We start from the raw sequence: 57671 nt of genomic DNA, 5'->3' as shown, positions 1-57671 counted from the left end.
TTGGTCGTATCAGGCTCGCCGCCGCACAATTCTTTCTCATGCTCGCCAAAGCGCAGCAGCACGCCCCAGCCGCCAGGTCCCGGGTTGCCGGAGCAAGCTCCATCAGTCCATGTCTCAACACGTTTGGTATCGGTCATTTATCCAGCCCGTATGCACTCGCATTGGATACGCCACGATGGAACCTGAGTTTATGCAGGTATTCAAGTGGATCTTTCGGAACAACAAGCGCACCTTCCGGCACCGACAGCCAGTCGTAAAGACGGGTCAGCAGGAAGCGCAGCGCTGCACCACGACACAGCAAAGGCAGGTTGTCGAATTCAAGCTCGCTGAACGGGCGCACACTGCGATAACCTTCCAGCAATGCCCGTGCTTTCGTGACGTTGAACATGCCATCCGGTTCAAAGCACCAGGCGTTGATGCAGATTGCCACGTCATAGGCAAAGGCATCATTACAAGCAAAGTAGAAGTCGATCAGACCGGAAAGTTCTTTGCCCAGATAAAACACATTGTCCGGGAATAGGTCAGCATGAATAACACCGTTTGGCAGTTCTTTCGGCCACAGTGCCTGTAGCTCATCCAGTTCCGCAGTCAGCTCTTCTGCAAGGCCAACCTTCACTTCATGCGCGCGCTCACGGCTGGCATCTAGTAAAGGAGCCCAACCATCAACACTCAGAGAGTTTGGTCGCTTGATCTCAAAGTCAGCGCCTGCCAGATGCATCCGCGCCATGCCTTTACCCAGCTCTGCGCAATGCACCAGTTGAGGCTTACGAACCCACATACCATCAAGGAAGGTAACCATGGCCGCAGGACGTCCCGCAAGCTCGCCAAGCATCTGATCATCACGGTCAATAAGCGGAGTAGGGCAGTTCAGGCCATTACTGGCAAGATGCTGCATCAGTCCCAGAAAAAACGGCAAATCATCAGGATTAACGCGTTTTTCGTAGAGCGTCAGGATGTAATAACCCGTCTCCGTATGAACCAGATAGTTGGAGTTCTCGACACCTTCAGCAATGCCCTTGTAAGAGAGCAAATTGCCAATGTTGAAACGGTCGATGAAAGCGCCCAGCTCTTCATCGGAAACATCGGTATATACAGCCATAACTATTCAGCCGGACTTGTTCCGCTAGGCGCGGCAGCGGTCCGTAACTCTTTCGGTAAATTGAATGAAATGTCTTCTTCAGCAGTTGTAACGGTTTCCAGTGTCACATCATAATGCTCACGGAAGGATTCAACAATTTCTTCAACAAGGATTTCAGGGGCAGACGCACCGGCGGTGATGCCGATTGTTTTTGCACCTTCAAAATCATCCCAGAAGATCTCGGAGGCTCGCTGAATGAGGAAAGCCTTGTCACAACCTGCTCTCTCACCAACTTCGCGCAAGCGCTTGGAGTTGGAGGAGTTTGGTGCACCAACAACAATCATGGCATCGCACTTTGGTGCAATTTCCTTCACAGCATGCTGGCGATTGGTTGTTGCGTAGCAGATGTCATCCTTGTGCGGCTTCGCAATGGTTGGGAAGCGTTCTTCAAGAATTTTGACAATCTCTTCTGTGTCATCAACAGAAAGAGTCGTTTGAGAAATCCATGCCAATTGCCGGTCGGTCTTCGGTTTAAACTGGCGAGCATCCTCTGCTGTCTCAATAAGAGAAACACGTCCACGCGGCAGCTGACCCATGGTGCCAACAACTTCTGGATGGCCTTTATGACCGATTAGCAGAATTTCGCGCTCACGCCTGTCATGCAAAATAGCTTCTTTGTGCACCTTGGAAACCAGCGGACAGGTGGCATCAAGGAAGAACAGATTACGCAGTCGCGCAGCCTCTGGTACAGATTTCGGTACACCGTGTGCAGAAAAAATAACGGGACGGTCGTCTACCGGTATCTCATCTAATTCCTCAACAAAAACAGCACCTTTGTTGCGCAGAGATTCAACCACATACTTATTGTGAACGATCTCGTGGCGCACATAAACAGGAGCACCGTATTTCTCGAGAGCGAGGTCGACGATCTGGATCGCGCGATCAACACCGGCACAAAAGCCACGTGGAGCGCAAAGAAGAATTTTGATCGGTGCCTTTGTGGTCGGCGTAACCTGCATGATGTATTCCTGAGTTTTGACTTTGAGCAATTGAAGGATGTTGACTGCCTCTGTCAAGAAAAAGAGTTTTTAATCGGGCATCAAGGGCTGATTTTCTCCAATATTCAGCCTGTCAGCTTCCTCTACTGTGTTTCAGGTGCCTGATGTATCTCGCCATTTGCGTTTGTGGCTGATATAGAAACAAAAACTGCAGGTAAATTTGGGATTCGTATGGTGGGCAATTTATTGGCAAAATCACTGCTCAAAAACACAGGCCGGGCAATTCTTCTGGCAGCACTTGGTGCTTCACTGGCAGGTTGCGGCAGCTTTATGTCATCGGACAACGAGCTGGAAGCTTCCTCTACAAACCCGCCTGCAACTGAGAAGACCTTTGATCTGTCCGTTCTTCAGGCGCCAGCCTTATGCCCCGCTTTGCAGGAGCTTTCAGGAACAACCATCCTGACGGTGTACCCGCGCGGAAAAGAAAAGACGCCTGAGAATCTGAGCTATCAGGCCATCATCAGGGATTGGGCGCGTACTTGTAAAAAGTCCGGTCAGAATTCCGCGATGAAATTAGGCATCGCTGGCAACATTACACCCGGTCCAACCTGGAAAGGCGGCGAAATTTTGCTTCCTGTGCGTGTAGCAGTCACACAAGGTGTGGATGGCGGAGAAAAAACAATCTACTCCAAACTCTTCAGCGTTCCTGTCACTTTAGGGGCCGGATCGCCGTCTGCGACATGGGCATTTGTGGAAGAAAATATTATCCTTCCGAATGAACCGGGACAAAATGTTGTCTTTGGATTCGACGAAAAGTAAAAAATAGGTTAGTAAGTGATTACAGCTTGGCGTCATAGTGTCGCGCCAGCCTTCTTGAATGACACGTTGCAGTCGTTCAGGGGGAATACATTCGCCGGTCTGAGGAGGGCTGGCGCGTGATAGAGCTGTGCGGGAGAGAATAAGCCACCCATTGGGTTATCGCCGAAGGAGCAACCGCCCCGGAAACTCTCAGGCAAAAGGACCGCACAGTAAGCAACACTCTGGAAAGCAGTGCCGAGCACGCAATCCTGCTGGATCGCATGTTAAGGCTCTCACCGAAGGAGTAACCATTCTGGTTTTTGTAGCTGCCAGCGTGGGAAATCTCTCAGGTTCTCGAGACAGAGGGGGCGTACTCGATCATTCCGCGACTTTGGAATGGTCGTTGATGTGTACGCCACTGTCTGAGGGGACCATATGGCTGAAGCTGCAGACCTGCTAAAAACACCGCTTTTCGATCTTCATGTAGAGCTTGGCGCTAAAATGGTGCCGTTCGCTGGTTATGATATGCCAGTGCAGTTCCCGCTTGGCGTGATGAAAGAACACCTCTTCACACGTGAAAGCGCAGGCCTCTTTGATGTGTCTCACATGGGGCAGGCTTGGCTCGTAGGCCCAGACCACGCAACCACTGCTGCTGCTCTGGAAACACTTGTTCCTTCCAACATGAAGGAACTGAAGCCGGGCAAACAGCGTTACACCGTTCTGCTCAACGACAACGGCTGCATCATTGATGACCTCATGGTCTCTCGCCCTCTGGCGAGCGAAGATGATGGTCGCCTCATGCTCGTCGTAAATGCTGCATGTAAAGACAACGACTATAAAATCATCGCAGCAGCCCTTCCAGAAAACGTAAAGCTTGAGATCGTTGAAGATCGCGCATTGATCGCAATCCAAGGTCCAAAAGCTGCTGAAGTGATGGCGCTGCACGCACCAGAAGCTGCAGAAATGGGCTTCATGGAAGCGCGTCCTCTGGAATTTGACGGCATCTCCGTTATCGCCTCCCGCTCTGGTTACACTGGCGAAGACGGCTATGAGATTTCCATTCCTGCTGGCGCTGCTGAAGCAGTTGCAAAAGCGCTGCTCGCAGATGAGCGCGTTGAATCCATCGGGCTTGGCGCTCGTGACAGCCTGCGTCTTGAAGCAGGTCTTTGCCTTTATGGTCACGACATCGACGAAAACACCACACCTGTTGAAGGCAATATCACCTTCTGCATGCAGAAGCGCCGTAAAGAAGCAGGTGATTTCCCAGGTGGTGAACGTGTGCTGAAACAGCTGGCTGAAGGCACCGAAAATCTCCGTGTAGGCTTGCTGCTTGAAGGCCGTGCACCAGCACGTGAAGGCGCAGAAATCCGCGTCCCGGGTACAGAAGAAATTATTGGCCGCGTCACATCTGGCGGTTATGGGCCAACTCTCGGCGCACCAGTTGCGATGGGCTATGTCCCGTCCAATCTGGCAGAAATTGGCACAGAATTAGAGCTTGTGGTCCGTGGCCGCGCGCTTCCTGCTAAGGTTGCTGAGATGCCGTTTGTAGCGCAGCGCTACTACCGCAAACCAAAATAATTCCGGTGAGGGCAGCGGGCTGCCCCAATCACATTTCAATCGACAAACGACAGTGTAGGGAACGCTTAAATGAGCACATATTTCACAAAAGACCACGAGTGGCTGAAGGTTGAGGGAGACGTAGTAACCGTCGGTATCACTGAGTTCGCACAGAGCCAGCTGGGCGATGTTGTGTTCGTCGAACTGCCAGAAAACGGCAAAACCGTCGATCAGGACGATGAAGTTGCTGTTGTGGAATCCGTGAAAGCTGCATCTGAAGTATATGCGCCGCTCGATGGTGAGATCGTTGAAGGCAACGAACTGCTCGTTGATGAGCCTGCAAAAGTGAATGAAGACCCAGAAGGCGCTGCATGGTTCTTCAAAATGAAGCTCGGGAATGCTGCACAGCTAGAAGCCCTGATGAGCGAAGCTGACTACAAAGCATTTGTAGAAACGCTTTAAGGCAAAGCGTACTCCCGAAAAGCCCGACCGGTTTTCGGAATAAGAATACGCAATAAGCCAGAAGCCGTTCATCACCTGCCATGCACGACAGCCGCATGGCAGGAAATGGCAGAAGCCCTGTTCGCTTTTGCTGCAATGTGCATCAGACAATCTGATGGAGAGAGAACATGCGGTATCTTCCGCTTTCAGACAACGACCGCGCCGACATGCTGGCGCGTATCGGCGTAGACTCAATCGATGAGCTGTTTGCCGATATCCCAGAGGCCGTTCGCCTTGAAGAACTGACAACCTTGCCGCGTCGCAAGACCGAAATGCAAGTTGAGCGCCAGCTCAGTGCAATGGCGAACAAGAATGTCAGTGCCGGATCTCTACCGTTCTTCGTTGGGGCAGGGGCGTACAAACACCACGTGCCAGCAACGGTTGATCATCTGATCCAGCGTTCTGAATTTCTGACAAGCTACACCCCGTATCAGCCAGAAATCACACAGGGCACGCTTCAGGCACTCTTCGAATTCCAGACACAGGTGGCAAACCTGACTGGAATGGAAGTCGCCAACGCGTCCATGTACGATGGATCTACCGGCACAGCTGAAGCTGTGTTGATGGCGCACCGTGTAACCCGCAAGAAAAAAGCGATTCTTTCCGGTGGCTTGCATCCGCAGTACCGTGAAGTGGTTGAAGGTGTTTCTGCAAAACTGCCTGGTGCATCTGTTGCGGCCCTGCCGGCAGACCCAACTGGTACAGAAGATATTCTGGCACAGATCGACGACGAAACCTCCTGTGTGGTGGTTCAGTCTCCGTCCTTCTACGGTCAGCTGATCGATCTGAAGCCGATTGCAGAAAAAGCGCACAAGCACAAAGCTCTGTTGATCGCAGTGTTCACTGAAGTTGTTTCCCTCGGCCTTCTGGAAAGCCCAGGTGCTCAGGGCGCGGACATCGTGGTTGGCGAAGGCCAGTCCATCGGTAACCCGCTCACCTTCGGTGGCCCTTACGTTGGTCTGTTTGCAACCCGCCAGAAGTACATCCGCAACATGCCGGGTCGTGTTTGTGGTGAAACAACGGATGCAGAAGGCAAGCGCGGTTTCGTGTTAACCCTCTCCACCCGTGAGCAGCACATCCGTCGTGACAAAGCGACTTCCAACATCTGCACCAACTCCGGTCTGTGTTCCTTGGCGTTCACCATCCACATGACCTTGTTGGGCGGCAAAGGCCTTGCACGCCTTGCTCGCATCAACCACATGAGCGCAGTTGCACTGGCAGATGCTCTTTCTGCGGTTGAGGGTGTTGAAGTGCTGAACTCCGCGTACTTCAACGAGTTCACAATTCGCACGCCAAAGAATGCACATGACGTGATTGAAGCTCTTGCTGCAAAGGGCGTTCTGGGCGGTGTTCCTGTTTGCCGTCTGGACAAATCCGGTGGTGATATCGACAACCTGATCGTTGTTGCAAGCACAGAAGTGAACACCGATGAGGACCGTGCAGCCTACGCGCAGGCTCTGAAGGAGGTGCTGGCATGACTATGAGCCATAAAGGACGTCCAACACGCGCTGGTGAAGCTGGCCCCCCAATGCCGCACCAGACCTTTACGGGCAACAAAGCATTGGACATGGAAGAGCCGCTCATCTTTGAGATCGGCCACATGGACAACTGCGGTGTGGACCTTGACGAGCCAATGGACTTCGTTCCACGTCTCGGCAACCACATGCGTAATGAGCCAGTAGAGCTTCCAGCTCTGTCCGAACCGGAAACCATGCGCCACTACGTCCGCATGTCCCGCAACAACTATGCAATTGATTCAGGCCTGTACCCACTGGGTTCCTGCACCATGAAGCATAACCCGCGCCTCAACGAAAAGGTGGCGCGTCTGCCGGGCTTTGCTGACATTCACCCGCTGCAGCCAATCTCTACAGTTCCGGGCGCTTTCGAGCTGATCTCTGAACTGGCTGACTGGCTGATGGAACTCACCGGCACCAACGCTGTGGCCATGAGCCCGAAAGCTGGTGCTCACGGTGAGCAGTGCGGCATGATGTCTATCAAGCACGCAATTGCAGCCAAAGGCGAAGAACGTTCCATCGTTCTGGTTCCGGAAAGTGCGCACGGCACCAACCCGGCAACCGCTGCTCTGGTTGGCTACAAAGTTGTCTCCATTCCAGCTCGTGAAGACGGCACAGTGGCCGTGGAAGCTGTGATCGAAAAGATCGAAGCCCACGCAGGTCAGGTGGCAGCGCTTATGCTCACCAACCCAAACACCTGTGGGCTGTTTGAGCCAGAAGTGATTGAGATTGCAAACGCAATCCATGAAGCTGGTGGCTACTTCTACTGCGATGGCGCAAACTTCAACGCGATTGTTGGCAAGGCAAAACCGGGTGATCTTGGCATTGACGCCATGCACATCAACCTGCACAAAACCTTCTCCACGCCGCACGGCGGAGGTGGCCCGGGTTCTGGTCCGGTTGTTCTGTCTGATCGTCTGGCACCATATGCACCGCTTCCATTCATCCGCAAAAACGGAGATGAGCTGGAAATTGTTGAGACAACCGATCAGCTGAAGGACGGCGAACAGCCATTTGGCCGTATGACCGCATTCTTCGGTCAGATGGGTATGTATGTACGCGCACTGTCTTACATGCAGTCTCACGGCTCTGATGGCCTGAAGCAGGCATCTGAAGATGCTGTGCTGAACGCCAACTACGTCCGCGTTGGCCTGCAGGACCTGATGACCCTGCCATTCGGCGTGAAGCCATGCATGCACGAAGTTCTGTTTGATGACAGCTTCTTAAATGACACTGGCGTCTCCACGCTCGACTTCGCAAAAGCGATGATCGACGAAGGCTACCACCCAATGACCATGTACTTCCCACTGGTCGTAAGTGGTGCAATGTTGATTGAACCAACCGAAAGCGAAAGCCGCGCTTCTCTGGACCTGTTCGTCGCAACCATGCGCGATCTGGTGATGAGTGCAAAAGCAGGCGAAAAAGATCGCTTCGAAGGTGCTCCGTTCCTGGCTCCGCGCCGTCGTCTGGATGAAACAGCGGCTGCGCGTAAACCAATCCTAAAATGGGTGGCTCCAGAACCAACCAAGGTGGAACCAGAACTCGCGTAACAACGCGTTTTTTGGAAAAACTTACAGCCCGGCTCTTGCAAAAGACGCCGGGCTTTTTTCTATGCCTCCCCAATCCATTCCCCTGATTATTGATTGATCAGAATATGCGGATACTGGCAGTGTCCTGCCCGGTATACGGTCATTCGTGTTTTCTGGTAATGCGGGTGAGGTGGGGATGCGTAAGGCACCTAAATGGCGCAGTTGGCTGCCAACAAGTCGGCAATTTCGGTTCCGGGTGCAATCAACCCTTGCCAGAACCTTCCCGTCCATTGGGGACAAGAACAACTTCTTTCCAGACAATGCAAACCCAAGGCTCGCGCCAAATGAGCACCTGTTAACCGTTGATGAGCGCAGCTCTCGTGCGCTGCCGCAAGGGGTGCAGGCGTTTTTTGAAGAATATGGCGCATTGGAGCAAAGACGCTACCCGTTGCCAATCACACCTGCCGGTCACACGCAGCTCAGGATGTATAAGCTCGTTGATGCACTGGTCCTCGGCAGCACCGGAGCGACTGTCCTGAAGGCACAGCATCGCCAGATAGAAGCAGCTGCTCCCAACACCATGCGGTTTGCGCGGTTAAAGGACAGAACGATCCAGACTGCGGCTATCAACATGCTGGGCATGGCAGCTGGTCATCGCCACTACTACCACTTCCTGTGTGATGTGGCGTTCCCGCTTCTGTTTCTGCTAGAGCAACTGGGGCCGCTGACATTCCCGCTGAAAATACTGCTTCGGGAAAATCTCCCAGAGTTTCAGAAAGAGTTTTACGAGCATCTGGCTCAAGAGACGCCTCTTCTCAGTCTGGAAGAGTGCAAAGCGAACGAACGCATCCATTGCAAGACGCTGTTTCACTGCACGCCAGCAATGAACTGCGAATACAGAGTCCCAGCCAGCGAGCAGGCAGCATCTATGGTTGCAACGCATTATCTGGCAGCATACCAACTTGATATGCACAAGACGCCAGCCACAAGGCTCTATATCGCGCGGGATGATGCAAAAACACGCCGAATAGTGAACGAGAAGTCACTCAAAGAGCAGTTGGAGGCACGGGGTTTTCAAAGCGTCATTCCCGGCAAACTAAGCCACAAAGAGCAGGTAGAACTCTTCAACAACGCCAGGATCATCGTTGGAACCCACGGCGCAGGCCTGACAAACCTGCTGTTCACACAAGCAGGCGGCAAGCTGATTGAGATCTTCCCCGCAGATTACGTCCAGAGCGCTTATGCATGGCTCGCACATGTACGGGGACTAAGATACGCGCCGGTTATTGGAGAAAAGAGCGGGGCGCACCAACACTTCTCTCTGTCTCAAAATGCAATTGGACAGATCCTGCACGAAGTTGATGCTTTGGAACTCGCTTAAATCGACTTCGGCATTGCAGGCACTATAATCGCTGCCAGTGCGGCGGAACAATCAAACTGTCATCCAGATTGGGGTTCTTGAACCACTTAAGCGGCGCTATCACGTGTTTCTCTTCATCCCCGTTCAAAAAAGCAGCCCACCAGCTGAAGGTGCTGTTGGCGGTGACGATGTGATCGCAAGATGACATAACCATCAGATCTTCATAGTCTTTTCCATCCTGCATCGGATCCGCAAAAAACACATTGGCTTGCTGCGGAACCACCTCACGCGCTCGTTCAGGGCTGTCGGAGAAGACATAGAAGGTCAGGCCGGGAATGCGCTCTGAGAGGAAATCCATCGCGCCCTTGTAATAGCCAGCAGAGCACAACCCAAAATTCTGTAGATTGTGCGCCTGACTATAATCGCCATAGCGCACATGCAAGGCAACGGATGGCCCGGAGTTGATCCGTTGCAGCAGTTTCAGCCGCTCAAGCACCATTGGTTTCTTGAGCGTGATCTCTTCTCGCAACTGCTCCATGATGGAGAATGGCATCTCCCACTTCTGCCAGTATCCGTCCAGATAAGCGCTTTGCTTGAAGACGGGCGTATCTCCATCTCGCAGCAACTCGTCCTCGCGGATGTAGCGGCGCTGATAGAAGGGATAGAACTTGCGGCATATCTTGACGGTTTGCCCAAACCCCTGTGCTGGCCAAAGCACTGCAGACATTTCAGATTCAGTGGCAGATAAACCCTGCGTTTTGAAAAGGTTGAGGCAATAGGAGCGGTTGAAGTACTGCGCGTACTCACTGTGGTCGAAACGAAGTTTCATCCCCGTTTCAAGCGCGATTTTTCGCCCGAAAGCATACTGAAAAAGCTGATTGCCAATGCCGCCACGGATACGGACAATCAATGTTGGTTTGAGCTTGCGCCGTCGCGCAGCACCAGACTTTCGCACCTGAGAAGCAACTGACATACGTCCCCCGTACACAAATCAGCGTGTTTACCCCTCAGCCTACCGGAGCTTTGGCAAAGGCTCACTACTAGGTTTTTGGGAGTAAATCTCCTAGGTCGAGCTGAAACCGTGCTAGGTCTGCGAGGATAAGTTGTAATGAACCCCCGCGGTATCATGAAAATGCCATTCTTGCTGACAACACTGCACTCGATATAACCAATTGGATTTGCTTATGAACTACGAATTACTTATTTGGGATTGCGACGGCTGTTTGATTGATAGCGAGTGGATTGGCTGTCAGGTAGAGGCCGAAGGCTTCACCAAAGCTGGATACCCCATCAGCACGGAAGAAATGATCGCCCGCTTCTGCGGTGTGTCATCTGCAGAAGTATTTGGCCAGGTTGAAGCGGAAATTGGCGTCAACATCCGCCACCACGAGGCGATCGTAAATCAGGATGAGGCGCTCAAGGCAGCCTTTGAGCAGCATCTCAAGCCAATCGCTGGCATCCATGAAGCCTTGCATGAGTTGGACAACTCATTCCCGAATTTGCAAATGTGCATCGCCTCTGGCAGTTCCATGGACCGCCTGGAACATACCCTCAAGCTCACAAATCTATATGATCGGTTTGAGAATAAATATTTCTCGGCTGATCTGGTTGAAAAGGGCAAGCCAGCGCCAGATGTGTTCCTGAAAGCAGCAAGCGAGATGGGCGTCGCTCCCGAAAAATGCGTGGTTGTTGAAGACAGTCACCTCGGCTTGCAAGCTGCCCGGGCAGCAGGCATGACCGCCCTCGGCTTCACCGGAGCCTCCCACGGCAACGCAGATTTACACAGCCGCCTTGAACAGCAAAACCCAATGGCAATCTTTAATGATATGAAAGAGTTAGCCGGTCTCATCAAAAAGCTTAATATGCTCAAAAGTACGGCTTGAGGATCGCCGAGCAGCACAAACTGCCAAAACTTTCTTGACAGGGCAGGGCCGTTGCGGTCATACACTTGGGCATGAACAAGAGCCTGACCATCATTTCTGCGGTTTATTATTATGCGCCCGACATATCGGCGGCCGCGTTCCTATAAACTCATGTAAAATTGAGGTCAGAACCAAAAGCCGCCGCGTAGGCGGCTTTCGTGTTTTAGCTCTCCTGCGCGGCGAAGGGGAGCATTATGAAACATGCAATGGTAGATACAACGCGCTGCTTCCGTCCCAAATCTGAAGCCCTTCAACTGCTGATCGATCGCGGTTTCCTGCATCAATGCACGGATCTGGAAGCGCTGGACGAAAAGCTCCAAGCTGGCCCCATCACAGCATACGCTGGGTTTGATGCAACCGCCGACAGCTTGCATGTCGGCCACCTGCTGCCATTAATGGCCATGCGTTGGTTGCAGAAAACCGGACACAAACCAATCCTGTTGGTGGGCGGCGGTACCACGCGCGTAGGCGACCCAAGCTTCCGCACTGAAAGTCGTCCGCTGCTGGATGATACCCAGATAGAACACAATCTCGCAGGTATCCGCGCAACCGTAGAACGCCTCTTCGACTTGTCTGAAGGGCAGGGCCAAATCGTCAACAACGCTGAATGGTTGGATGAATTCCGCTTCCTCGAGTTCCTGCGGGACTTCGGCACGCACTTCACCGTCAACCGCATGATGACCTTCGACAGCGTCCGCTCCCGCCTTGAGGCACAACAACCACTCTCCGTGCTCGAGTTCTGCTACATGATGCTCCAAGCCGTTGACTTCGTTGAGCTCAACCAGCGCTTCGACTGCACATTGCAGATTGGCGGTTCTGATCAATGGGGCAACATCGTCAATGGTGTGGACCTCGGTCGTCGCTCCGGCAGCCAGCTCTTTGGTTTCACCCTGCCACTGCTGACAACAGCCTCCGGCAGCAAAATGGGCAAAACCGCAGAGGGTGCGGTCTGGCTCAACCCATCCCGCCTATCCAGTTTCGGCTTCTGGCAATTCTGGCGCAATGCAGATGATGCGGATGTGCCGCGTCTGCTGAAACTCTTCACCGACTTGCCACTGGGCGAAATTGATCGCCTGTCTTCCTTACAAGGGCAGGAGCTGAATGAGGCCAAGAAAATCCTGGCAACACAAGTCACCGGCATCGTCCACGGTCTGGCCGCAGCAGAAGCAGCCCTTCAGCAGGGAGAAGCCCTGTTCAGCGGTCAGGAAGACCTCTCTCAGCCAACCCACGAGCTACCTCTATCCCTCCTCGCCAAACCACTTGGCCTGCTGGACCTGCTGGTTAAAACCGGCTTCGCCACCACCAACAACGAAGCCCGCCGCCTCATCCGCGGAGGCGCCGTCCGCCTGAATACATCCATCGTTCTGGAAGAAACCCGGATGATTTCGGAGGGCGATCTGAAGCCGGGTGAGCGCCTGACACTTGCAGTGGGTAAACGCCGTAAGGCACTGGTGGAGTTTGTGTAACCGGGAAAACAGCATGCAGTTAGAAATGTTCTGACTGCATGCTCGCTGATAAAATATCGCAGACCACCACGGGGTAGTGATGCGACTGCAACATGCACTTAAACCATCCTCAGCCCTGCCGACAACTGAGGTTTGCTCTAAGATTATTTATTCAGCTTTCATAGCTTTTTAGGCTTATCGGATGGAGGCTCGGTGACGAAAGACTTGATCCAATTCTTTAGTACGGTGCCTTGTTCACTCCCCACCATGCTGTAGGGATAGTATTCTCGCTCTGACCAGACTATTCGTGCCTTAACTTTTTGATGTTTTGAGCTTGGTATAGGAAAAAATTGTTTAGCTTGGCCGATCTTAAGCAGCTGCTTTAAGTACCCCTTCAAATAGGTATTATAATGGTGAACCACTAAGTCTGGCAGAATAAGGGTGTGGCCATAATGGAATTTTCTCTCACCCATAAACTCTTCAGATAACTTGACAGGCATGTAAACTGCCTCGCCGTTCTCTGAGTTATGCAGGTAAAAGAAAGTCCCGGAGAGATCACCTTCATCAACGAAAAAAATACCTTTCTTTCCAGGATAGACAGTATTTTTAACGATATCTGCTGTGTCTATCCTTATAGATTTTTCTATAAGATTACTTAGATCAGCAGCAATCGTTTGCTTTTCACCAAGGGGGAGGAAAGCAGCGATATTATTCTGATCCATATTGTCCTGCGGAGATAGGGCTGTGTCTGGATTGCCCACGAAAAGTAGTAATTTGGGCTTTTCGTTGCGAAATATTCCAAGTCCGCTTTTATGTAACGGTCTAAGGCGTGTAATTGATTTATGTTTACCTGCAAAGTATAGACTTGGCATTTGCCCGTCTACGAGCGCAAATGTGCCTTCGTTGAACCTGATTGTCCCGAACAGAAGTTTATTTTGGTCTATCTCTGGTATTGGTGTTTCAATTTCCTTACTCATTTGCTTCTCCATTCTTGTTATTCTTAATTGGCCAGCGCAAAGATGCGTTCAGGCTACAGATAACGAGACGGATCATAGATGTGATTGTGAAAACAGATCTGCGGGCACCACAGCTAAGCAAGTTTATGTTTTCAGTAAAAAAAGCCCCCGCCGGTTAGGGCAGGGGCCAAGTCATATGGATATGAAGCAGGGACAAACCCTGTAAACCGTGGGGCGAGGTCGCCACACGAACTGTGTAAGACGCTACTTAGGCATTTGCGAGCGGACGACTTCCCGAAGGGCGTCAACCGGCTCAAGAGCCTTGCCACGTTTAATGTGCCAGAAGGTCCAGCCATTGCAGGCTTGCTGACCTTGAACGAGCGCACCCACCTTATGGATGGATCCTGAATGCTCGCCGCAGATCAAAGAACCATCGGCGCGAACCGTAGCCTTGAAGCGTCCACGGGCATCGGTCAGTTCCGCGCCCGGTGTCAATAATCCTGTCTCCAACAAATTGCCAAACGGAACCCGTGGAAGGGAGCGTTTGCCTTGTGTCATCGCCAGAAAATCATCGTTGGCAGGTGTAACCCGATCAATCCGTTCGGAAGCTGCTTTAATGTAAGAGTCTTCACGCTCACATCCCACAAAGTGGCGGCCAAGCTTCTTGGCAACAGCACCAGTGGTGCCTGTGCCAAAGAATGGATCAAGGATCACATCGCCCTGGTTTGAAGTGGAGAGCAGCACGCGGTAAAGCAGGCTCTCCGGCTTCTGAGTTGGATGCACTTTGTCGCCGTTGTCGTCCTTCAGGCGTTCGTGACCAGTGCAGATAGGCAGCACCCAGTCAGACCGCATCTGAAGATCGTCGTTAAACGTCTTCATCGCATCGTAGTTAAAGGTCGGCTTGCTCTCTTGTGAAGGGCAGGCCCAGATGAGCGTCTCATGAGCATTAGTAAAACGTTTGCCACGGAAGTTCGGCATCGGGTTTGTTTTCAGCCAAACCACATCATTGTTGATCCAGAACCCAAGGTCCTGCATCACCGCACCAACGCGAAAAATGTTGTGATAAGAGCCAATAACCCAGATGGACCCGTTTGGCTTCAACACGCGGCGAACCGCCTGCAGCCAAGCACGAGTGAACTCATCATAAGCTTTAAAGCTGGAGAACTGATCCCAGTGATCATCGCAGGCATCTACCTTTGAGTGATCAGGTCTGTGCAGATCTCCGCCCAGCTGTAGGTTATAAGGGGGATCGGCGAAAACCACATCCACGCTGTTGTCTGGAAGCTTGTTCAAAGCCTCAACACAGTCGCCCTTAATAATTGTATCAAGCCAGTCTGGCTTGGTGGAAATGTGGGGTGCCATCAAGGACACCCCTTCTTTACGCTGTACTCTCATTGCGACGCAACACCTCACGCAATTCATGAGTGCTATGGTTACCCACTATGGTAAACCAGAGGTTAATAGTGGATATCTTTTATTCTTTTAGAATCAACGCTTTATTTACAGATTCGAATATTCGTCTCGAAGTTAACTCCCATTAATATTCGACCGCGGATTCCCTTGGGGTAGAGGTTTATGAGGAGTTAAAATGGCGAAAATAGAGACCCTAAATATTTTTTTGAGAGTCAAGCTTTTTTGCTGGCTAAAAAGAACAAGGTAAACGCACTGCGGGGACAGCGGGCAAATCGGTTAACGAGTGTGGCAGCGAAAAAGTATGAACTTAGGTGGCTGCTTTATGTCTCGTAAATTTTATTAATGCTGTTATGTCCATGATGCATCCTATGGCCTTCAATCGATACGATGCGCAGTTTTGCGTTTTTGTTGTGAAAGCCTATCCATCGCTGGCGAAAATCATTGTCAGAAAATACAGCCTCAACCTGCTCACCATGCGATATTTCGACAGAAATGCAGTCCGCATCAACGTTCTCGAGGTGTAGAAACTCAGCAACTAGATCGGTAAAAGTTGGCGATAAGTGATCTACGTGGCATTTGAACTGTTTGATGGTAGAGTGTGTAACCGGACATATTATCTGTCCGCCATGTTTGTTGAAGGTATTGTCGCGCCATCTTAAAATGTATGGTCGAACCGCCTGACGAAAAGCTTCTGAAACTCTATCTGGGTGGCTACGTCTTTGCGCCTCGAAGCAAACTTTATAGCTAAAACGTGCGACGGATCCATCTACTCGCTCGACACCAAATCCATGCCCTGACCGAGTTGAGCCATTACTGTATAATCCGATACGCCGAACACCGAGGCCAACTTTTTCTGAACAGCTTGGATGGCGTTGCAATGCATCGAGAACAGCAATTTCAGCTTGCCCAGACAAGAAGTCTCCAGGTAAATGATCGTCCTTGATTTCACGTATGTAGGCTACTGCTTTACTCTTGCTGGTAAACCACAAGCTGCCAAGCTTGACCTGTTCACTTATGCCCATAAACCTGCCAATTGCTAAATGCTGTCCATTGCTGACTTAGATGGGCGCAACTTGATAGTTGCACCCGCCTTTTTTGCAGCTACTCAATCCCCATGCAATTGGCGTAGAACGTGACGGTCGCTGGCCAGTCAGAAAACACACCGCTCACCTTCACGTCCTGTGCCAGCACATCCAGCAGCTCATAAACGCTGCCTTCGCTGGTGATCGCATCATTGATGCTGCGGTAATACCAGCCGCCTTTGTTGTGAGAGAGCAGGCCGGAGCGCTCCAGCGTCCAGGTGAAGATCTTGATGCCAGCCTCATTCGCAGCCTTTGCATAAGCAGATGGCACGATCTTCCCGTTATCCAGAGTGACAAGCATCCAAAGAGGCGGGGAGATATAGTTCACGCCCATCTCTTTCAGCTCAGCCATGGACGGCTTGAAGCTGGTTGGATCGGATGTGTCAAAGCCCTGCATACGGAAGCGTCCATCAAGGAACACGGCCTGCTTGCCAAACTCAGGCTCATTCTTGATCCAGTACAGCACATCATCCAAAAAGAAGGACTGAGGATAAACGTCAGAGGCCGGAACACCAGCTGCTTTATATTCATCAATCAGCTTCTGAGCGAAATCTTCCTGAGTGAACCCATCAAATGGCATTTTCACACTTGGGCGCTTCAACTCCGGCGTAAACTTAACGCCCTGTTCTTTGAAGAGCTCAATGGACTGAGCATGGGTCATCAAAGTGCCACCAGCACCAGCTGCCGCATAAAGGTCTGTGCGCCAGTCAGCTGTGCCTTTCAGGAAGTCCTCAACCGTTGTTGCAGCTGGATTAGAGGCGTCCATCTTGCCGGTGAGACCTTGGAACTCCGCCAATGTGATCTCAGAGGTTCTGCACTCCGCCGCTGCCTTCTCGTCATTGGTAGCAGCAGTAAACGGAGCAACACACGTGCTGGCCAGATCAGTCGCGAGGATATCTGTCGTTGTCGCCAGATCATTTTGAGAATGACGGCAGACCAGCTCTTTGTCCTTGGTGAAGGTAACATCGCATTCCTGCACCCCCGCACCCATCACAGCCGCGGCTTGATAAGACTCTAACGTATGCTCAGGAAACTGCAGCGGTGCCCCACGGTGCCCGATCGTGAAACTGGAAGCCTTTGCAGGATTGCCGATACAGGCGCGCAACTTATCCTTCAACGGGCTCTCTTGCATCTGCTCAACGAGAAAAGCAGGCCGCGGCCCCAACTGGGCAGCTTGTGCGCTCACAGTAAGGCAGGTGCCAGCCACCAAACCAAGCGCAGCAGTACGAACAAAGTGCATAAAAAGATCCCTCCCGATCATCTGAAGCGTAGTCCCGCAAAGTGCCTCTAGAACTCGCCCATGCAATTTTCGGGATAGTTTTACAGAATAAACTGAAGGAGATAAGGGTAAATATGTAGCTATGAATCTCAATTCTGTGTGCAGAGCTGAATCTGACGCTGCGTGAAAATATCCTCACTCACTAAAAAATAAACCATATTTGTCCGCAGTTTGTCTTGACCCTGTCGTAAACATCCCTCAGATATATAGTGACACGAAAGAGGAGAAACTGAACGTGTCGACTATATCCGATAGCGACGTTGTGATGGAAAGCCGTTCCATCCGTACGCCTGAGACAATTCCCCCACAATCCTTTAAAGATGCCAGTGAAGCTGTTGCGCACCTGATCTATCTGTTTGATCGGGCGACTGACTTTCTACGTGAGAATTTTAAAGAGGCTGCACAGGGCAGCATGTCGGAAACCAGGGTCAGAGCATTTTACCCGGAACTGCGATTTGAAGTATCCAGCCACATCCGCGTTGATACGCGCCTGTCCTATGGCTTTGTGGCAAGGCCTGGCAAATATAAGACCACAGTCACCCGGCCAGATCTGTTTAAGAACTACCTGGAACATCAGATTGATCTCCTGATCAAAAACCACGGTCTTGAAGTGGTGATCGCTGAAAGTGATCAGCCGATCCCGCTGCACTTTGCCTTTTATGATGGTGCACACGTGGAAGGCGCTTTGCCATCCAGCGAAGAGCGCCCGCTGCGTGATGTGTTTGATGTGCCGGATCTTGCCGTCATGGATGATGCCATCTCCAATGGCACCTACCGTTCAAAAGATGGCTTTGAGCCGCTGGCGCCGTTTACGGCTCCGCGCGTGGATTATTCCCTGCATCGCTTACAGCACTACACCGCAACCGCGCCGCGCTATTTCCAGAACTTCGTGCTCTTCACAAACTATCAGTTCTACATTGATGGCTTTGCGCAGATGGCAAAAGAGCTGATCAATGATCCGGAGAGCGGATATGTGGCCTTTGTCGAGCCGGGCAATCTCATCACCTATGCAGGTGATAAAGAGCCGCGCGAAGGTGTGGCCCCGCTGCGCCTGCCACAAATGCCAGCCTATCACCTGCTGCGAGAAGATAACTCCGGTATCACCATGGTGAACATCGGTGTTGGCCCGTCCAATGCAAAAACCATCACCGACCACATTGCAGTGCTTCGCCCACATGCCTGGTTGATGCTCGGCCACTGCGCTGGGCTCAGAAGCAGCCAGCAGCTCGGTGATTACGTACTGGCTCATGGTTATGTGCGTGAAGACAAGGTGCTGGATGCTGACCTGCCAACATGGGTTCCAATCCCGCCACTGGCAGAAGTGCAGGTCGCGCTGGAAGATGCCGTTGAAAAGACCACCGGTTACAGCGGCTATGACCTGAAGCGTGTGATGCGCACAGGAACCGTAGCCTCCATCGATAACCGCAACTGGGAACTGCGCGACCACCGCGAGCCGGTGCAGCGTTTCTCCCAGTCCCGTGCGATCGCGCTGGATATGGAATCTGCAACCATCGCTGCCAACGGTTTCCGCTTCCGCGTTCCTTATGGAACCTTGCTCTGCGTATCAGACAAGCCGCTGCATGGGGAATTGAAGCTGCCCGGCATGGCGACAGACTTCTACCGGACGCAAGTGAACCAGCATCTGGAAATTGGTGTGAAGACCATGGAGGTCCTGAGGGAAATGCCGTTGGAACGGCTCCACTCTCGCAAACTCCGCAGCTTCATGGAAACCGCATTCCAATAAGCACTGATCAGCATTTGTAGAAACAAGAAAAGCCGGGCTCCAGACCCGGCTTTTTGCTGCGCACTTAAATCACGCCACCGGCCTTCAGCGCTTTCATCATCACTGTTGGCAGGGCTTCTCCCTCAAGCTCATCTGGTGCTGACCACCAATAGCCGTCAGGTTCATCATAATGCGCTGGTGCCTGTGCCTGCCAGACGCTCATTTCCAGATGGAAATGCGTGAAAGTGTGCTTCACATCCTTCGGCGTACGCACCCAGTCCGCAGTGATCGGAGCATGTGAGAGGTCTTCCATCGCTGCATTATCTGCCCAATGCGTGGTGATGGGCTCACTCATGCCAGCAAGCAGTCCTTTATCTTTGCGTTTGCGCAAAAGAATGCGGCCACGTGCATCGCTGAGCAGAAAGGCCATACCGCGTCGTGTCGGTTTCACCTTCTTGGGGGCTTTGCGTGGCAGCGTGTCCGCAATGCCTTGCCTGCGACCCTCACAAACATCCATCCACGGGCAGATGCCACAGGCCGGAGACTTCGGCGTGCAGATCGTGGCACCAAGGTCCATGATGGCCTGCGCAAAGTCACCGGGTCGGTCATGCGGCGTCACTTCAGCCATCAACGGCTTCACTTCAGCTTTGAGGGCAGGGAGCTCTGTCAGCAATGCGTGGCGGCGGGACAGAACCCTCTCCACATTGCCATCAACCACAGCTGCATGGCGCCCAAAGGCTATCGTGGAGATTGCAGCAGCCGTGTAAGGACCGATGCCGGGGAGCTTTAAAAGCCGCTCTTCTTCCTCAGGAAAACGCCCATTGTGATGCAATTGGACAAATTTTGCACACTTATACAGATTTCTTGCACGGGAATAATAACCAAGCCCAGCCCACGCTTTTAGGATGTCTTCTTCCTCCGCATTGGCCATATCAGCAAGTGTTGGCCATGTCTTTATGAAGAGATTGAAGTAGTTTTTCACTGCCGCAACAGTAGTCTGCTGAAGCATGATTTCTGAGAGCCAGACATGGTAAGGGTCTGGTTTTACACCGGAAAGTATATCAGCTGGAGCTGTTCGCCATGGCAGTTGGCGAGAATTTCTGTCATACCAGTAAAGAACAACTAGATTATCTTGCATGGTTTTGTGGGTTAACCTTGGTTTTGATCCCTAAATAATTGGGGTTCCCTTGGTAATTCATGGTACCGCGGAAAACGGGACTGAATTAAGACTAATATAAAGCAATGGTCATATATGTGCCTTAATCTAATGGCGTGATGAAGACGATGAAAGCAACTGCGCAAAATCGGGTTTCCAGGAGATCAAGCCATCAGTTAAACGAGCTGATTGGTAAGACCATGCACCCTGTCGCGCGCAAGCGCGGATTTGCCAGTGCCGACCTTCTCACCGCCTGGCCAGAACTTGTCGGCAAGAAGTATCACGGAAAAGTACAGCCCGGTAGGCTTGTTTGGCCAAGAGCCAAAAGCTCTGAAGGAGAGCCGGTTGCAGAACCTGCAACACTTCTTGTTCATGCGGATGGCTCCACTGCTTTGTTTTTTACGCATGAAGCTCCACAACTGCGAGATCGGATAAACGCCTTTTTAGGCTGGAATGCGGTTGGCCGCATCAAGGTTGTGCAGCGTCCGGCGCTCAGAACCAAAAAAATCACACCAAAACCGCTTCGTGAGCTGTCAGAAATTGAAAACCGCCGCATCGAGCAGAAGGTTGCCTCAGTCTCTGATGAACGGTTGAAGAATGCGCTGGAAAAGCTCGGCAAGAACCTCATTGCCCGCACACCTGCAAGCAACTCCTGATCCATCCTTAAAGACCTGCAGTTCTGAATGTGTGATTACTGGCTGACCACCAGATCATGCCCCTTTGCGGTATATCCCAGCAAAAGGTCAGGGCGCTCCATCAAAAGATAGGCTGTCGTTGTTTCCTGCGCATTCCGCAGTTCAATGGTATCACCATTCACCGCCCACGCCGTCACGCTGCTCAGCTCTTCATTGGTGCAGCCGCTTGTTGCTGCATGTCCGTTTGGAAAACTGCTGGTCACAGCTGGTGTCACAACAGCAGCGCCTGACGGGGTCTTGCTAAACTGGACCCGACAAGGAGCTGAGCTGTTTCCGCTGCCCTCGCTGACGACCCAATTCGTAGAGGTAAGTGCGCCCAAATCTGCGGTGCCTGTATAAATTGTATTGGATGTCGCAGGTATAGCAGTCGTTTCAATCGTCGTTTCTTGAGTAGTTGTAGGTATAGCTTCGACGAAATCTTCAGATACAGAGGCTTGGCAGGCAATCAGTGGTGTGCTGAGAAGCATTAAGGTAGTCAAGCGCTTCATAATGTATCCGTATATCTTGTTAGAGAGTTCTATAAATATTTAATAACTCATTAATGAGGCAAAAACAAAACAACACGAGAAATTATTGTTGTTTTCCATGCATAAATTCTGTGGGTATGTATTAGCAGTGCAAATTTAATCATGGCGGATATCTTGGAACGCTCTCTGCCCGTTTACCGCGAAATGGCAGAACCCCTTTGTTTTAAACGAAAAAAATCGTTTTCTCGCCTAACGTATGCGTCAATCCAGCTGCCTTACCAAAATTTAATATGACTACTCAGGATATTCGGTAGCATCCGACAAGTATTTGCCATAGTTTCCTGAAAACCAATTGTTGCTGGAAAGCGAGCTGTGGGCATGGCTGTATTCTGCGGATGTTCACCAGTTTGTGATCAATAGCTCTTGGGTTGGAGTGGTTATACTCCAGACCAGATGCTGGCTGTCTTTATGGCGATAAACGCGCCGGGTCAGCCAACAGGGCAACACATTTTAACTTGGGATAGAAAAACGTGACACTCTCTCGCCGTAAGTTTCTTGAGCGCACCAGTGCTCTTACAGCCGCTTCTCTTGCCTTTGCCGCTATGCCAACTGTTGCCTCTGCACAGACCTATTCCGAGGCAGACCTGAATAAGGTTGGCCCGTTGGGTGATAAGGTTATCGGCCAGGCAGACGCTCCCGTCACTGTCATTGAATACGCCTCTTTGACATGTGGTCACTGCGCCAACTTCCACAACACCACATATAAAGAGCTGAAGAAGAAATACATCGACACCGGCAAAGTGCGTTTCATCTTCCGTGAATTCCCGCTGGATACAGTCGCCGCAGCTGGCTTTATGCTTGCGCGCTGTGCACCGGAAGACAAATACTTCGACATTATGTCTCTGATGTTCGAACAGCAGCGCAGCTGGGCATTCACCAATGATCCATACAGCGCCCTGTTGAATATGGGCAAGCAGCTCGGTTTCACTGAAGAAGCTGTAAAGGCTTGCTTGACGAATCAGGAAATACTAGACGGAGTAACCGAAGTTCGTGACTACGGCTCAGACACTCTGGGTGTAGATTCAACACCGACCTTCTTTATCAACGGTGAAAAAGTAAGCGGAGCACTCTCTCTTGAGGAGTTCAGCAAGTACGTGGATAAGAATCTGTAAGACAAGCGGGCAGCCCTCAGGGCTGGATCTCCTGCTCGCAGATCTATGCGCGTATGATCGCTTACATCCTGTTGTAAGAGTAGGGGGCGCTCCATGAAGTTTCAGCGCCTCCGTGTCCTTGGGTTCAAATCTTTTGTTGAGCCTATGGAGTTTGTCATTGAAGACGGCCTGACAGGCGTTGTCGGGCCCAATGGCTGCGGAAAGTCCAATCTTGTAGAAGCGCTGCGCTGGGTTATGGGAGAGAGCTCCTATAAGAACATGCGCGCCTCCGGAATGGATGATGTAATTTTCTCGGGCAGCCTCAACCGCCCGGCGCGTAACACAGCCGAAGTGACGCTCTTTCTCGACAACCAAGATCGAACAGCACCCACTGGATATAACGACAGTGACACGCTGGAAGTCACCCGCCGCATCGAGCGTGAAGCTGGCTCTGTCTATAAGATCAACGGCAAAGACGCTCGTGCAAGAGACGTACAGCTGCTGTTTGCCGACGCCTCCACCGGTGCGCGCTCACCGGCAATGGTGCGACAGGGGCAAATCGGCGAGCTAATTTCGTCCAAGCCAACATCGCGTAGAAAGATCCTGGAGGAAGCCGCAGGCATCTCCGGCCTGCACAGCCGCCGGAAAGAAGCAGAAATCCGTCTGCGGGCTGCTGAAACCAATCTGGAACGTCTGGAAGATGTGGTCGTTCAGATTGAGGGACAACTCGACGGCCTGAAGCGGCAGGCAAGACAAGCCACCCGCTACCGCAACCTCTCCTCAGAAATTCGCAAGGCCGAAGCGACGATCCTGTATCTGCGCTGGCAGGAAGCAACATCCGCGCTGGACGTTGCCCGCAAGCAATATGCGGATGCTGAAATCGGAATGCGGGATATCGCGGGTTTGCAGGCGTCCACGGCGAAAGAGCAGGCACTTGCCGCTCATGAAATTCCAAAGCTCAGAGAAGCCGCAGGTGGCGCCGCTGCTGCACTCCAGCATCTGATTATCGCGAAAAACGATCTTGAGTCAGAAGACCGCCGGATCAGGGAAAAGCTGATGGACCTTCAGGCGCGTCTTGCTCAGATGGAGCAGGACATCGAGCGTGAAGCACAGCTTGCTAGCGAAAACACCAGTCATCTGGAAGAGCTGGAAGAGGAAAAACAAGAACTCCTCGAAGCTGTCGAGACTTTGGACGAGCGTGCGGCTGAAGCTGAAGAACTGGTGTTGATCGCGGAAGATAATCTCGATGCCAGCGAGATGAAGCACTCGCGGATCACTCAGGATCACGCTAGCCTCCTTGCCAAGCACACGCAGCTCGACAATCAGATTTCCGGCATTCGCCAAAAGAGCGCCCGCTTTAAAGAAGAAGCAGACCGCTTCAAAGGCCAACTTGAAGCTGTTGAGGCAGATATTAAAGCGGCCAGTGGCCCAAGCGATAAGCGCGAAGAGCTGGAAATGGCTCTGGAAGAGCTGGCTGAAGCAGAAGAAACCGCAGTTGAAGCGGAAGAAACTCTGGCTACGGCACGCGAAACAGAAAACAACTGCCGTAACCCATTGAATGAAGCACATTCAGCTCTTTCCAGATATGAGACAGAAGCCAAGACACTGCAGGCCGTCCTTTCTGCTGGCCAAAGCGGAGATTGGACACCTGCTGTAGACCGCATGAGCGTAAACCCGGGTTTGGAAACAGCGCTGGGTGCCGCCTTGGGCGAAGACCTTGATGCTGCAATGGAAGAAGATGCGCCAGTCTGTTGGAGCCTGAATGCGGGGGCGGGCAGTGATCCTGCCCTTCCAGCAGGTGCAACACCACTTTCCGAATATGTGCAGGCGCCCAATGAGCTGGCACGCCGTCTCGCTCAGGTTGGGCTGATTGAGGCTGAACACGGCTCAGCTTTGCGCAAAGAGCTGAAAGTTGGCCAGCGACTGGTCAGCAAGCAAGGGGATCTGTGGCGCTGGGATGGCTTGATCATCGCAGCAGACGCACCAACACCAGCTGCACAACGCCTTGCACAACGAAACCGCTTGGCGGAACTGGAAGACCTTGTCGAACAGACGAGGGATCTGGTGGAAGAAAAGAAAGAAGCGCTGGAGACGGCAACCGAGCTCAGGCGTCAGGCTGAAGTTGCTGAGCAGGATATGCGTCAGAAACTGCGTCTGGAGCAATCTCGCATTGTCGCCTTGCGTGAAGAACTCGCGACTGCTGAGCGTGCCTTAACAGAGTTGTCGGTTCGTAAAACAACGCTTGAAGAACAGCTCCGCCGCGCAAATGAAGATTATGAAGAGACTGCGGCTTTGCTCGAAGAAGCCGAGAGCGCTCTGGAAGAACTACCGGATATTGCAGGCGTAACAGCTGAGCTGGAAAGTGCGTCCAAAGATGTTTCCACCTGCCGCAGCAAACTGGCAGAGGCCAAAGGAGCCACCGATGCGCTGAAGCGGGAAGGGGAGCTGCGTGCGCGGCGCCTTGAAACCATTGAACGCGACAGACAGAATTGGGTTCAGCGCGCGCAAAACGCAGACAAGCAAATCTCCGTCCTGCGCCAGCGTCGTGATGATGCCGCAGAAGAGCGTCTCATCCTGTTGGAGAGCCCGGAGGAGATCGAGCTCAAACGTCAGGACCTGATGAATGGCCTCACATCTGCAGAGAGTGCACGCAAGGCAGCTGATGACAAACTCGCGGAAGGTGAAAAGCGCCAGCTGATCGCCGACCAGAAGGCCCGTGAAGCCATGGAAGGCTTATCTGGTGCTCGCGAGCGCAAGGTCCGTGCCGAAGAGCGCCTTGAAGCAGCCAAAGAGCGCCGCCTGGAAATTGAGCGCCGCGTGGATGAGGTGCTGGAAGTCAATGTCTCTCGTCTGCATGAGATGGCCGGACTGTCACAAGATGCACCTTTGCCGGATGCCGAAGGTGCCGAACGCAAGCTTGATCGTTTGAAGGCTGAGCGGGAACGTCTTGGAGGCGTAAACCTGCGTGCTGATGAGGAAATGCAGGAAATTACGGAGCAGCGAGACACGCTGATCACCGAAAGAGACGACCTGATTGAGGCCATCAGGAAGTTGCGCACAGGAATCATGAACCTGAACAAGGAAGCGCGAGAGCGTCTCTTGAGCTCTTTTGATCAGGTCAACGACCACTTCAAGCGTTTATTCACACACTTGTTCGGCGGTGGAACGGCAGAGCTGAAACTGGTGGATGCGGAAGACCCTCTCGATGCTGGTTTGGAGATCTTCGCACGCCCTCCGGGCAAGAAGCCCCAGACCATGACACTGCTTTCAGGGGGAGAGCAGGCTCTCACCGCCATGGCGCTCATATTCGCAGTTTTCCTTACAAATCCTGCCCCAATCTGTGTTCTGGATGAGGTTGACGCTCCGTTGGACGATGCCAATGTTGAGCGTTATTGTGCTTTGCTGGAGGATATGGCGCAGAACACGGCAACGCGTTTCACCGTCATCACGCACAACCCGATTACCATGGCGCGCATGTCCAGATTGTTTGGTGTAACCATGGCTGAAAGAGGGGTCTCACAGCTCGTTTCAGTAGATCTTGAGACGGCTGAACGATTCACCGAACCAGCCTAAAATAGGGTACAATACGGCCTTGAAAGTATCCTTTATACGTATTCTCTGTTAGAAACTCTGGAAACTCTTTAGATATCAGTTATTTAGCTTAAGTAGCTCTAACCTTGACAGTGCAGATCACGAGCATTATGGTGCCCCCGACTTTCAGGGGCATCCATGTCTTTGAACTATCTGCCGGTATCTAGGAAGAATGAACATGTCTCCCGATGAGAATAAGCAGAGTGAAAAAGACATGAAAGAAACTGATCGTCACCTGTCTGAGCGGCTAGAAAAGCTCGGCAAAACGTTGGATACACGCTTGGACGAAGCCTCTGCTAAAGAGGAACCGAACAAGACCAGCGCGATGTCAGGCTTGTCACAGGCTTGGAAGATGTCTTCCGAGTTTATTGCCGCTATCTTTGTCGGGGGGGCACTCGGCTGGATGGCGGATAGCTGGATCGGGACCAAGCCGTGGGGGATGATAATTCTCCTTATGCTTGGCTTTGTTGCGGGAATATTAAACGTCCTTCGGGAGGCGGGCAAAGTCGCCGGTCCTGAAAGACGGATGAATTCCGGCAAGAAGCAGGACTAACTAATTCATCGCGCTCTTGCGCTCGTAAATTGGCACTTCAGGGGTACTACCTGTGGCTGGAAATTCAGGCAACGCGATCGATCCGATCCACCAGTTTCATATCTCCAAGATCTTTCCTGTGGAGATTGGCGGTGTTGATTTCTCCTTTACCAACGCTTCCTTGTTCATGGTTGTCACCGTCGCTGTAGCGACCTTGTTCCTCGTTCTGTCTACCAACAGACGTGGTCTGGTCCCAAGCCGCGCTCAACTCATGGCGGAAATGTCCTACGAGTTTGTTGCTGCCACATTGCGAGGATCAGCAGGCAATGACGGAATGCGGTTCTTCCCGCTCGTCTTCTCCCTGTTCATGTTCGTATTCGTTGCAAACATGCTCGGGATGTTCCCATACTTCTTCACCGTTACAAGTCAGATCATCGTGACATTTGCACTCGCAATTCTCGTGATTGGCACTGTAACGATCTACGGTTTCTTCAAGCACGGTGCAGGCTTCCTTAAGCTGTTCGTCCCAAGTGGCGTTCCAGCTGGGGTTATTCCTCTGGTCTCCGCGATTGAAGTTATCTCTTTCCTTTCACGTCCAGTTAGCCTGTCCGTTCGTTTGTTCGCAAACATGCTTGCTGGTCACATCACTCTGAAGGTTTTCGCAGGTTTTGTTGTCATGCTCACCGGCTTCGGTGCAGTTGGCATCGCATCTGCGATCCTGCCTCTGATACTTACAGTTGCCATCACGGCTCTTGAGTTCCTCGTGGCATTCCTTCAGGCCTACGTCTTTACCGTTCTTACGTGCATGTATCTTGCAGATGCGCTCCATCCGAGCCACTAAGTAACGTGTAGAATCCGGGTTTCAAACCCAAAACAAAGTCATAGACGAATTTGCTAGTTTAGGAGCACTTGTCATGGAAGCAGAAGCAGCAAAATACATCGGTGCCGGTATCGCATGCCTTGGTATGGGTGGTGCAGCTCTCGGTCTTGGTAACATCTTCGGCAACTTCCTTGCCGGCGCACTGCGCAACCCATCTGCTGCAGATGGACAGTTTGGCCGCCTCATCCTCGGCTTTGCTGTGACCGAAGCTCTCGGCATCTTCTCCCTTCTCGTCGCACTTCTGCTGCTGTTCGCAGTATAATCGACGACAACGATTAGAGCGTTTTATGATGACGGTTCCTCATGGTAGGGACCGTCTCTAAAATCATAAAACGTTACGAAGAGCGTTCACGGAGAAGTTGATGTCGAATACTCAAGGCAACCTGAATACAACTGCCGAAGTTGGCATTGTAGAGGAGGGCGGTAGCTTTCCTCCGTTCGACAGCACGACTTACCCGTCTCAGCTGTTGTGGTTGGTTCTTTCCTTCGGCGTTTTCTACTGGGTAATGTCGAAAGTGGTCCTCCCACGCATCGGCGGTATCCTTGAAGATCGTCGCGATCGCATCGCAGGTGATATGGCAGAAGCATCCCGTCTCAAACAAGAGACAGATGAAGCCATTGCATCCTACGAAAGTGCTCTAGCCCAAGCGCGCAAAAAAGCCACTACCATGGCTCATGATGCACGTTCTAAGGTGAAAGCAGAGACAGAAAGCGCCCGCGCAGCGGCTGAAGAGCAGCTGGCAGCTAAGCTTTCCGAATCTGAACAGAGCATTTCCAAGATCACAGCTGAAAGCCTGTCTCATGTTGGCGAAATCGCCGCCGAGACAACAGGCGAGCTTGTAAAGGCACTTATCGGTGGCCGTGCTCCAGCGAAAGCTGAAGTCGCCAAAGCCGTTGATGCTGCACTTAAGTAAGGGGTGACAGAATGTTCGATGCAAGCCTTTGGGCACTCGTTGGTCTCATCCTCTTCTTTGCCCTGCTGTGGTACCTGAAAGTACCTGGCAAGGTTGGTGCAATGCTTGACCAGCAAGCGGACAACATCAAGCAAGAGCTTGAAGGCGCCCGTAAGCTGCGTGAAGAAGCTCAGGCTCTGATGGCCGAGTACCAGCGCAAGCGTAAAGAGGCTGAAGCGGAAGCAGATCAGATCGTTGCTGACGCAAAAGTTGAAGCTGATCGTCTGGCTGAAGAAGCCAAGGCAGCTCTCGAAGAGATGATTGCACGTCGCACCAAAGCAGCCGAAGCGAAAATCGCTCAGGCTGAAGCAAATGCGATTGCACAGGTTCGCTCCCGTGCTGCAGATGTTGCAGTTCAGGCAGCTGAAACCATCGTCGCTTCCAGCACTGCCAAAGAAGAAATTCAGGATAAAGTGCTCAAGCAGAGCATCAAACAGGTTTCTGAAAACCTGAATTGATCCTCAGAATTTCTGACAAGAATATCAAAAAAGGCTCCCGAATTTCGGGAGCCTTTTTCTTTGTCTAAACATTACTTGGCTTCAGCGTCCTGATAACAAACTAGACATGCCATTCAGCAAGTCCCAACCGTTCTGAGGTGTCGATTTTAATTGGCAATGGGCTGTCATCAGGCTGGTGCATCAAAACAACGTCCGCTTCCGTGCAGTGCGTCAACAACGCAATGATGCTGCCTGAGCTGAACGCATCAGCGTGTATGGTGTTCCCGGGCACCAGAATACCGCTGCCATGTGGAACAAGGAAGTTGGTGAGAGCAAACTGATCTTCTTCAAGCTGCGTCCCTACAGTGATCACAATCTCACTCTGTTCAGAAGCTGGCATGAACACATGCGGGAAGTCGTGCGTCTCAATAAAGAAACCATTCGCCACATCCAGCCGGTACTGGGGGTAGGCCTTGCCAAACTCATACTCAACAGCATTCAGATTGCCATCAAACTTCAGCGGGACTGTCTGTCCTTCATCGAAGATTTTGACCCCGAAGGCCGCCGCTATGTCATCCCGGTTAGGACTGATTGGCGTCACAAGAGGAATGTCGAGGCTTGTCTCAGCGGAGGCAAACAGTCCGCTTGCGCCAAATACGTTTCCGGGTGCAGGAACCTGTACGGTTGATGCATCCAGCCATCTGCCCTGCGTTTGCAGATATGACCCATCAGGCAAATTCGCGATATCAGCAGGGGAGGCAGCAACTGACTTGTGTGTATCAGCTGTTTCCTGAGCTGGTGAGGCGCTGGTTAGGAACGGGGCTTTAGCAGACAGCACTGCATCTTTGCCACCCTCCACGACGTTGTGAAGCGCGTTTGTCGTCATTCCGAGTTTGTCATTCACCATGCGATGAACAGAAACTGCAGCAAGACTGGAATCCACTTGCCGCTCCGGAATAGCAGGATTGTATTTTACGTTGATACCAAGATCTCCAAGATGACGTTCCTTATACGTCTCTTGCAGATCAGCAGGCTTGGCAGTGTTTTGAACCGCCTGTGGTTGGACTGGGAGGGTCTCGTTCCGCACGGCACCTGTGATAGCTGGCATTTCAATGCTCCTGAATTTAAAGTTGCAATGCCGCCATGATGTGAGCTGTTACGCCTCTGGGTTGTGTCAAAATGCACTCAAAGGCGAGTAAGTGCCGCTAGGTCATTCAACTCTGCGTTATAATGCGAGAGCGTTGGAAAAGCCTGTGTGCTTGAGTTCAAAGCAGGAACGCCTCTTTTTAATTAGCTCTGACGGCTAGTCGATATCATCGCTGACAGTACGAAACACACATTTCCATGCACAATTCTAAGCGATCACATGAACACCAATAGTGGCGTCCCTAAAAGAAGTGCCGACCTCCCACGAATTGCAGAAAATTCTGCCGCGAGGGCTAAATGAGTACTTTAAGAACGCCAGTTTCCTGCACTTTTTAGTGGCATATATATTGCTTTATTGAATTCTGAATTTTGCTTAATTTATGAGTTTTGACCAAATGATGAGCCACGCTAATTTTTCACTCGCCAAACCACTCACTTCTGTTCGCATTGAGGTTGATGAAGGAAGGCAAGTCAACGCCGAAGAAGCGCGCAGTTTTATTAGGCCTAGTGGGCACATAGCTGCATATATGGCCACCTTGAAGAACAATTAGTGAACAAGCTATTGGCAGGTTTTCCTCAGTGGAATGTGTTGCTTGCGACCTTATGAACTCATAGCTCCGATGCTGACCAAAGCCGAGAACATACTATAAACATTAGATTGCTTGATGTTTGTCTAGCTCCATTTTGAGGAGCATCTATCGGTGGTGAGGGCCGGATCACGATCTACATTTGTCAGGTTGCTGCGTGATGTTTATTCTTTTCATTGATGCTGGTGCTGGCGACTCGCCAGTTAATTCTTGCCTTCGAGGATTTAGGAAAGGTTAGTTCTGGTAGGTGATTATTTTTCACTTAGTTCAACAAATATAACCAGTAATAGTTGGCGTGTTGAATATTTAAGTAATTTTGAATAAATGGATTTGATTTTGATTATTTAGTTAAATTTGCATTTAATTATTTAATTGACGGTTCCCACATCAGAAGGTCATCTTCCGCACGCGTAAGTGCGCAAATCATTATTTGGATGATGGATTTTCGATGAATAAGATACTGTCCGCACTGTTGGCATTTGGGCTTATGTCAGCAACACCTTCATCTGCACAAGAGCTGCCGAGTTCCCAAGTGGAAACTTACAAGGACTGGACGCTACGCTGTGTTCCGGTTGAAGGTAAGCAGACCTGCCAGATGATGCAGGAATTATCATCCAAACAATCCGGACAACGAGTATTAGCGTTTGTGATTGATAAGCAAGCTGGTCGAGCTCCAGTGACAGGAACATTAATCTTGCCTTTTGGTCTGGAACTTGATGCCGGGATCAATGCAAAGATTGATGAGCAAACAGCGTTTGAGAGGCTTGCCTTTTCAACGTGCCTGCCTGCTGGGTGTCTTGCTCCAGTTGAGCTGAGCGATGCGCTTACTGAGCAGCTTAAGACTGGTCAGAACCTGACATTAACGCTCAAGTCCATCTCTTCTCAACAACCAGTTTCAATTGAGTTGTCTCTGTCTGGCTTTTCTGCAGCTTTTGCGCGCCTGAACGCTCTTTCTAATCCGTCCTAAGCTTCTCATTGCTGCCATTTGTCTGTTTGTTTTCATGATTTTTCTGCACAAATTTGTTGCACCCTTTATTCTGTCTCTTTGTGTTGCCTCAAATATTGCCCGGGCACAGCCAGTTCCTGATCAGATTTTGAAGGATCAGGAAAACATTATCATACGCGAACAGGAACAGCGCCGCCTTGAACAAGAACGGATACTTGGTGATCATAAGCAGGTCAGTCGGCAAAAATCTCAAAAATTAGAACTGCTATCAGGGCAAGAGAGCGCTTGTTTTGATGTCCAGGAGATCGTGCTGCTTGGTGAACTCAAGGAACCTGTATCAGAACTCAAAAGCGAACTTATCTCTTTTGAAGGAAGGTGCCTTGGCGCAGTTGGTTTGCAGAACGTTCTACGGCAGATCACAAACTATTATATTGCAAAAGGGTTTGTCACATCGCGGGCTTATTTGAAGCCTCAGGATATTTCTGTAGGACGACTGGAAGTTTTGGTTGTCGAAGGTAACGTTGATGAAGTGATCATTTTGGAAGGTGATACTAAACGTTCCAGACCTCAGCAAATTACAGGCAATCGACAGGGACATATCCTTAATATTCGCGACTTTGAGCAAGGGCTCGATCAAATCAACCGTCTGGGCTCCAAAACTGCCAAAATCAGAATTGAGCCAGGGGACGCGATCGGCAGCAGCCGGGTCTATATTGATGTTCAAGACACCTACGCAGCCAATATATCTACTCAGCTCAATAACGAAGGCTCAAAATCAACAGGACGCCATCAACTCTCTGGGTCTGTTACCCTCGAAGACACCTTGGGCTTTTATGAGAGCCTGACAGTCAGTGCGAAGACCACACTGGATTATCTGGATCGCAATGTCTATTCACGCTCGATCAACGGATATGCCTCAATTCCCTGGCATTACCTAACACTGTCTGTGAGCGGTTCCTTCCAGCAATATGCATCAGAGGTAACGTCTGCAGTTCAAAGTTTTGGCTATAACGGAGACAGCTGGGAAGCACGTTTGGGCGCTGATTTTGTTGCCTATCGCGATAAGACCAATCAGTTTCTTTTGAGTGCCGGTCTCACTTTGAAAGAAAGCCGCAACTTCGTTACTGGCAGATACATTGATGCCTCCAGCAAGCGGCTGTCTATTGTCGATGTATCAGGAGCATGGACAGGCCAGGTCTTTCAAGGGGCAGGAAACGTCAAATTATCCTGGCGTCAGGGCATTGATGCGTTTGCCGCGCACGCTGACACTATTTTTAGTGAGAGGACTCCAAGAGGTCAGTTTTCCGAAGTGGAGCTATCTGCGTCCTGGCGCAAGGGCTGGCAAACCCAAAATGGTCCGATAGGGCTATCATTCAAAGGTTTCGCCTCTGCCTCGCCACATACTCTGGTTGCCAGTGAACGGATTGGGCTTGGAGGTCCTGGCAGTGTACGCGGGTTTCGTGATGACAGCCTGTCAGGCGACATTGGCGGGTATCTGCAAACTGAGATGTCATGGTCTCCGGATGTTGCCTCTTTTCCGCAGGTTTTGCAGAAAGTGCTTGGCCGGCCACAGTTGTTTGCAGGTCTTGATGGCGGCCGGATTGCCTTTGATGGACATGATCCCAACGAAGGTGGGGGAATGGCAGGCAGCGTTTTAGGGCTGCGCCTGTCAGGTGGTTTGTTATCCGGCCAACTTGCCTATGAGCGCCCACTTTATCATCCCGAGTTTGTTTCTGCTCCGCAGCGCGGTTTTGTGCGGGCGCAACTACGCCTGAGCGCACAATTTTGATCATTAAGGTTTGTCATGAAGAAGTTTTTGAATTCGTTTTTTTGTGCAGCCTTTCTTACTCAAGGCATTATCCCAGCCTACGCGCAAAGCCTCACACCTGATCCAAATTCCAATACCCCAGGTGTTTTGGAAGCTCCTAATGGCGTGCCAGTGGTCAACATCGTTACGCCCACCAGCTCAGGTCTGTCACACAACAAGTTCCTTGACTTCAATGTGGGCAAAGACGGTCTGATCCTGAATAATTCCACCCAGATGAGCCCGTCAAATCTTGGTGGGATCATCGAGCAAAATCCCAACCTTAAAAACGGAGCGGCCTCCCTCATCTTAAACGAGGTGACCTCCTCAAATCGGTCTTTGTTGCAAGGACCTACCGAGGTTCACGGTCAGGCAGCAGATTATATCCTCGTCAATCCCAACGGCATGAGCTGTAATGGATGCGGATTCATCAACATCCCGCGAGCAACGCTCTCAACCGGTGTGCCACATATTGAAGATGGCAGACTTAAGGAGATTGTTGTTGATCAAGGCTCTGTTACCATCGGCCCCAACGGCCTGAGCGCTCAGGAAACAGACTACTTTGATATTGTTGCACGCAGCATTGAGGTCAATGGACAGATCAATGCAGGCGATTATCTGGGCCTGTTTGCCGGACGAAATACCTATGATCCTGCAACGGGCAACATCACCGCTCGCACTGATGATGGCTCTGACAAACCTAAGTTTGGCATCGATTCCTCGGCTCTAGGCGGCATGTATGCAGGCAAGATCACGCTGGTTGGAACTGAGGACGGTGTCGGCGTACGCGCTCCTGATAGTATTGTCGCTGCCAGTGGTGGCTTTACACTTGATGCATCCGGAAAGATTTCGCTGGGAAGCGTAAATAGTGCTGGTCCCACACGCGTGGTTTCCAGGAAGAATGTGGAGGTGCGTAACAGTTCGGTTGTTTACGCCGCCGATACTCTGGAGTTTAAAGCTGGAGGTGATCTTGTTCTTTCTCCAGAAGCCGTGGTTGCCGCTGCTGGCGATATTACGCTGAACGCCCGTAACATCCTGGCAAATGGCCGGGATATTGCAGCTGGGATTGATCGGGAAGGCAAGGCTCTTGAAGCAAGAGGTAAACTCACACTCACAGCCCGGCAAGACCTACAGCTGGGTGCGAATACTGTTCTTCGTGCCGGAAAAAATGCTTCTTTACAGGCAAAAACCATCAATCAGCAAGGCAGAGTGAGTGCCGAAGGCAAAGCTACTATTACAGCAAAGAGTTACTCTGTCTCAGGAGCAAATAGCAAGCTAAGCGCCGGATCGATCCTGATCAATGCCGCAGATGCAGTCGTTCTTGGTGAGGAGACACAAGGGCTTCTTTCCAAATCCGATCTGGGCATTACTGGTGGGCAGATATCTTTGTTGGCAGATGTTTTTGCAAAAGATACTGTCACTTTGAATTCAAAAGGTACGCTCGTTGTTGGTAAGGCGTTGGAAACAGACGGCAACTTGACTGTTAAGGCTGGGGATGCACGCCTTCTTGAACAAGCATCAGTGCTTGCTAAAGGCACTCTGGACTTGACTTCAGCAGCAGCGCTTTCCATCTTGGGAGCGCTGGAAAGTGCCGGGGCAATGAGCCTTAAAAGTGGCGCTCTGACCATTTCCAGTGGTGCACGGGTTATTGCTAAGGGCAATCTGATCAGCACATCGTCTTCCGTTCAAAATGCAGGCTTGCTTGCTTCTTTGAGTAACCTTTCCCTTACAAGTGATGGGGATGTGAGGCTTGAAGATGGCAGCTATGTTCGCTCTTCAGGACGCGGAACCTTCACAATTGGTGGGGATCTGAGTGTTGGAGCCAAAGCCTTACACCGGACAACCACACTTTATAGCGGCAAAGCCCTTGATCTTAAACTAAACGGCGCACTGATCCTTACAGATGAGCGCGCAGGTATATCAAGTGCTAAGTCGCTGGAGATAGATGCAGCACGCCTTGATGTGGCCGGGCAGATCCTCAGCGCAGACACGCTGGACCTGACCTTGACCAATGCAGGCACCTCCAACCTTGAGGCAACCAGCAGACTGGCAAGCAATAACACCTTGACCGTTCGAGGTTTGAGCCAGGATACTCACCTGATCAACTCCGGAGAGCTTTATGGACAGCAAGGCATAGATGTCAGATTGACTGGTACGCTCACCAACAATACCTCTACCGCGCGCATCCGTTCGGGCGAGACTCTACGCCTTGTCGCACAGACCATTGAAAACACTGGCACGCTTCAGGCCAACGATGAGCTGAAGGTTGAAGCCAGCAATGGCGGCATTACACAAACCAGTTCTGGCCAGACGGTCAGCCTTGCCGGGTCTATTGACTTAGATAGCGCAGGTCACACTCAGCTGGCAGGTGTGACACAAGCAGCAACAAGCCTGAATCTGGATGGTCAGGTCGGTCTTACTGTCACAGGTAGCCTTGCTGTAAAAAAGGGTGCGGCAACGATCCGGGTAAGAGATGCTCTTGCGCTGACAAATGGAAGTGCCATTTCTGCATCTGACCTTTTGGATGTTCAAGCTGGCAGCATTGATAGTGATGGCGCACTAAACGGTGCGAGCACGAGTGTTGAGAGCTTAACTGGCGATATCTTTCTTGGAAACACAGGCACCATTCAGGCTGAACAAGGTGATCTCACCATCACGTCTGCAGGCAACTTTGACCATCAGGGCAAAGTGATCTCCTTTGGTAAACTCACGGTAGGTGCAGACGGCAGCTACAGACAACACGGAGATCTGGCCCAGACAAAAGCCAAAGCTGCTCTTGATATCAGTGCAGCAGACATTTCGTTAGCTGGCGAAGTCACAGGCCTGGACAGCGTTACGCTCACAGCGCGCGATGGTGACTTAAACGTGGTCACTGGTGCAGAATTGTTTGCATCAAAGGAGGTGTCTTTAACGGCGGCACGAACACTGAACATTGCAACTAACACAAGTCTGTCCAGCATTGAGGCAATGCAGTTGGAAGGTGCGAGCCTTGTCACTTCTGGTGAGATCCAGGCAAATGATGCGATCTCGATTACCACCCGAGAAGGCGGCTTGATCCACTCAGGCACCATAAAAGCGAACTTGAATGGAGAGGTCGGGCTCTCAGGAGAATATGGTCTGAAGCTCTCGCTCCAGGGTGATCTGGTCAATACGGGAACTTTGACAAGTGGCAGTTCAGTTTGGGCCGAGCTTGCCGGTTATTCTGGTCCTGGTGTTTTGACCAGTGTCTCAGATATGGATCTGAATGCCAGCGGTGCAATGACTGTTGGATCCGGTGGACAGATATTTTCCAAAGGTAATATGGATCTGGATGCAGCAAGCCTTACTGTCTCCAGTGCGTTGGAAAGTGCTCAGGATCTGAACATTGATACCGGGGCACTGACTATTAGTAGGACCGGGCATATCCTGTCTGAGGGAGATTTTGTCGGAACTGTAACCTCTCTCGACAATGCCGGTGTTCTGGCCTCCCTTTCTGATTTGACCTTAGCAAGTTCGGGGAACCTGACGCTGCAAGATGGCAGCTACTTGCAAGCTTCAGGCGCTGGCACGTTGTCTGTCGACGGTGATCTTTCCATCGGTGCGCATGCTGCGGATCGAACAGCTACACTTTATGGAGCTGGTGCACTTTCTATCACGGCGCAGGGCACCGTGCGCCTTGAGAAGGCAACCGCTTCGATTGCGACACCGGGCATACTTTCCCTAAAGGCAGGCGCTCTTGATGTCAAAGGCCAGATTGCCAGCAACAACAATCTGGATCTTACATTGTTGGGGGCTGGCACCTCTGCCATTACCAGTAGTGGACGGATTTCCAGTAGCACCGGAAGGCTGACACTGCGCGGCCTGACAGATGGAACACATCTGCAAAACTCTGGTTTGATCTTTGGCCAGAGCGGCGCAGATCTGCGCCTTGTTGGCAAGCTGACCAATGAGGCTGCGGCCTTGATCCGTTCGGATGCAAATCTGAAGGTGAAAGCGCAGAGCGTTGAGAATGCTGGCACACTTCAATCACAAGAGGAACTAAAGGTTGAAGCAACCCTTGGGTCTTTGACACAAGCCAGCTCAGGCCAGATGGTGAGTTTTGCAAGCCATGTTGATCTTGATAGCGCGGGTCTGGTTACGCTCGATGGTATTACACAGGCCGCAACGTCCCTTACCCTTGATAGTGATAATGGTCTGACCCTTTCCGGGAACCTGGTAACGCAGACAGGTGATGCGTCCCTGAAGGTTACTGGAGCATTCAACCAGTATGCAGGTAGTACCCTCTCTGCTGCAGGTCTTGTGAAAACGCAGGCCTCTACTCTTGATGTGAACGGAACATTCAGCGGAAAGGCTGTGTCTCTTGAGAGCCTGAGCAGCGATATTATGATTGGATCAGGCGCGCTTATCCAGTCGAAGCAAGAGAACCTGATTGTAAAATCTGCCAGCGAAGTTGATCATCAGGGAAAGCTAATCTCTCTTGGCGCGCTTGAGGTGGATGCGACAGGGAGCTACACCCAGCGTAGCAGTGCCCAGACCAGCGCACAGCAAGGCATTGATATAAGTGCCTCCAGCATCGCCATCAGTGGAGAGCTTCGCGGCTTGGATGACCTCACGCTTACAGCCCGCGATGGTGATCTGAACCTGCACACCGGAAGCGATCTTGATGCAGGCGCAGATCTGAACCTTTCGGCTGGAAACGACCTGACGATTGCTGGTGATCTAAATACCAGCAATATGATGAACCTGAGCGCTGGCGCTGCTCTTATTATCGAAGCAAATGGCGAGCTCACCTCGCTCAGCACACTGGACCTGGAGGCTGATACACTTTCAAACGCTGGTCTGGTACAGGCTAATGATACGCTCACTCTGACTGGACGTACTGGGGGTCTGACCAACACTGGTCAGATAAAAGCCAATCTAGCTGGCGAAGATGAACGTACAGGTGAACATGGTCTCAAGCTGTCCCTCCAAGGTGATCTGGTCAACAGTGGCAGTCTTTATAGTGGCAGCTCTCTTTTTGCACAGATTGAAGATTATTCAGGTCCAGGCACCCTAGCCAGTATCGCCGCCATGGATCTGAATGCTGATGGAGCCGTTACGATAGGAACTGGTGGTCAGGTCATCTCTCAAGGTCATCTGAACGTGACTGCTGACGCGCTGAGCATTGCTGGATCTTTGGAGAGCGCTGGTGATATGAACCTTACCAGCGATGGGCTCACCATAAACAGTGGCGGTAGGGTTGTCTCGGAGCAGGCTGCAATTCTCATTCTTGATCAGGATTTGAGTGTTGAGAACACAGCGGAACTTCACGCAGGTGCACTCAATGTCAACGCAGCAAATATCTCTAACGAGGGGACAATCAGCGCGGCGACAGCACTGGGTCTTGCCGCGGGCAATAGCCTCACCAACACAGCGACCGCAAGCATTCTTTCCAATGGGTCATTAAGTCTTCAAGCCAAAACATTAAGCAATAATGGCGGCATTAACTCTTCTGTTAGCACCACAGTCAGCCTTTTGGATATGGCTGGTGCAGCGCTCACCAATACTGCTACAGCACGATTGGAAAGTCTTGGCCAGCTCACAATCTCTGGCCGCTCCATTGCCAATGAGGGGCTGTTCTCTGGTGGTACCGGATTTACATTCACCACAAGCGGAGATGTGGCCATCAAGGAAGGGGCTGTCTGGCAGGCTCGTTCTGGTATCTTCACGCTGACCGCTGACGGTGTTCACAACGAAGGCGCTTTGGTCAGTGGGCAGGATCTGCTGGTGCACAGCAACACGCTCAACAACGATGGTGGGCTCATCCTTGCCAAACGCGACCTGACACTTGAGGGCCAGAGCACAGGTACGCGCAGCACGCAGCTTCTCAATCATAACGGTGGCGCAATTGAATCTCTTGAAGGCGACATCATCCTGCGCACGGAAGATCTGCAAAACCTCACGCAAGTCACAAAAACACTCAAAACATACGAATACGCAAACAATTACAAGACAGGCTATTATCCACCGGAATGGCTTAATCCAAGGTCTCCAGGTTATTTAGGCGGCAGCCGTAACAACAATGTTTACGTAAATAATGGTTACATCGGAGGGTATAGCTACGGTACCATGTGGGACCGCTCTGAAGGGCCAACAGGGTATATATTTCTTCCAGACATAGTACAAATTGAAAAAATTCTAGAAGACAAAGGGGCGACACCTGAAGAATGGAATCCCAACTGGTGGAACGAGTATGCGCCAACTAGCCTGGCGACATTTGATCCGGCAGCTGGCCATCTGGAGCGCTGGAATGTCCTCTCTCCGGATGAGGAACATAAAGTACCAAGTGGCGGCCAGGCGATTGTCTACATTGAGCAAGAAGAGCTAGATTACAAAACTGCTCAGGCCAGAATCTCAACAGGCCTCGGCAATATAGTCATTGATGCTGGGTCTATCCTTAACAAAAGCAGTCAGATCAGTGCCGTTGGCGATCTAACAATCGATGGTGACAGTCTGGACAACAAAGGTGTTTCCGCGTCCAGAACATACGGCGTCAAACTCAGCTATAACTCCAGGAGGGAGCACAGAGGATTTGGTTGGTTAGGACAAATACCAAAGTCCGATCAAAAAACAGTTGAGACCTCCACAGTTGCCGCTGCTCCCGGCATTATCCATGCAGGCGGTACACTGAGCGGAAACCTGTCGGGAACGCTCACCAATGCAGCTGCAGATGACGTCGCCTCTTCAGAGCTTGATCTGAAAAATGCTTCTGCAGTTGAGACTGATTTTGGCGCGAAAGGGCTCACAGAAGAAGATAGTCTTGAACCAAATACGGGTGGGCAGGTTACAGCAGAAGAGGCTGACGCAGATGAAGCCTCTGGAGATAGTGAAAGCTATACTTTAGCCAACAACACTCAGATCCTGCAGACAAATGCAAGTGATCTTACCAAAGGCGACAGCCTTGATGGCTCTACAATCAGCGTTCCTACACCTTTGATACCAGGCCTGGGCTCCATTGATGACCTTGAATTTGGTGACCTTGATCTGGATGATCCTGCCACCCTCAATCCGCGAGAGACCTCTGGCCAGGACTTTCTGCGCACGCTTGGCCTGACCACCAATCCGCAGCTGTTCACACCTGCACAGGATGACAAAACCTATCTGATTGAGACCCGGTTTGAGTTCGTCGATCAGACCAGTTTCTTTGGCCTGCCGTACTTTGCCGAAAAGCTTGGCATTCAAAGTCTGGATCACTACGGGCAGTCATTGGGTGACCCGTATTTTGATACCCGTCTGATTACGGACCAGGTCATTGCTGCAACTGGTGATCGCTGGATTTCCGATGGGGTTGGATCTGATGCCGATCAGGTTCGCGAGCTCATGCATAATGCGGCTGAGCAAAGTGAAACCCTTGATCTGACCTATGGTGTATCCCTGTCTGACGATCAAGTTGCACAGTTGACACAAGACATTGTCTGGTACGAAAAAACCGTTGTTGCAGGTCACGAAGTTCTGATTCCCCGCCTTTACCTGGCGGATGCGAAAAACCGACGCAATACGGATGGGGCGATTATTGTTGCTGGCAGCGTCAATCTCAGCGCAGGCGAGGTCATCAACACACGCGGGAAGATCTCAGGCAAAAAAGACGTCCTGATCGCCGCCCAGGGCACACTGACCAACAGTTCTGGCACAATCTCCGGTGAAACTGTCGAATTGGCCGCCAATGAGATTGTTGTTGAGACACTCACCACAACCACCGGTAACGGTCAGGACCGTGTTGGCACCATTGTGCGCGAAATTGGCTCGGTCTCGGCGGAAAACTCTTTGATCCTGAAGAGCACCGGCGACACGCTGATCGCTGGCGGGGATCTGTCCAGTGGTGGGACATTGGAAATAGGCACTGGCGGCAATCTCAAAGTCACTGGAGTTGAAGCCAGGTCTCACTTTGATTTTGAGACCAAAGGCAATGGTGTTCACCGCGTTGGTGTTGAGGATAAAACCCGGTATGTGACCTCTTCCATTCAAGTGGCCGATGATCTGAAGCTGAAGTCAGAAAAGGACATCACGCTTGAAGGCGCTTTGATTGCCAGTGATGGCACCGCCTCCATAGAGGCTAATGATGATGTCACCATCTCCGCGCTGGAAGAAAGCACGTATAGCTTCAGTAACTCAAAACATAAGGGTTTTCTGTCCGGCAAAACCCGCCGCCGGGAGACGTCCAGCACCGAACAGGTGGGAACGGTGGTCGCGACTGTCGATGATCTGGACATCAAATCAAACACTGGCTCTGTTGATATCACAGCCTCTGCGATTTCCAGTGAAGCAGATGTCACTTTGGAAGCAGCCAAAGACGTCAATCTGAACACGGCAGAAAACACGTTCCAGGAAGATGTGCTGAAGAAAAGCCATGGCTTCTTTGCTGAAGTTGGCGGGGGAAGCGCAACAGTTGGCTACAAATCACAAAAGCACAAGTTCAACACAGATGTAACCACCAACGTGGTGTCCTCTGTCTCCGGTGAGAACATCAGTATCAAGGCTGGTGAGGATGTGAACTCCATCGCTGCGGTCCTTAATGCGGACAATGATCTGAGCGTAACCGCTGAAGGTGACATCAACCTTGAGGCTGTCAATGACAATTATGAACACTCCGAGAGCCACCGGGTTGATACCGTTGCTCTCAGCGTCAGTGTTTTTGAAAATGTCTCAGGTGCGGTGAAGACACTGGTGGAGACACCAAAGGCCGCAACAGCAGGTAAGGGGAATGTCGGATATCAGGCGATCACGGCCGTCTCCGCTGCCGTGAAAGCAGCTGATGCAGCTAATACTCTTGTCGATATTGCGCAAAATGGCGGTACGGTCGCCGGGATCACCAGTAGCCTGACGGTTTCCAGTGAAAAGAGCAGATCACACGAGGAAAGCTCTGCTGCGAAAGTCTCTGTACTCAACGCTGGCAATGACCTGACGTTGATCGCGGGTGAGGATATCACCAGTGAAGGGGCTCAAATTGATGTGGGCGGCGATGCAGCCCTTGATGCGGGCGGCGAGATGACCCTTGGCGCTGCCGACAACACCATGGCAAGTTCCGGCAAGAACTCATCTAAATCCGCAGGTATCTCGGTCACAGCAGGGATCAGCCGGAAAGGTGACATATCTGTCAGTGCTGGGGTCAATGCCAGCATTCAAAACGGCAAACACGAAAGCGAGCAGACTTATAAAACCAACAGCAAACTGAATGTTGCAGGCAATCTGGACCTGACATCCGGTGCTGATACCACGCTCAAAGGTGCGCAAGTCACGGCCAGGACAGCTGATCTGGATGTGGGCGGCGATCTGAACATTGAGAGCATTCAGGATACCGGCAGCAACTCATCAAGCTCTGCTGGTGCTTCCGGAGGGATCTCGGTGGACATCTTCTCAGGCAATGTCTCCGGCAATCTTAGCGTCAACGGCAGCAAAGGCGAAGGCTCCAGGGCCTGGGTCACCGAGCAAACCGGCATTGTCACGGAGGAAACCCTTGAGATTGATGTGGCTGGCAATACGGACCTCACAGGCGGGTTGATTGCGTCCGATACGGATGACCTAACCCTTTCCACCGGCACACTCACCTTCAGCGATATTGATGACCACGACAAGCAGTCCAACATTGGCGGCTCTGTTGGCGTCAACTTCGCCGTGCCGGGCTCAAAAGATACAGACAAGAAGCCGGATACCCAGTCTGATGGTCAACCTGACAACACCTCAGATCAGACCGACAGCCAGGAAACTGAAGCAGACCCATCCTACGGCGGTCAGTTTGAGGGCAGTTACGCCAACCGCGACAAGCGCCAGATCACCCGCGCCACGGTCGGCGAAGGTGAGATCATCATCCGCGATGAGGACAGGCAGCAGGAGCTTGAGGACAGCGGTGAGACCGAGAGCGTCGATGAGCTCAACCGCGATGTCAACCTCGCGCAGGAAGTCACAAAAGACGTGGAAGAGTATGTCGGCGTCTATGTGTCAGATACGGCGGTAAAGGCAGTATCAGAGGTTGGTGCTGCGATTGTTGAAACCTTTGCATCACTGATCACAGATCAAGCAGGTTCTAGTCCGGAAGTTAAAGAGGCCGTGAATGAGATAATTCAGGATCTTGCAGATGGCAAAGTAACTCCTGCAGAAGTAAAAGCATGTGCAAGCCAGCAAAGTTTTAGCATCTTCGACTTCTTTATCAGCCCAGCATACGCCGATGGTGTATGTGGGCGATATATGCTTGAAGCAATTAGTCTCTGCGCTGATTTTATAGATAATATGCGTGAAGGAGTAGTTGAAAGCGGGGCTTCACTGCTACAGCAATTTGAAGAACGTATGGTAGCGGAACCAGAAAAATTTGAAGACTTCGCTCGTGTACTTGGGATCTTTCCTAGCAGCTTAGCAATGGCTCCTTTAGCAAATGAAATTCAGAGCATTCTAGCGGAAAATCCTGAAGATTTAGCAGCAATAGAAAATGCCATTGATGCATTTATTGATCCTCAAATTGAAGCAATTAAGGAGGGCACTCTTTCTCCAGAGGTTGCAACCACGATCGCGGTTGGTGCTGCTTTATTAATTGCAAAAGCAACACCAAAAAAACTTCGTTCGAAAGTCATTTCAGCCACAAACAAACGGCTTTCAAGAATACTACAGCAAGCTCAGACTTCAGTCTGGAAAGCTAAAGGCTTCAATAATGAGCAAATTTCAACCGCAAGAACGCTTGGTCTGAAACCTAAGTGGATCAATAAAGACGGTAGCATTCATTGGCCTCGCAATGATGGTTTCTTAGGCAAACCGCAAAATGTCATCTTGCAGCCAGGAATGAAAATCGATAGGTACGGTCAAACCACAGGAGGATATCTGTCGCCAGTTGGGACTCCTTTTGAAAAAAGAGCATTGCCCCCAAACTCGGCAAATATGCCTTATACAGTCTATGAAGTTTTAAAGCCTATACCTGTGAAAAAAGGTCCTGCGGCGCCATGGTTTGGACAACCTGGGGGTGGAACTCAGTTCCAATTACAGAAGGCTAGAGTTCAAGATCTTATTGATGATGGTTACATAGGGATTGTAAACTAATGGCCAGAAATGAAGCCAAAATTCTTTCACTTCTACGCTACTCTTTGACACGCAAAGGAGTAGCAAAAACTCAATACTACATTGGTGATGAAGGTGAAGAGTACGCTCTAAATGATGCATTTTGCCTTCTTAAGTCAAAAAATGACGTGTGGAAGGTATTGTATATTGAACGTGGAGTACCAAGCCAAGAAGCTCAGCATGCATCATTTCGCAACGCAGTTACTGATTTTTATTGGCGTCTAATTCGGAAAGACACGCCTTGGGATTTCCGTACTGAATGGGAGAAGGAAACAGGAGACACTCTATAACAAGTAACGTTCTACATAACGTCAAGCCGCTTCATTTGCCAGTATCATGGGACGAAAGTCAAACAATGGACTTAGCCAACAATAAAAATAGAATACCTTCAGTTAAAGAATTTGAGGCTGCGGATCGAGAAACGGAAGAGGAATTTAAGGGCCTTTCACATGTTGAAGCGGTAATTAATGAAACATTCTCAAGCCAAAATATTTTCTACAAAATACATATTTTTCCGGGGGGAGTAAGTAACGAGTTTACTGCGATCGTTTTTTATAAGCTCAATAAAGATTTGCTCTTAGCAAAAGAAACTGATCTCTCTCAAGAATTACGAACTGCGATTTTGCTAGAGCTCGAAAAGGTAGGGCGTGGAGCACGTAACACAATCAAACTCAACTTTGTAGAAGACAGTGATGAAAATGTTAAGGAAAAGTTTGGTGGAGACTATTTCTTACGATTGAGATGATGAAAACACACACTGAATATAATCGTTAACCATTCTTCACCTTGTATACTGTCCCTCTTGAGATACCAAGTTCACGAGCAATGATTGTTGGGCTCTGGCCTGAGGCAAGGCGTGTTTCAATCTCGGTCTTATCGATCTGCGGCGGTCGGCCTTTGTAAACACCTCTTTTCTTCGCCGCCGCAATGCCTTCCGCTTGCCGCTCACGCCGCAGACTGGTTTCAAACTCTGCAAAGACACCGAGCATATCGAAGAAGGCTTTGCCTGCCGCCGTTGAGGTATCGACAGGCTGCTCAGTTGCATAAAGATGAGCACCTTTGTCTTGCAATCGCCGTGCAATAATCTGCAGGTCATGCATAGATCGGGCGAGCCGATCAATGCGCGTGACTACCAGAGTTTCACCGGAATGAATGAAGTCCAGAATTGTCTGTAACTCAACACGATCTTTGAGTGTTCCGGCACTCTTCTGTTCCGTACGGATCAAGTGACATCCAGCCGCTTCCAATGCATGAACCTGGGTATCCAGGTTCTGGTCCGTAGTAGAGGTGCGCGCATATCCGATACGAGATGAGGATTTGTTCATTTTGGGTGTGCTACTAGCCATTTCTGTTCACTAACACAGATTATACCTAAAATGAACATGGATCTACGTGCAATTGGTGTTCATTCGAGAGCGTATTTTGAGTATACTCAAATTATCACCTAGTCATGCAGCTAGCTTACTTTCAAAGTCTATGCGCTGTTCCAGATCAAGCTCAAATCGGCCATAAGGATTGATGTGACTGTATATCAGCGGTGTCAGACCTCGGTAATCTTCTGCGGCAAGTCGGCCAGCCCAAACAGGATCTGAAAGCACCGATTGCACCATGCGGGTGCTGACGTAAACCAGCGAGGCCTGCAACAGGTGCAGAGACAGGGCCGAGATCTCCTGATCTTCAATGCGGTTACTAGCAATCTCCCCGCCCTTGCCGAAGAATACAAAGCCGTTGGCGCTGTTCCAGTTCTCCACCACATTGAGCCCTTCGTTGATTTCGCGACGATATTTTTCAGAGCGCAGATATCGGCACAAGAAAATTGTCTTGATAGCTCGACCCAGTTCAGCCAGCGCTTTATAGGTTGAGTGCATAACTTCGGAGCGGGCAAAGCGGCCGGATGAATATAGTTGCGGCGCACACGCAGCAACTCCTCATAGCTGATATCGGCGAGACCACCGGCAATACGTTTGAGGCCCGCATTTGTGCCAAGGCCGTAAAGGCAAAGTAACAATCGCTGATCACGGACATTGCGAGCCAGCACCTCACGACTTGCAGAGGTCTCACAGCGGTCCAAGTATCCAGTTCCAAGGGCAGCTTCTTTAAGCGTATCCAATAGTCCCGTCATTGGCCATTGACGAGTGATTTGCGCTTTTAAAGAGACCAGCCCTTTGGGTTCCGGCGCAGGTTCAAACGGACTGACAGAGATCCGGTTCTTGCCGGTCCAACGCAGCCTGACCTTGTCATTGTGAGGCAGGGATGCATTGAGCTGACGTAGCTCATCCTCCAATGTCTTTCTGACTTCAGACACAAATGCTTCTGCATCTCGTGTCAACTTCAGCCCCGCATAATATGTGTCGTGGCGCTCGGCAAAATCCTTTGGCAGGTCTGCATCCGGATTTCGATAACGATCTGCTCCCACTACCCAGATTTCCTTGGCACGAATTCGCTCACGCAACTGGGTCAGGAGGTACAGTTCAAAGGAAATCACATTCACGCGGCCTTTGTCATCAATCACGCTGCCACGCCATTTAGTTGGAATGGCTTCTATCGGAACATCATCCTCAGAAGCAAACCGCTTGCCTGCCTTATGCAGCTTCGTAATACAGGTCAATCCCTCTAGCACAGCGCGCCAGGCTGCGTTGTTGGATCTGAATTCCAGGACAGAAAGAAGCAGTGGTAGCATGCGGCGATAATGTGAGGCATATGACCCACGCATCACAAACTGAATTTGACGATCCAGAGTTCCTTTTGAGCGGTACTCCTTGACAATCGTTGATAGTTTCTGCTACCCGGCGACCGGATAGATCACATTACAGATCCGCCCCTCCGGGTGTTCCATGGAGGCCACGGCAATCTCTGCCAGCAAGCGCTCCTTACCGTGAACCTTCTCGATTTCACGGCTAATGTCCTTAATCACCTTGCGCTTTGATTTTGCATTGATCCGATGGATCTGTTCCACCAGAAGGTCAATCACCCGATCAATCATCTGGGACTTGCGGACTATCAGATAAAGAGCGAACAGGCCTAATCGGCGCTCAACGCTGTGTCTACGCATCTGCGAAGCCGTTTCTGCACTCACCCGTCGCACGAGCTGGTCAATGAAGGAGCGCTCAACTTCCTTAAGAACATGTTCTGGAAGCTGTAAGCTTTCAACAAACTGAAGGCGTTCAGTTGCGGCCAGAATGTTGTCCAGCGTTGCCCCGCCGTTATCATCTTTCAGGCGTGAAAATCCGGTCGAAACATCCGGCTCCACCAATGAAGTTTCCATCTTTACAATGGCTTCCTGAGAAAGCTGACTGACAATTTTTTGCAGGAACTCTTTCTGAAACTCTCGGCGTGCGGAACGAACAACACGTTCAACGATATTTCAGGAGGGCGCAAACACCTTCTTCTCAAGACACCACAGATAGGCAATCGAAATCAGTTCTTCAACAGCATTGACGTGACCACAATGCTCGCATCGTAGCCAGTGTGCTAGCTGAGTTCTATGCTTATCTGACATCCGCTCAAAGCCGAGATACTGTACAATCTCCATCATATGGCGGCGTGCAGAACGGCTTTGAAAGTTATAGTCAAATGTGACCGGGCGATTTCCACCGAGCTGATCACTCAGATAGTTTAAAACCTCTTCGCCAACCTGAATATCTTCATCTGCAAAGTAACCAAAGTGCTGAAGGTGTTTGAGTTGAAGTGCAACGCCGAGACGAGTCCGCGTATTGTAGCCATTGATGAAAGTGAGATCGTCGAATGACAGTTCCCACGTAAGACTAAAAGTCTGATCCATTGCAACTCTTTCCTAACCTAAAGAAAAAGTCACTTTGGCGAGCAAACATGTCTTAAATGGTGATGTTCAGCATTTGTTCCTCAAGGTGGCCAAATATGCAGCTATGTGTCCATTGGGCCTATTAGGTTGGCAAATGCGGAGATAGATAAATTCTACACGAAGGGCGCACCAATCAAAATATCCACGAGCGGATCATCGGCGGAGATGATCGACATACAGCGTTTACTTCTGCAAACGCAGGAAACTTGGCAAAAGCACTTTGGATGATCTAGAGGCACGATCATCACCATCTGAGAGGGTGAATCCAATTCAGAGATGCTTTGTGTGCCGTGCAGGTCGCGTCGCGTTAAAGAGGATCCAGAACACCTGAACCCCAAGCAGAAAGATGTAGACTTTGAGTATGGTGAATGGGAACAGAGACATAGCGATTAGATCTGCAAAAATGTTCCTCTGATTCAAAGCCTTTAACTGCGGACCGTCTTTAGCTTGGAGAGAGTATCCGAACCCATCAAACTGGAAATAGACACCAAGGTGCTCCGCTTTCTGGGGGGATGTGGGAAGGGAATGGCCGGAGCATTTTTCGACTACTTTTGCCGATTGGGTTTCACCCAATGGGGATCCGCTAAATGAATACAGCTGGAAGCTTGGACTTGGAGCGCGCTTGTGTGTGCAATCAATGACACGATTATCCGGAGAGATCCTGAATACTCCAGTGACAGCTGTCTTTCCTAAGAAGAAACCAGAGAGAAATCCATGCTCTCGATGGTAAATCTGTATGCGATTCCAATAGGGCACGTAGGTTACAACAAATTCACCATCAACTGACAGTTCAGTATGTTCTACGAGTGGAAGCTCGACATGTGTGAGTTTGCTCCCACCATGGAAATAAGCAACTCCATGAATCAGAAAGCTCATGAATAGAGATAGGGCAAAATATAAAATGAAACAGCGCGCGAGCCTGTTTGTAAATAACTGTTTTAAATCGTCGGATGTCATCATATTACTGCTGAAAGCCACCCCCGTATTCAACCTGACCAGACTACCCCTCAATCATCTCCCGAATAGGCCGGAAGGAACAGCGGTGGAGCGGGGTTACGCCGTGTGCTGCCAGCGCCTCCTGATGCTGTTTGGTGCCGTAGCCTTTGTGTTTGGCAAAGCCGTACTCCGGGAGGTACCTGTCCATCTTCACCATCAGACGGTCTCTCGTCACCTTGGCAACGATAGAAGCAGCTGAGATGGCGAGGCAGCGGCCATCACCCTTGATCAGCGCTTGCCCTTCCTGCGGCAGGTGATGGGGCACATCCTTGCCATCAATGAAGAACCGTTTCACCGGAACGCTGAGCGAGCGGGCGCAGGTGCGCATGCCCTGCAAGGTTGCTTCGCGAATGTTGATCCGGTCAACGGTCTGCGCACTTTGCACGCACACACTCACATCAGCCATCTCAAGGATCTGCTCAAAGAGCTCCTCGCGCTTGGCCTCGGTCAACTTCTTGGAATCGTTCAGTCCCTCTGGCAGGTTGTCGTAATCGAGGCTGGCTGCTGCAACCACCACAGGGCCAGCCCATGGCCCGCGCCCGGCTTCATCAATACCGGCAAACCGCCCTTGCAGGTCTTGCTCAACAGAGCGCTCAAAGCGCAGGTCAGGAGCATCAGGAAAGGCGATATCAAAGAGGGAGTTTGCAAAATACGACATGCGCCTCATTGCCATGCAGCCCGGCAGCTTTCAAGCATCAAAACACGCCTCGTCTACAACAATGAAAGCTGCACACCGCCGCAAGTTGGTTTGATGAAATGGTCACAGGACAACTTCATTGAGCGCGAGGATAAACCCTTGCTCTTACACGCCAGCTGAAAGCGCTTTGCCAGCTGGTCAGCGTAAGGACCTTTACCCTTGAAGCGCTGCGTCCACTGAGCGTCATAGTCCTTTCCATCACGCATGGAACGCAAAAGGCTCAGCACACGCCGGTAACTGCCCGGAGCTTCCCGCAAAAGCCATTCCTTGAAGAGTTCAGAAACCTCTCGAGGAAGGCGCAGCAAAATGTAACTGGCCTCTGTCGCACCATGCTCCTTACAAACCTCAAGAATGCTCTCAAGTTCATGATCCGTCAGTCCGGGAATGATCGGAGCTGCCAGCACAGCGGTTGGAATACCCGCATCAGACAGTGCCTTGATCGCTTGCAAACGGCGAGGCGGCGTTGACGCGCGCGGTTCAAGGCTCCGCGCGATCTTCCGGTCCAGTGTGGTCACAGAAATTGCCACCTTTGCCAGATTACGCTCTGCCATTTCGCTGAGAATATCGATGTCCCGCATGACCAGCGCTGACTTGGTGACAATGGTCACCGGATGGCCCGTCTTGTTCAAAACCTCCAGAACATCGCGCATGATTTTGTGCGTGCGTTCAATCGGCTGATAGGGATCAGTGTTGGTGCCAATCGCAATGGGTTTGGGTTGATAAGAGGATGCACCCAGCTCCCGCTCCAGCACCTGTGCTGCATTGGGCTTGGCAAACAAGCGGCTTTCAAAATCCAGCCCTGGCGACAAGCCCATATACGCATGGGTTGGCCGCGCAAAGCAGTAGATGCAGCCATGCTCACAGCCCCGATACGGATTGATCGAGCGATCAAAAGGCAGGTCAGGAGAGCTGTTCTTGGTGATCACATGCCGCGCAGTCTCAATCTGCACTTCTGTCTTGATCGGCGGAAGTTCATCAATTGTTCCCCAGCCATCATCCATCAGTTCCCGGCTTTCCGCCTCAAACCGGCCAGCTTTGTTGGAATGTGCCGCACGGCCCCGACCTGTCATGTTGACCGGGAGCGAAGATCCCAAAGGATCAGCGGCCACAGTTTCGGCCCTGTGATTTTGTGCAGTTGACATGGGGCATGCACTTTCATCTTCTTATGAGAACATAAGTGGAACATTGCTCAAAATATCTGGATTTGCAAGCCTTTACTTTCCAAAGATAAGGCAAATCACTGTAAGCTGTTGGAATGATTAGCGCACTTATTCCCACCTATAACAGCGAGCACCGGCTGGTGCTCACCCTGTCCGCTCTGGTTCCGGCTTCCGCAGAAGGCATCCTGAAAGAAGTCATTATCACCGACGAAGGCTCATCTGATGGGACCGAGATTGTCGCGGATGCCAGCGGTGCGGATTTCGTCAGCACCACCTCAAAATCTGGTTTCGCTCTGGCCGAAGGGCTCAAACGGTGCACCCGTTCCAACTGGGTTTTGCTCATTCAGCCCGGCGCTATTCTGCAAGCGGGCTGGCAGGCAGAAGCCGTATCCTTCATAGAGAGCGCGGAGCGGGTCGGAACTGAGCAGAATCTGGTCGGTGTGTTTCCCAGCCGCACAGAAGAATTCGGCACTGTGGCACAGCTCAAGCAGAAACTTATCACCCTCACGCATCGCTTGCTAAAAGCATCATGCCACCAGCTCCCCATGCTGATCTACAAAGACCACCTGCAACAAGCGCTGGCGAACGCGTCAGGAATGAACCGGCAAGATCAGCTCCAGAAGGTTTTGAGGGCTAGCCGGGTCCATTGGTTGAACGGTACAGTGATCTTTCAAAATACGGCGAGATAACGCGGTACCAGCTTGGAGGGCTCATGGATTGGAATCGACACCTGAACCAATACTGCGAGCGCACCTCCGATGCATTCTGGTCTGAGCCACTCAATGCAGCGAGCAACGCTGCTTTTATCATTGCCGCGCTGATTGCCCTTCAATTCTGGTTGAACGCACGCAGTAACGCAAAAAAAACGCATTCAACGCAAACCAACGCACAAGATAACGCAGCTTTGGTTCTCATTGCTCTGCTGACCATAATTGGGATTGGCTCATTCCTGTTCCACACCTTCGCAACCCTCTGGTCAATGCTGGCTGATGTCATCCCGATTGCGATCTTCATGCTGGTTTACTTCTACCTTGCCACGCGTCGATACATGGATGCCAACCTCTTGATATCACTGGGCGCAACGCTGCTCTTCTTTGGGGCAATGGCATTTGGCCCAAGGCTGTTTGAGGGGATACTCGGATCCACTGCTGGCTACTTCCCGGCACTCCTCGCAATCCTGCTTTTTGCAGGCCTGACCCGCAGCAAAAAAAGGCAAACATCCAACGCTCTGTTAGCCGCAGGCGTAGTCTTCGCACTTTCGATGAGTTTCCGGATTTTGGACGAGCCAATTTGCTCGATTTTGCCAGTTGGAACACATTCCTTGTGGCATATTTTGAATGCAATTGTTTTGCTTATTCTAATTCGCGCATTTATACGCTTTAAGACGTATTGAGATACTGCAAAATCCTAGGCGATGGTCTAGTTTTTGCAAAACTGCGACATCTGAACCGGAAGTCATAGTGATTCCCGGTGGCGAGCCGCTCATTCACTCGGTCAGGCAAGAATAGACGATGACGGACAAAAAACGCCCTACCTCCGGCGAACTCGATGAACAAGCGCTCTTTTACCATGAGTATCCGCGCGCGGGTAAATTGGAAATTCAGGCAACTAAGCCATTGGGAAACCAGCGAGATTTGGCGCTTGCCTATTCTCCGGGTGTGGCTGCTCCGTGTTTGGCAATCCATAAGGATGAGTCAAAAGCGGCTGACTATACCGCACGTCAAAACCTTGTTGGTGTCATCTCCAATGGTACCGCAGTTCTGGGTTTAGGCGCGATTGGTCCTTTGGCATCCAAGCCGGTGATGGAAGGTAAGGCTGTCCTCTTCAAGAAGTTCGCTGGCATTGATGTATTCGACATCGAAGTCGACGAGACCAACGTTGATAAGTTCGTTGATGCAGTTGGCGTTTTGGAGCCAACTTTCGGCGGTATCAACCTGGAAGACATCAAAGCGCCAGAGTGTTTCCAGATCGAGAAACGCCTGCGCGAAAGAATGAATATCCCGGTTTTCCATGATGATCAGCACGGTACCGCGATCATCGTGTCAGCTGCGGTGCGCAATGGCATGGAGCTCTCCGGCAAAAAGCTGGATGAGATTAAAGTCGTTGCTTCCGGCGCGGGCGCTGCAGCGCTGGCCTGTCTTAACTTGCTGGTGTCCTCCGGTGTAAAGCGCGAGAACATCTGGGTCTCTGACATCGAGGGTGTTGTCTACGAAGGCCGCGAAGCCCTTATGGATGAATGGAAATCCGTATTTGCGCAGAAAACCGACAAGCGCACGCTGGATGATATCATCGAAGGCGCTGACGTCTTCATCGGCTTGTCAGCAGCTGGTGTGCTGAAGCCGGAGATGGTCGCCAAGATGGCAAAATGCCCCTTGGTGATGGGCCTTGCCAACCCGAACCCGGAAATTATGCCGGAAGATGCACTGGCTGTTCGTGACGATGTGGTCATGTGTACAGGTCGTTCGGATTACCCGAACCAGGTGAATAACGTCCTCTGCTTCCCATACATCTTCCGCGGTGCTCTGGATGTTGGCGCAACGGCCATCAACGAAGAAATGAAGCTGGCCGCTGTTGAGGCAATTGCCGCTCTGGCACGGGAAGAACCGACCGATGTGGTGGCCAAAGCCTACGGCGGTGTCACCCACACATTCGGCCCGAACTACCTCATTCCATCCCCGTTCGATAACCGCTTGATCCTGCGCATTGCTCCTGCTGTTGCAAAAGCTGCCATGGAAACTGGCATCGCAACCCGCCCGATCGAAGATTTCGACGCCTACATGGATAAGCTGAACCGCTTCGTGTTCCGCTCTGGTATGGTGATGAAGCCAATCATCGCACAGGCAAAGGCAGATAAGCAGCGCGTTATCTACGCTGATGGTGAAGACGAACGTGTGCTGCGCGCCGCTCAGGTGGTGCTGGAAGAGGGCCTCGCGACACCAATCCTCATTGGTCGTCCGCAGGTTCTGGAAAACCGCTGTGAGCGCTTCGGCCTGCGCATTCGCCCGGGTACAGATTTTGAGTTTGTGAACCCGGAAGACGATCCACGCTACCGTTCCTATGTTGACACACTGGTGCAACTGGTTGGCCGGAAAGGCGTAACGCCGGAAGCTGCCAGAACGATGGTGCGTACAAACTCCACTGTCATTGGTGCACTGGCGTTGCATAGAGAAGAAGCTGATGCGCTGATCACAGGCCTCGAAGGCCGCTTTGACAAGCATCTGCGTGACATCAACAACATCATTGGTTGTTCCGAAGGTGTAACGGATTTCTCAACGCTCTCATTGCTGATCAACTCCAGCGGTGCGTACTTCCTTGCAGATACTTACGTCACTGAGTGTCCATCTGCTGAAGAGATTGCAGAGATCACACATCTGGCGTCTGAGCAGATCAAGCGCTTCGGCATCACACCGCGTGTTGCGCTGCTGTCCCACTCCAACTTCGGCTCCCGTCCGTCAGAAACCTCCAACAAGATGCGGGAAGCCCTGCAGATGGTTTGGAAACAGCTGCCAGAGCTGGAAGCTGAAGGTGAAATGCATGGTGATGCTGCGTTGAAGCCGGAAATTCTGAAACGCTACATGCCAGATGCGCATATCTCCGGTCCTGCCAACCTGCTGGTGTTCCCAACTCTGGACGCCTCCAACATCGCATTGAACCTCATCAAAGCAATGACAGACGCGCTTCATGTTGGTCCAATTTTGCTGGGCGCGAAGAAAACTGCTCACATCATCACGCCATCCGTGACCTCACGCGGCATCGTAAATATGACAGCACTTTCAGCTGTTGATGCACAATGTCGTAAGCAAAATGCAGGCGTTTGCCTGGCACCACATAGCTAAAACAACTCCTTCGGCGGGCACTGGTTAATATGCCCGCCGAAGTTTTGTCAGCTTGAAAATACCTTCCCCTTACGGCATGCTGATTGCATTGATACCGCTTGATATTACGGGGAGGGTAGTATGAGCTTTTCAGAAGCAACCGGGCGTCGCATTGATCGCCTGCTGGGCGAGTACGGCGAAAGCCACCAAAATCACAAAAACAAAGCCATTCACTGGATCTGTGTGCCGGTCATTTTCTGGACGGTAACCGCACTGCTGTGGTCTGTTCCAACACCGATCGGGTTGTCGAACATCTCGCCGTGGCTGAACTGGTGCACGATCGGGCTGGGGCTATCGATCATCTACTACCTGTCATTGTCCATCACTCTGGCAATCGGTATGGCCGTTTTCTCAGCATTGATGATTTGGATTAACATGACTTATCAGCAGTTTGGGCTTGGCATCCCACTCTGGCAGACAGCATTGGCAGTGTTTGTGATTGCTTGGGTGGGCCAGTTTATCGGCCATCATATTGAGGGGAAAAAGCCGTCTTTCTTTAAAGATCTGCAGTTCCTGTTGGTTGGACCTGCCTGGCTCATGCATTTCATTTTTAAAAAGATTGGCATCCCGTATTGAGGGACAAAATAAAAAACGCTGCTCTTAAGGCAGCGTTTTTTCTGGGTTGATGTAAACATCACCAATTTCGCGCGTATCCATCCGCTGAAGAGCAGGGTGTGAAAGTGGGTCAGCACAATAAGGCTTTGAGCCTGCAGCTGCTTTGGTCTTTCGGGGGGATTTTCCGCGCAACAGATCTTTAAAAAGATTTTTCATTGTCATTTCCTTTGTGACTTGATGGGGCGACAATGCGTCAATTGCATTGCAAGTGCTATCTGGAATAACTAAACCCCGGTTTAGATTTACTGCTCGGAACTGTCCTCGATGAAAAATCTCAATCAAGTCAGCCTCGCTGGCCTTCGCGTTGTTGAAGCCGTCGGGCGCCTGGGCTCCCTGAAAAATGCGGCTGAAGAGTTGGGCATTACGTCCGGCGCCGTCAGCCAGCAACTGCACAAAACCGAGCATCAGTTGGGCCGCCCGCTGTTCACTCGAGAGACAGGCGGATTGAAGCTGACCAGCCTTGGCGCCGAGATTTGTCACGAACTCACATCAGGCCTCAAGCAAATCTCAGAGGCTGTCGCATTGGCAGACCGGGACAGAGAAGAAAGCCTCTTTCTATCTGTAGCTCCGCTGTTGGCTGAGAAATGGCTGGTCTGGCGCCTGAGCAGCTTCATGAAAGCCAATCCGGACATCAACCTCAGGCTGGATGCCAATGACCAGTTGGTGAACCTCAATCATTCCGATGTAGACGCCTGTGTCCGCGTCCATAAACGAGCGCCTGATGATGTTTACTCAGAGCGCCTGTGTGAGCACTTCATCTATCCGGTCTGCTCTCCTGAGATCGCAGAGCGCCTCAAAGAGCCACGGGATCTTCTGAATGAAGTGATCATCCGCGACTATAACTCCTATTACCGTTGGAGCGACTGGCTGGCCCCGTTTGGTCTCAAAGAAAGTCAGCTTCCAAGAGGTCACGGCTTCTCCAACGCATCTCTCTGCATGGATGCTGCAATTGCAGGCCACGGCGTGTTCTTGGGCTGGGATACGCTGGTTGCCAATGCTGTGAAGCAGGGTCAGTTGAAGATCCCGTTCGGTCACCGCTGTTCAACAGGGCGGTCCTACTGGTTCATCTGCAGGGAAGGGGCCTTGCGCAGCCCCAGTGTTCGCAAGCTGCGGGATTGGCTGAAAGAAGAAATCGCACAAACGGCGGTTGAGTACGAAAAAGCTGTCAAAGTCTAATCAAATAAAAAGCCCGGTAACTCAAGCGAGTCCCGGGCTTTAAAATGTCTTATGATGTTAGCTTAGCCAGCGATCTTTGAGAAATCAGCGACCTGATGAACAGCTGCACGAATTTCTGACAGGATCTTCAGACGGTTCTCGCGAACCTCCGGTTTTTCAGCATTCACGTGGATGTCGTCAAAGAAGCCGTCAACAGGACCGCGCAGCTTGGCAAGAGCAGCCATTGCAGCGGAGAAGTCAGCAGCATCAAGCAGCGGCTTGATTTCAACCAGAACGCTATCCAGCGCAGCTGCCAGGTCTTTTTCTGCCTGTTCTTCCAGCAAAGCAGCATCAGGCTTACCTGTAAAGGCTTTGCCGTCCTTCTTCTCTTCCGCACGCAGAATGTTTGCAGCACGCTTGTAACCTGCCAGCAGGTTGACCCCGTCTTCGCTGCCCAGCAATCCAGCAAGAGCTTCTGCCTGTTTCACGATCAGATTGATATCATCCTGACCACCACGAGCCAGAACCGCGTCAACCAAATCATGACGCACGCCTTTATCTTTCAGAACCACCTTCATGCGGTCTGCGAAGAAGCTGAGCAGATCATCAATCAGACCTGATTCCAGAGAGGTCTCAGGGATCTTGTCGGAAACGTTTGCCAGCACCACGTCAGCCGCTTTGGAAACCATGGAGAAGATGTCTTTAACAACGCCTTCGCCAGTTTTACCTTTGCCGATGAATGGAAGATCGGAGAGTGCACTTTCACCGCGTGCAGCTGCAATGTCTGCAAGGTTG

General features: G+C 51.3%; 46 protein-coding genes, 1 pseudogene and 1 riboswitch (1 of these 48 cut by a window edge). Of the genes and pseudogenes, 27 read left to right on the top strand and 20 right to left on the bottom strand.

Going from position 1 to position 57671, the window contains the following annotated elements:
* The 3 genes in view from rnhA to ispH are tightly spaced (at most 2 nt apart) and all read right to left on the bottom strand, a layout consistent with a single transcriptional unit that may run on beyond the window.
* A protein-coding gene (gene rnhA, locus PsW74_RS23405) for a ribonuclease HI (protein WP_057462906.1) crosses the window boundary here: on the bottom strand, positions 1 to 137 show its 5' end (the start). It extends 316 nt beyond the left edge of the window; only the first 137 of its 453 coding nucleotides appear in the window; it begins with the start codon at positions 135 to 137; its stop codon lies off the left edge, out of view.
* The gene (locus tag PsW74_RS23400) at positions 134 to 1099 is read right to left on the bottom strand and encodes a homoserine kinase (protein ID WP_063287216.1); all 966 of its coding nucleotides are present in this window, start codon (positions 1097 to 1099) and stop codon (positions 134 to 136) included. Before PsW74_RS23400 ends, rnhA begins: the two co-directional genes overlap by 4 nt.
* Before the next feature lie 2 nt (positions 1100 to 1101).
* Positions 1102 to 2097, bottom strand: a complete 996-nt coding sequence (ispH, locus tag PsW74_RS23395; protein ID WP_193757735.1) for a 4-hydroxy-3-methylbut-2-enyl diphosphate reductase — start codon at positions 2095 to 2097, stop codon at positions 1102 to 1104.
* Between the two features lie 210 nt (positions 2098 to 2307).
* Here ispH and PsW74_RS23390 point away from each other — a divergent pair, with 210 nt between their 5' ends.
* From PsW74_RS23390 to PsW74_RS23365, 6 genes are all read left to right on the top strand, one after another.
* Positions 2308 to 2895, top strand: coding sequence for a hypothetical protein (locus tag PsW74_RS23390; RefSeq protein ID WP_057462917.1), 588 nt, complete (start codon positions 2308 to 2310; stop codon positions 2893 to 2895).
* Between the two features lie 120 nt (positions 2896 to 3015).
* Positions 3016 to 3110: riboswitch (glycine riboswitch) on the top strand.
* 199 nt (positions 3111 to 3309) lie between these two features.
* Entirely contained in the window at positions 3310 to 4452 is a 1143-nt protein-coding gene (gene gcvT / locus PsW74_RS23385) for a glycine cleavage system aminomethyltransferase GcvT (RefSeq protein ID WP_063287218.1), read from the top strand.
* Positions 4453 to 4521: 69 nt separating this feature from the next.
* On the top strand, positions 4522 to 4893 hold the full coding sequence (gene gcvH / locus PsW74_RS23380; protein ID WP_057462902.1) for a glycine cleavage system protein GcvH: 372 nt from the start codon (positions 4522 to 4524) through the stop codon (positions 4891 to 4893).
* A 167-nt stretch (positions 4894 to 5060) separates the two neighbouring features.
* Positions 5061 to 6410, top strand: a complete 1350-nt coding sequence (gcvPA, locus tag PsW74_RS23375; RefSeq protein WP_063287219.1) for an aminomethyl-transferring glycine dehydrogenase subunit GcvPA — start codon at positions 5061 to 5063, stop codon at positions 6408 to 6410.
* The gene (gene gcvPB / locus PsW74_RS23370) at positions 6407 to 7996 is read left to right on the top strand and encodes an aminomethyl-transferring glycine dehydrogenase subunit GcvPB (RefSeq protein ID WP_063287220.1); all 1590 of its coding nucleotides are present in this window, start codon (positions 6407 to 6409) and stop codon (positions 7994 to 7996) included. The genes gcvPA and gcvPB overlap by 4 nt, the downstream gene beginning before the upstream one ends.
* 175 nt (positions 7997 to 8171) lie before the next feature.
* Positions 8172 to 9356, top strand: coding sequence for a glycosyltransferase family 61 protein (locus PsW74_RS23365; RefSeq protein ID WP_063287221.1), 1185 nt, complete (start codon positions 8172 to 8174; stop codon positions 9354 to 9356).
* A gap of 22 nt (positions 9357 to 9378) precedes the next feature.
* Here the strand turns inward: PsW74_RS23365 and PsW74_RS23360 are convergent, their stop codons facing one another.
* Positions 9379 to 10308, bottom strand: coding sequence for an alpha-1,2-fucosyltransferase (locus tag PsW74_RS23360; protein WP_063287222.1), 930 nt, complete (start codon positions 10306 to 10308; stop codon positions 9379 to 9381).
* Between the two features lie 211 nt (positions 10309 to 10519).
* Between PsW74_RS23360 and PsW74_RS23355 the strand changes: the two genes are divergently transcribed.
* Both PsW74_RS23355 and tyrS read left to right on the top strand, forming a co-directional pair.
* On the top strand, positions 10520 to 11218 hold the full coding sequence (locus tag PsW74_RS23355; protein WP_063287223.1) for an HAD family hydrolase: 699 nt from the start codon (positions 10520 to 10522) through the stop codon (positions 11216 to 11218).
* Positions 11219 to 11451: 233 nt separating this feature from the next.
* On the top strand, positions 11452 to 12723 hold the full coding sequence (gene tyrS / locus PsW74_RS23350) for a tyrosine--tRNA ligase (protein ID WP_063287224.1): 1272 nt from the start codon (positions 11452 to 11454) through the stop codon (positions 12721 to 12723).
* Positions 12724 to 12881: 158 nt separating this feature from the next.
* On the opposite strand, the gene PsW74_RS23345 is transcribed toward tyrS, so the two are convergent.
* The 4 genes from PsW74_RS23345 to PsW74_RS23330 form a co-directional block, all read right to left on the bottom strand.
* A complete protein-coding gene (locus PsW74_RS23345; protein ID WP_153041674.1) occupies positions 12882 to 13679 on the bottom strand; it encodes a hypothetical protein in 798 nt (265 codons plus the stop codon).
* A gap of 243 nt (positions 13680 to 13922) precedes the next feature.
* Positions 13923 to 15020, bottom strand: a complete 1098-nt coding sequence (locus tag PsW74_RS23340) for a site-specific DNA-methyltransferase (RefSeq protein ID WP_063287226.1) — start codon at positions 15018 to 15020, stop codon at positions 13923 to 13925.
* A gap of 371 nt (positions 15021 to 15391) precedes the next feature.
* Entirely contained in the window at positions 15392 to 16093 is a 702-nt protein-coding gene (locus tag PsW74_RS23335) for a DUF3223 domain-containing protein (RefSeq protein WP_063287227.1), read from the bottom strand.
* A gap of 79 nt (positions 16094 to 16172) precedes the next feature.
* Complete coding sequence (locus tag PsW74_RS23330; protein WP_063287228.1) at positions 16173 to 17393, bottom strand: glycerophosphodiester phosphodiesterase family protein; 1221 nt, start codon at positions 17391 to 17393, stop codon at positions 16173 to 16175.
* Positions 17394 to 17697: 304 nt separating this feature from the next.
* Here PsW74_RS23330 and PsW74_RS23325 point away from each other — a divergent pair, with 304 nt between their 5' ends.
* Positions 17698 to 19176, top strand: a complete 1479-nt coding sequence (locus tag PsW74_RS23325) for an AMP nucleosidase (RefSeq protein ID WP_063287229.1) — start codon at positions 17698 to 17700, stop codon at positions 19174 to 19176.
* 64 nt (positions 19177 to 19240) lie between these two features.
* Here the strand turns inward: PsW74_RS23325 and mutY are convergent, their stop codons facing one another.
* A complete protein-coding gene (gene mutY, locus PsW74_RS23320) occupies positions 19241 to 20293 on the bottom strand; it encodes an A/G-specific adenine glycosylase (RefSeq protein ID WP_063287230.1) in 1053 nt (350 codons plus the stop codon).
* Positions 20294 to 20439: 146 nt separating this feature from the next.
* On the opposite strand from mutY, the gene PsW74_RS23315 reads away from it, so the two are divergent.
* The gene (locus PsW74_RS23315) at positions 20440 to 20967 is read left to right on the top strand and encodes a DciA family protein (RefSeq protein WP_208985563.1); all 528 of its coding nucleotides are present in this window, start codon (positions 20440 to 20442) and stop codon (positions 20965 to 20967) included.
* Positions 20968 to 21002: 35 nt separating this feature from the next.
* Here the strand turns inward: PsW74_RS23315 and PsW74_RS23310 are convergent, their stop codons facing one another.
* On the bottom strand, positions 21003 to 21494 hold the full coding sequence (locus tag PsW74_RS23310; RefSeq protein ID WP_152986677.1) for a hypothetical protein: 492 nt from the start codon (positions 21492 to 21494) through the stop codon (positions 21003 to 21005).
* A gap of 509 nt (positions 21495 to 22003) precedes the next feature.
* Here PsW74_RS23310 and PsW74_RS23305 point away from each other — a divergent pair.
* From PsW74_RS23305 to PsW74_RS23275, 7 genes are all read left to right on the top strand, one after another.
* Positions 22004 to 22645, top strand: coding sequence for a DsbA family protein (locus tag PsW74_RS23305; protein WP_057462890.1), 642 nt, complete (start codon positions 22004 to 22006; stop codon positions 22643 to 22645).
* Between the two features lie 93 nt (positions 22646 to 22738).
* Positions 22739 to 26197, top strand: a complete 3459-nt coding sequence (gene smc / locus PsW74_RS23300; protein ID WP_063287231.1) for a chromosome segregation protein SMC — start codon at positions 22739 to 22741, stop codon at positions 26195 to 26197.
* A 196-nt stretch (positions 26198 to 26393) separates the two neighbouring features.
* On the top strand, positions 26394 to 26768 hold the full coding sequence (locus tag PsW74_RS23295) for an AtpZ/AtpI family protein (RefSeq protein ID WP_108817844.1): 375 nt from the start codon (positions 26394 to 26396) through the stop codon (positions 26766 to 26768).
* Between the two features lie 52 nt (positions 26769 to 26820).
* Complete coding sequence (locus PsW74_RS23290; RefSeq protein ID WP_063287232.1) at positions 26821 to 27588, top strand: F0F1 ATP synthase subunit A; 768 nt, start codon at positions 26821 to 26823, stop codon at positions 27586 to 27588.
* Positions 27589 to 27661: 73 nt separating this feature from the next.
* Positions 27662 to 27889 carry a F0F1 ATP synthase subunit C gene (locus tag PsW74_RS23285; protein ID WP_008549639.1) on the top strand — a complete coding sequence of 76 codons (228 nt, stop codon included), beginning with the start codon at positions 27662 to 27664 and terminating at the stop codon, positions 27887 to 27889.
* 100 nt (positions 27890 to 27989) lie between these two features.
* Complete coding sequence (locus PsW74_RS23280; RefSeq protein ID WP_063287233.1) at positions 27990 to 28541, top strand: F0F1 ATP synthase subunit B; 552 nt, start codon at positions 27990 to 27992, stop codon at positions 28539 to 28541.
* 11 nt (positions 28542 to 28552) lie between these two features.
* Entirely contained in the window at positions 28553 to 29038 is a 486-nt protein-coding gene (locus PsW74_RS23275; RefSeq protein WP_057462886.1) for an ATP F0F1 synthase subunit B, read from the top strand.
* A gap of 100 nt (positions 29039 to 29138) precedes the next feature.
* Here the strand turns inward: PsW74_RS23275 and PsW74_RS23270 are convergent, their stop codons facing one another.
* On the bottom strand, positions 29139 to 30125 hold the full coding sequence (locus PsW74_RS23270) for a hypothetical protein (protein ID WP_063287234.1): 987 nt from the start codon (positions 30123 to 30125) through the stop codon (positions 29139 to 29141).
* Positions 30126 to 31198: 1073 nt separating this feature from the next.
* Between PsW74_RS23270 and PsW74_RS23265 the strand changes: the two genes are divergently transcribed.
* The 5 genes from PsW74_RS23265 (at position 31199) to PsW74_RS23245 (ending at position 45303) form a co-directional block, all read left to right on the top strand.
* Positions 31199 to 31717 carry an invasion associated locus B family protein gene (locus PsW74_RS23265; protein WP_063287235.1) on the top strand — a complete coding sequence of 173 codons (519 nt, stop codon included), beginning with the start codon at positions 31199 to 31201 and terminating at the stop codon, positions 31715 to 31717.
* A 34-nt stretch (positions 31718 to 31751) separates the two neighbouring features.
* Positions 31752 to 33485 carry a ShlB/FhaC/HecB family hemolysin secretion/activation protein gene (locus PsW74_RS23260; RefSeq protein WP_063287236.1) on the top strand — a complete coding sequence of 578 codons (1734 nt, stop codon included), beginning with the start codon at positions 31752 to 31754 and terminating at the stop codon, positions 33483 to 33485.
* Positions 33486 to 33512: 27 nt separating this feature from the next.
* A complete protein-coding gene (locus PsW74_RS23255; RefSeq protein WP_193775916.1) occupies positions 33513 to 44540 on the top strand; it encodes a hemagglutinin repeat-containing protein in 11028 nt (3675 codons plus the stop codon).
* Positions 44540 to 44848, top strand: coding sequence for a hypothetical protein (locus PsW74_RS23250; RefSeq protein WP_063287238.1), 309 nt, complete (start codon positions 44540 to 44542; stop codon positions 44846 to 44848). The genes PsW74_RS23255 and PsW74_RS23250 overlap by 1 nt, the downstream gene beginning before the upstream one ends.
* 65 nt (positions 44849 to 44913) lie before the next feature.
* Positions 44914 to 45303 (top strand): hypothetical protein, encoded by a 390-nt coding sequence (locus PsW74_RS23245; protein WP_063287239.1) that lies wholly within the window; start codon positions 44914 to 44916, stop codon positions 45301 to 45303.
* Positions 45304 to 45328: 25 nt separating this feature from the next.
* On the opposite strand, the gene PsW74_RS23240 is transcribed toward PsW74_RS23245, so the two are convergent.
* The 7 genes and pseudogenes from PsW74_RS23240 to PsW74_RS23210 form a co-directional block, all read right to left on the bottom strand.
* Positions 45329 to 45883, bottom strand: a complete 555-nt coding sequence (locus PsW74_RS23240) for a recombinase family protein (protein ID WP_063287240.1) — start codon at positions 45881 to 45883, stop codon at positions 45329 to 45331.
* 123 nt (positions 45884 to 46006) lie between these two features.
* A complete protein-coding gene (locus PsW74_RS29995; protein ID WP_244271731.1) occupies positions 46007 to 46426 on the bottom strand; it encodes a transposase in 420 nt (139 codons plus the stop codon).
* A gap of 81 nt (positions 46427 to 46507) precedes the next feature.
* Positions 46508 to 46680: pseudogene (locus PsW74_RS29990) on the bottom strand (hypothetical protein); the annotation flags it as partial.
* Between the two features lie 660 nt (positions 46681 to 47340).
* On the bottom strand, positions 47341 to 47823 hold the full coding sequence (locus tag PsW74_RS29985; protein ID WP_063287242.1) for a hypothetical protein: 483 nt from the start codon (positions 47821 to 47823) through the stop codon (positions 47341 to 47343).
* A gap of 99 nt (positions 47824 to 47922) precedes the next feature.
* Positions 47923 to 48339, bottom strand: a complete 417-nt coding sequence (locus PsW74_RS29980) for a DUF4158 domain-containing protein (protein WP_063305877.1) — start codon at positions 48337 to 48339, stop codon at positions 47923 to 47925.
* Between the two features lie 1039 nt (positions 48340 to 49378).
* Complete coding sequence (locus PsW74_RS23215; RefSeq protein ID WP_063287439.1) at positions 49379 to 50032, bottom strand: ribonuclease HII; 654 nt, start codon at positions 50030 to 50032, stop codon at positions 49379 to 49381.
* A gap of 53 nt (positions 50033 to 50085) precedes the next feature.
* On the bottom strand, positions 50086 to 51141 hold the full coding sequence (locus PsW74_RS23210) for a PA0069 family radical SAM protein (protein ID WP_244271732.1): 1056 nt from the start codon (positions 51139 to 51141) through the stop codon (positions 50086 to 50088).
* 185 nt (positions 51142 to 51326) lie between these two features.
* On the opposite strand from PsW74_RS23210, the gene PsW74_RS23205 reads away from it, so the two are divergent.
* The 4 genes from PsW74_RS23205 to PsW74_RS23190 all read left to right on the top strand — a co-directional run bounded on the left by PsW74_RS23205 (position 51327) and on the right by PsW74_RS23190 (position 55682).
* On the top strand, positions 51327 to 51920 hold the full coding sequence (locus PsW74_RS23205; RefSeq protein ID WP_063287245.1) for a glycosyltransferase: 594 nt from the start codon (positions 51327 to 51329) through the stop codon (positions 51918 to 51920).
* Positions 51921 to 51943: 23 nt separating this feature from the next.
* Positions 51944 to 52624, top strand: a complete 681-nt coding sequence (locus PsW74_RS23200; RefSeq protein ID WP_057464855.1) for a ceramidase domain-containing protein — start codon at positions 51944 to 51946, stop codon at positions 52622 to 52624.
* Positions 52625 to 52742: 118 nt separating this feature from the next.
* Positions 52743 to 55067 carry an NADP-dependent malic enzyme gene (locus PsW74_RS23195; RefSeq protein ID WP_057464856.1) on the top strand — a complete coding sequence of 775 codons (2325 nt, stop codon included), beginning with the start codon at positions 52743 to 52745 and terminating at the stop codon, positions 55065 to 55067.
* A gap of 120 nt (positions 55068 to 55187) precedes the next feature.
* The gene (locus PsW74_RS23190; RefSeq protein WP_057464857.1) at positions 55188 to 55682 is read left to right on the top strand and encodes an Mpo1-like protein; all 495 of its coding nucleotides are present in this window, start codon (positions 55188 to 55190) and stop codon (positions 55680 to 55682) included.
* 24 nt (positions 55683 to 55706) lie between these two features.
* On the opposite strand, the gene PsW74_RS29025 is transcribed toward PsW74_RS23190, so the two are convergent.
* A complete protein-coding gene (locus tag PsW74_RS29025) occupies positions 55707 to 55877 on the bottom strand; it encodes a hypothetical protein (protein ID WP_162531840.1) in 171 nt (56 codons plus the stop codon).
* Positions 55878 to 55985: 108 nt separating this feature from the next.
* Between PsW74_RS29025 and PsW74_RS23185 the strand changes: the two genes are divergently transcribed.
* Positions 55986 to 56897: a LysR substrate-binding domain-containing protein gene (locus tag PsW74_RS23185; RefSeq protein ID WP_057464858.1), complete on the top strand. Its 912-nt coding sequence runs from the start codon at positions 55986 to 55988 to the stop codon at positions 56895 to 56897.
* A 62-nt stretch (positions 56898 to 56959) separates the two neighbouring features.
* Here the strand turns inward: PsW74_RS23185 and PsW74_RS29020 are convergent.
* The coding region (locus PsW74_RS29020; RefSeq protein WP_244277897.1) for a DALR anticodon-binding domain-containing protein at positions 56960 to 57671 on the bottom strand (712 nt) is incomplete at its 5' end.

This window comes from Pseudovibrio sp. W74 (assembly GCF_001623085.1).
In the GTDB taxonomy this organism is placed as follows: domain Bacteria; phylum Pseudomonadota; class Alphaproteobacteria; order Rhizobiales; family Stappiaceae; genus Pseudovibrio.
Note: the sequence above shows the minus strand (reverse complement) of the source record. Positions and strands in the feature narration are given on the sequence as shown.

Coding starts and splice junctions, on each gene's coding strand:
- PsW74_RS29980 (WP_063305877.1), bottom strand. CDS start 48,339: ATGGATCAGACTTTTAGTCTTACGTGGGAACTGTCATTCGACGATCTC.
- PsW74_RS23245 (WP_063287239.1), top strand. CDS start 44,914: ATGGACTTAGCCAACAATAAAAATAGAATACCTTCAGTTAAAGAATTT.
- PsW74_RS23265 (WP_063287235.1), top strand. CDS start 31,199: ATGAATAAGATACTGTCCGCACTGTTGGCATTTGGGCTTATGTCAGCA.
- PsW74_RS23270 (WP_063287234.1), bottom strand. CDS start 30,125: ATGCCAGCTATCACAGGTGCCGTGCGGAACGAGACCCTCCCAGTCCAA.
- gcvPB (WP_063287220.1), top strand. CDS start 6,407: ATGACTATGAGCCATAAAGGACGTCCAACACGCGCTGGTGAAGCTGGC.
- PsW74_RS23215 (WP_063287439.1), bottom strand. CDS start 50,032: ATGTCGTATTTTGCAAACTCCCTCTTTGATATCGCCTTTCCTGATGCT.
- smc (WP_063287231.1), top strand. CDS start 22,739: ATGAAGTTTCAGCGCCTCCGTGTCCTTGGGTTCAAATCTTTTGTTGAG.
- PsW74_RS23205 (WP_063287245.1), top strand. CDS start 51,327: ATGATTAGCGCACTTATTCCCACCTATAACAGCGAGCACCGGCTGGTG.
- ispH (WP_193757735.1), bottom strand. CDS start 2,097: ATGCAGGTTACGCCGACCACAAAGGCACCGATCAAAATTCTTCTTTGC.
- PsW74_RS29985 (WP_063287242.1), bottom strand. CDS start 47,823: ATGGAAACTTCATTGGTGGAGCCGGATGTTTCGACCGGATTTTCACGC.
- gcvPA (WP_063287219.1), top strand. CDS start 5,061: ATGCGGTATCTTCCGCTTTCAGACAACGACCGCGCCGACATGCTGGCG.
- PsW74_RS23360 (WP_063287222.1), bottom strand. CDS start 10,308: ATGTCAGTTGCTTCTCAGGTGCGAAAGTCTGGTGCTGCGCGACGGCGC.
- PsW74_RS23310 (WP_152986677.1), bottom strand. CDS start 21,494: ATGAAGCGCTTGACTACCTTAATGCTTCTCAGCACACCACTGATTGCC.
- PsW74_RS29995 (WP_244271731.1), bottom strand. CDS start 46,426: ATGCACTCAACCTATAAAGCGCTGGCTGAACTGGGTCGAGCTATCAAG.
- PsW74_RS23330 (WP_063287228.1), bottom strand. CDS start 17,393: ATGCACTTTGTTCGTACTGCTGCGCTTGGTTTGGTGGCTGGCACCTGC.
- PsW74_RS23285 (WP_008549639.1), top strand. CDS start 27,662: ATGGAAGCAGAAGCAGCAAAATACATCGGTGCCGGTATCGCATGCCTT.
- PsW74_RS23250 (WP_063287238.1), top strand. CDS start 44,540: ATGGCCAGAAATGAAGCCAAAATTCTTTCACTTCTACGCTACTCTTTG.
- PsW74_RS23280 (WP_063287233.1), top strand. CDS start 27,990: ATGTCGAATACTCAAGGCAACCTGAATACAACTGCCGAAGTTGGCATT.
- PsW74_RS23390 (WP_057462917.1), top strand. CDS start 2,308: ATGGTGGGCAATTTATTGGCAAAATCACTGCTCAAAAACACAGGCCGG.
- PsW74_RS23355 (WP_063287223.1), top strand. CDS start 10,520: ATGAACTACGAATTACTTATTTGGGATTGCGACGGCTGTTTGATTGAT.
- PsW74_RS23275 (WP_057462886.1), top strand. CDS start 28,553: ATGTTCGATGCAAGCCTTTGGGCACTCGTTGGTCTCATCCTCTTCTTT.
- PsW74_RS23200 (WP_057464855.1), top strand. CDS start 51,944: ATGGATTGGAATCGACACCTGAACCAATACTGCGAGCGCACCTCCGAT.
- PsW74_RS23295 (WP_108817844.1), top strand. CDS start 26,394: ATGTCTCCCGATGAGAATAAGCAGAGTGAAAAAGACATGAAAGAAACT.
- PsW74_RS23240 (WP_063287240.1), bottom strand. CDS start 45,883: ATGAACAAATCCTCATCTCGTATCGGATATGCGCGCACCTCTACTACG.
- mutY (WP_063287230.1), bottom strand. CDS start 20,293: ATGCAAGATAATCTAGTTGTTCTTTACTGGTATGACAGAAATTCTCGC.
- tyrS (WP_063287224.1), top strand. CDS start 11,452: ATGAAACATGCAATGGTAGATACAACGCGCTGCTTCCGTCCCAAATCT.
- PsW74_RS23325 (WP_063287229.1), top strand. CDS start 17,698: ATGGAAAGCCGTTCCATCCGTACGCCTGAGACAATTCCCCCACAATCC.
- PsW74_RS23190 (WP_057464857.1), top strand. CDS start 55,188: ATGAGCTTTTCAGAAGCAACCGGGCGTCGCATTGATCGCCTGCTGGGC.
- PsW74_RS23315 (WP_208985563.1), top strand. CDS start 20,440: ATGAAAGCAACTGCGCAAAATCGGGTTTCCAGGAGATCAAGCCATCAG.
- gcvT (WP_063287218.1), top strand. CDS start 3,310: ATGGCTGAAGCTGCAGACCTGCTAAAAACACCGCTTTTCGATCTTCAT.
- PsW74_RS23335 (WP_063287227.1), bottom strand. CDS start 16,093: ATGGGCATAAGTGAACAGGTCAAGCTTGGCAGCTTGTGGTTTACCAGC.
- gcvH (WP_057462902.1), top strand. CDS start 4,522: ATGAGCACATATTTCACAAAAGACCACGAGTGGCTGAAGGTTGAGGGA.
- PsW74_RS23195 (WP_057464856.1), top strand. CDS start 52,743: ATGACGGACAAAAAACGCCCTACCTCCGGCGAACTCGATGAACAAGCG.
- PsW74_RS23260 (WP_063287236.1), top strand. CDS start 31,752: ATGATTTTTCTGCACAAATTTGTTGCACCCTTTATTCTGTCTCTTTGT.
- PsW74_RS23345 (WP_153041674.1), bottom strand. CDS start 13,679: ATGAGTAAGGAAATTGAAACACCAATACCAGAGATAGACCAAAATAAA.
- PsW74_RS23400 (WP_063287216.1), bottom strand. CDS start 1,099: ATGGCTGTATATACCGATGTTTCCGATGAAGAGCTGGGCGCTTTCATC.
- PsW74_RS23365 (WP_063287221.1), top strand. CDS start 8,172: ATGCGTAAGGCACCTAAATGGCGCAGTTGGCTGCCAACAAGTCGGCAA.
- PsW74_RS23340 (WP_063287226.1), bottom strand. CDS start 15,020: ATGGCACCCCACATTTCCACCAAGCCAGACTGGCTTGATACAATTATT.
- PsW74_RS23210 (WP_244271732.1), bottom strand. CDS start 51,141: ATGACAGGTCGGGGCCGTGCGGCACATTCCAACAAAGCTGGCCGGTTT.
- PsW74_RS29025 (WP_162531840.1), bottom strand. CDS start 55,877: ATGAAAAATCTTTTTAAAGATCTGTTGCGCGGAAAATCCCCCCGAAAG.
- PsW74_RS23185 (WP_057464858.1), top strand. CDS start 55,986: ATGAAAAATCTCAATCAAGTCAGCCTCGCTGGCCTTCGCGTTGTTGAA.